This window comes from Sphingomonas ginsenosidivorax (assembly GCF_007995065.1).
Lineage (GTDB): Bacteria > Pseudomonadota > Alphaproteobacteria > Sphingomonadales > Sphingomonadaceae > Sphingomonas > Sphingomonas ginsenosidivorax.
Genome location: NZ_VOQR01000001.1, coordinates 978,864 through 1,034,948, shown reverse-complemented (window position 1 = coordinate 1,034,948; position 56,085 = coordinate 978,864). Strand labels below are relative to the sequence as shown.

Annotated in this window: 53 protein-coding genes (2 of these 53 running past the window's edge); 23 read left to right on the top strand and 30 right to left on the bottom strand. The window is 68.3% G+C overall.

Annotated elements, in window-relative coordinates; all coding sequences use genetic code 11:
• Together FSB78_RS04635 and FSB78_RS04630 are read left to right on the top strand one after the other, a co-directional pair.
• On the top strand, nt 1–416 hold the 3' portion of the coding sequence (locus tag FSB78_RS04635) for a VOC family protein (RefSeq protein ID WP_147080377.1). 70 nt of this gene lie to the left of the window's left edge; the window shows 416 of its 486 coding nt (coding positions 71–486); its start codon lies beyond the left edge, outside the window; its stop codon occupies nt 414–416.
• Between the two features lie 162 nt (nt 417–578).
• On the top strand, nt 579–2,405 hold the full coding sequence (locus FSB78_RS04630) for a methyl-accepting chemotaxis protein (protein ID WP_158637969.1): 1,827 nt from the start codon (nt 579–581) through the stop codon (nt 2,403–2,405).
• Between the two features lie 240 nt (nt 2,406–2,645).
• Here FSB78_RS04630 and FSB78_RS04625 read toward each other — a convergent pair whose 3' ends face one another.
• The 4 genes from FSB78_RS04625 to FSB78_RS04615 form a co-directional block, all read right to left on the bottom strand.
• Nucleotides 2,646–3,872, bottom strand: coding sequence for an NAD(P)/FAD-dependent oxidoreductase (locus FSB78_RS04625; RefSeq protein WP_147080373.1), 1,227 nt, complete (start codon nt 3,870–3,872; stop codon nt 2,646–2,648).
• 217 nt (nt 3,873–4,089) lie between these two features.
• Nucleotides 4,090–4,233 (bottom strand): hypothetical protein, encoded by a 144-nt coding sequence (locus FSB78_RS19080; RefSeq protein ID WP_158637968.1) that lies wholly within the window; start codon nt 4,231–4,233, stop codon nt 4,090–4,092.
• 178 nt (nt 4,234–4,411) lie between these two features.
• Nucleotides 4,412–4,903: a TetR/AcrR family transcriptional regulator gene (locus FSB78_RS04620; RefSeq protein ID WP_242008010.1), complete on the bottom strand. Its 492-nt coding sequence runs from the start codon at nt 4,901–4,903 to the stop codon at nt 4,412–4,414.
• A gap of 68 nt (nt 4,904–4,971) precedes the next feature.
• Complete coding sequence (locus tag FSB78_RS04615; protein ID WP_158637967.1) at nt 4,972–5,643, bottom strand: TetR/AcrR family transcriptional regulator; 672 nt, start codon at nt 5,641–5,643, stop codon at nt 4,972–4,974.
• 194 nt (nt 5,644–5,837) lie between these two features.
• Here FSB78_RS04615 and FSB78_RS04610 point away from each other — a divergent pair, with 194 nt between their 5' ends.
• Entirely contained in the window at nt 5,838–6,593 is a 756-nt protein-coding gene (locus FSB78_RS04610) for a 2-oxo acid dehydrogenase subunit E2 (RefSeq protein WP_147080369.1), read from the top strand.
• Here FSB78_RS04610 and FSB78_RS04605 read toward each other — a convergent pair.
• A complete protein-coding gene (locus tag FSB78_RS04605) occupies nt 6,590–8,203 on the bottom strand; it encodes a GMC family oxidoreductase (protein ID WP_147080367.1) in 1,614 nt (537 codons plus the stop codon). The two genes, FSB78_RS04610 and FSB78_RS04605, sit on opposite strands and share 4 nt — an antisense overlap.
• A 1-nt stretch (nt 8,204) precedes the next feature.
• Nucleotides 8,205–9,086 (bottom strand): LysR family transcriptional regulator, encoded by an 882-nt coding sequence (locus FSB78_RS04600; protein ID WP_147080364.1) that lies wholly within the window; start codon nt 9,084–9,086, stop codon nt 8,205–8,207.
• 96 nt (nt 9,087–9,182) lie between these two features.
• Between FSB78_RS04600 and FSB78_RS04595 the strand changes: the two genes are divergently transcribed.
• The 5 genes from FSB78_RS04595 to FSB78_RS04575 all read left to right on the top strand — a co-directional run bounded on the left by FSB78_RS04595 (nt 9,183) and on the right by FSB78_RS04575 (nt 15,093).
• On the top strand, nt 9,183–10,688 hold the full coding sequence (locus FSB78_RS04595; RefSeq protein WP_147080362.1) for a CoA-acylating methylmalonate-semialdehyde dehydrogenase: 1,506 nt from the start codon (nt 9,183–9,185) through the stop codon (nt 10,686–10,688).
• 123 nt (nt 10,689–10,811) lie between these two features.
• A complete protein-coding gene (locus tag FSB78_RS04590; protein ID WP_147080360.1) occupies nt 10,812–11,102 on the top strand; it encodes a hypothetical protein in 291 nt (96 codons plus the stop codon).
• 3 nt (nt 11,103–11,105) lie between these two features.
• A complete protein-coding gene (locus tag FSB78_RS04585; RefSeq protein ID WP_147080357.1) occupies nt 11,106–12,599 on the top strand; it encodes a class I adenylate-forming enzyme family protein in 1,494 nt (497 codons plus the stop codon).
• Nucleotides 12,599–13,723: a CoA transferase gene (locus tag FSB78_RS04580; RefSeq protein ID WP_147080355.1), complete on the top strand. Its 1,125-nt coding sequence runs from the start codon at nt 12,599–12,601 to the stop codon at nt 13,721–13,723. Before FSB78_RS04585 ends, FSB78_RS04580 begins: the two co-directional genes overlap by 1 nt.
• Nucleotides 13,717–15,093: an amidohydrolase family protein gene (locus FSB78_RS04575; RefSeq protein WP_147080354.1), complete on the top strand. Its 1,377-nt coding sequence runs from the start codon at nt 13,717–13,719 to the stop codon at nt 15,091–15,093. The genes FSB78_RS04580 and FSB78_RS04575 overlap by 7 nt, the downstream gene beginning before the upstream one ends.
• Here the strand turns inward: FSB78_RS04575 and FSB78_RS04570 are convergent.
• The gene (locus tag FSB78_RS04570; protein ID WP_147080352.1) at nt 15,016–16,002 is read right to left on the bottom strand and encodes an enoyl-CoA hydratase/isomerase family protein; all 987 of its coding nucleotides are present in this window, start codon (nt 16,000–16,002) and stop codon (nt 15,016–15,018) included. The two genes, FSB78_RS04575 and FSB78_RS04570, sit on opposite strands and share 78 nt — an antisense overlap.
• Nucleotides 16,003–16,079: 77 nt before the next feature.
• Between FSB78_RS04570 and FSB78_RS04565 the strand changes: the two genes are divergently transcribed.
• Entirely contained in the window at nt 16,080–17,537 is a 1,458-nt protein-coding gene (locus tag FSB78_RS04565; RefSeq protein ID WP_147080350.1) for a class I adenylate-forming enzyme family protein, read from the top strand.
• 65 nt (nt 17,538–17,602) lie between these two features.
• Nucleotides 17,603–19,201 (top strand): AMP-binding protein, encoded by a 1,599-nt coding sequence (locus FSB78_RS04560; protein WP_199743114.1) that lies wholly within the window; start codon nt 17,603–17,605, stop codon nt 19,199–19,201.
• Here the strand turns inward: FSB78_RS04560 and FSB78_RS04555 are convergent, their stop codons facing one another.
• A complete protein-coding gene (locus FSB78_RS04555) occupies nt 19,202–20,134 on the bottom strand; it encodes an SDR family NAD(P)-dependent oxidoreductase (protein WP_147080348.1) in 933 nt (310 codons plus the stop codon).
• A gap of 159 nt (nt 20,135–20,293) precedes the next feature.
• Here FSB78_RS04555 and FSB78_RS04550 point away from each other — a divergent pair, with 159 nt between their 5' ends.
• The 3 genes from FSB78_RS04550 (at nt 20,294) to FSB78_RS04540 (ending at nt 22,203) form a co-directional block, all read left to right on the top strand.
• The gene (locus FSB78_RS04550; protein ID WP_147080346.1) at nt 20,294–21,073 is read left to right on the top strand and encodes an SDR family NAD(P)-dependent oxidoreductase; all 780 of its coding nucleotides are present in this window, start codon (nt 20,294–20,296) and stop codon (nt 21,071–21,073) included.
• Between the two features lie 106 nt (nt 21,074–21,179).
• Entirely contained in the window at nt 21,180–21,932 is a 753-nt protein-coding gene (locus tag FSB78_RS04545) for an SDR family NAD(P)-dependent oxidoreductase (RefSeq protein ID WP_147080344.1), read from the top strand.
• 64 nt (nt 21,933–21,996) lie between these two features.
• Nucleotides 21,997–22,203 carry a hypothetical protein gene (locus tag FSB78_RS04540; RefSeq protein ID WP_147080342.1) on the top strand — a complete coding sequence of 69 codons (207 nt, stop codon included), beginning with the start codon at nt 21,997–21,999 and terminating at the stop codon, nt 22,201–22,203.
• Between the two features lie 38 nt (nt 22,204–22,241).
• Here FSB78_RS04540 and FSB78_RS04535 read toward each other — a convergent pair whose 3' ends face one another.
• From FSB78_RS04535 to FSB78_RS04510, 6 genes are all read right to left on the bottom strand, one after another.
• Nucleotides 22,242–23,465 carry an MFS transporter gene (locus FSB78_RS04535; protein WP_242008009.1) on the bottom strand — a complete coding sequence of 408 codons (1,224 nt, stop codon included), beginning with the start codon at nt 23,463–23,465 and terminating at the stop codon, nt 22,242–22,244.
• Nucleotides 23,462–24,820, bottom strand: a complete 1,359-nt coding sequence (locus tag FSB78_RS04530) for an aromatic ring-hydroxylating oxygenase subunit alpha (protein ID WP_147080341.1) — start codon at nt 24,818–24,820, stop codon at nt 23,462–23,464. The genes FSB78_RS04535 and FSB78_RS04530 overlap by 4 nt, the downstream gene beginning before the upstream one ends.
• A gap of 59 nt (nt 24,821–24,879) precedes the next feature.
• Nucleotides 24,880–25,647, bottom strand: a complete 768-nt coding sequence (locus FSB78_RS04525; protein ID WP_147080339.1) for an enoyl-CoA hydratase/isomerase family protein — start codon at nt 25,645–25,647, stop codon at nt 24,880–24,882.
• Entirely contained in the window at nt 25,647–26,894 is a 1,248-nt protein-coding gene (locus FSB78_RS04520) for an acetyl-CoA hydrolase/transferase family protein (RefSeq protein WP_147080336.1), read from the bottom strand. The genes FSB78_RS04525 and FSB78_RS04520 overlap by 1 nt, the downstream gene beginning before the upstream one ends.
• Complete coding sequence (locus tag FSB78_RS04515; RefSeq protein ID WP_147080334.1) at nt 26,891–27,772, bottom strand: HpcH/HpaI aldolase/citrate lyase family protein; 882 nt, start codon at nt 27,770–27,772, stop codon at nt 26,891–26,893. Before FSB78_RS04515 ends, FSB78_RS04520 begins: the two co-directional genes overlap by 4 nt.
• A 111-nt stretch (nt 27,773–27,883) precedes the next feature.
• Nucleotides 27,884–29,050, bottom strand: coding sequence for an acyl-CoA dehydrogenase family protein (locus tag FSB78_RS04510; protein WP_147080332.1), 1,167 nt, complete (start codon nt 29,048–29,050; stop codon nt 27,884–27,886).
• A 147-nt stretch (nt 29,051–29,197) separates the two neighbouring features.
• Between FSB78_RS04510 and FSB78_RS04505 the strand changes: the two genes are divergently transcribed.
• Genes FSB78_RS04505 through FSB78_RS04495 form a run of 3 tightly spaced genes read left to right on the top strand, consistent with a single transcriptional unit; the run spans nt 29,198 to nt 31,753 of the window.
• Nucleotides 29,198–30,352 carry a CaiB/BaiF CoA transferase family protein gene (locus FSB78_RS04505; RefSeq protein ID WP_147080330.1) on the top strand — a complete coding sequence of 385 codons (1,155 nt, stop codon included), beginning with the start codon at nt 29,198–29,200 and terminating at the stop codon, nt 30,350–30,352.
• Complete coding sequence (locus tag FSB78_RS04500; protein WP_147080328.1) at nt 30,345–31,220, top strand: SDR family NAD(P)-dependent oxidoreductase; 876 nt, start codon at nt 30,345–30,347, stop codon at nt 31,218–31,220. Before FSB78_RS04505 ends, FSB78_RS04500 begins: the two co-directional genes overlap by 8 nt.
• Nucleotides 31,217–31,753, top strand: a complete 537-nt coding sequence (locus FSB78_RS04495; protein ID WP_147080326.1) for a nuclear transport factor 2 family protein — start codon at nt 31,217–31,219, stop codon at nt 31,751–31,753. The genes FSB78_RS04500 and FSB78_RS04495 overlap by 4 nt, the downstream gene beginning before the upstream one ends.
• 3 nt (nt 31,754–31,756) lie before the next feature.
• Here FSB78_RS04495 and FSB78_RS04490 read toward each other — a convergent pair whose 3' ends face one another.
• Nucleotides 31,757–32,281 carry a nuclear transport factor 2 family protein gene (locus tag FSB78_RS04490; protein WP_147080324.1) on the bottom strand — a complete coding sequence of 175 codons (525 nt, stop codon included), beginning with the start codon at nt 32,279–32,281 and terminating at the stop codon, nt 31,757–31,759.
• A 146-nt stretch (nt 32,282–32,427) separates the two neighbouring features.
• Between FSB78_RS04490 and FSB78_RS04485 the strand changes: the two genes are divergently transcribed.
• Complete coding sequence (locus tag FSB78_RS04485; protein WP_242008008.1) at nt 32,428–33,825, top strand: aromatic ring-hydroxylating oxygenase subunit alpha; 1,398 nt, start codon at nt 32,428–32,430, stop codon at nt 33,823–33,825.
• A gap of 136 nt (nt 33,826–33,961) precedes the next feature.
• Here FSB78_RS04485 and FSB78_RS04480 read toward each other — a convergent pair whose 3' ends face one another.
• Together FSB78_RS04480 and FSB78_RS04475 are read right to left on the bottom strand one after the other, a co-directional pair.
• The gene (locus tag FSB78_RS04480; RefSeq protein ID WP_147080322.1) at nt 33,962–34,861 is read right to left on the bottom strand and encodes an acyl-CoA dehydrogenase family protein; all 900 of its coding nucleotides are present in this window, start codon (nt 34,859–34,861) and stop codon (nt 33,962–33,964) included.
• Nucleotides 34,861–36,006 (bottom strand): acyl-CoA dehydrogenase family protein, encoded by a 1,146-nt coding sequence (locus tag FSB78_RS04475; RefSeq protein ID WP_147080320.1) that lies wholly within the window; start codon nt 36,004–36,006, stop codon nt 34,861–34,863. The genes FSB78_RS04480 and FSB78_RS04475 overlap by 1 nt, the downstream gene beginning before the upstream one ends.
• Before the next feature lie 135 nt (nt 36,007–36,141).
• On the opposite strand from FSB78_RS04475, the gene FSB78_RS04470 reads away from it, so the two are divergent.
• The 4 genes from FSB78_RS04470 to FSB78_RS04455 all read left to right on the top strand — a co-directional run bounded on the left by FSB78_RS04470 (nt 36,142) and on the right by FSB78_RS04455 (nt 40,806).
• Nucleotides 36,142–36,450, top strand: coding sequence for a Rieske (2Fe-2S) protein (locus FSB78_RS04470; protein WP_147080318.1), 309 nt, complete (start codon nt 36,142–36,144; stop codon nt 36,448–36,450).
• A 69-nt stretch (nt 36,451–36,519) separates the two neighbouring features.
• Nucleotides 36,520–37,728: an acyl-CoA dehydrogenase family protein gene (locus FSB78_RS04465; protein WP_147080316.1), complete on the top strand. Its 1,209-nt coding sequence runs from the start codon at nt 36,520–36,522 to the stop codon at nt 37,726–37,728.
• Entirely contained in the window at nt 37,725–38,684 is a 960-nt protein-coding gene (locus FSB78_RS04460; RefSeq protein WP_147080315.1) for an acyl-CoA dehydrogenase family protein, read from the top strand. Before FSB78_RS04465 ends, FSB78_RS04460 begins: the two co-directional genes overlap by 4 nt.
• A gap of 19 nt (nt 38,685–38,703) precedes the next feature.
• Entirely contained in the window at nt 38,704–40,806 is a 2,103-nt protein-coding gene (locus tag FSB78_RS04455; protein ID WP_147080313.1) for a PKD domain-containing protein, read from the top strand.
• Between the two features lie 50 nt (nt 40,807–40,856).
• Here FSB78_RS04455 and FSB78_RS04450 read toward each other — a convergent pair whose 3' ends face one another.
• From FSB78_RS04450 to FSB78_RS04435, 4 genes are all read right to left on the bottom strand, one after another.
• Nucleotides 40,857–41,852, bottom strand: coding sequence for an alpha-ketoacid dehydrogenase subunit beta (locus FSB78_RS04450; protein ID WP_277872695.1), 996 nt, complete (start codon nt 41,850–41,852; stop codon nt 40,857–40,859).
• Nucleotides 41,849–42,844 (bottom strand): thiamine pyrophosphate-dependent dehydrogenase E1 component subunit alpha, encoded by a 996-nt coding sequence (locus FSB78_RS04445; protein ID WP_147080310.1) that lies wholly within the window; start codon nt 42,842–42,844, stop codon nt 41,849–41,851. Before FSB78_RS04445 ends, FSB78_RS04450 begins: the two co-directional genes overlap by 4 nt.
• A 94-nt stretch (nt 42,845–42,938) precedes the next feature.
• The gene (locus FSB78_RS04440) at nt 42,939–43,394 is read right to left on the bottom strand and encodes a PaaI family thioesterase (protein WP_147080308.1); all 456 of its coding nucleotides are present in this window, start codon (nt 43,392–43,394) and stop codon (nt 42,939–42,941) included.
• Nucleotides 43,391–45,049: an FAD-dependent oxidoreductase gene (locus FSB78_RS04435; RefSeq protein WP_147080306.1), complete on the bottom strand. Its 1,659-nt coding sequence runs from the start codon at nt 45,047–45,049 to the stop codon at nt 43,391–43,393. The genes FSB78_RS04440 and FSB78_RS04435 overlap by 4 nt, the downstream gene beginning before the upstream one ends.
• Before the next feature lie 121 nt (nt 45,050–45,170).
• On the opposite strand from FSB78_RS04435, the gene FSB78_RS04430 reads away from it, so the two are divergent.
• Complete coding sequence (locus FSB78_RS04430) at nt 45,171–45,965, top strand: enoyl-CoA hydratase/isomerase family protein (RefSeq protein WP_147080304.1); 795 nt, start codon at nt 45,171–45,173, stop codon at nt 45,963–45,965.
• On the opposite strand, the gene FSB78_RS04425 is transcribed toward FSB78_RS04430, so the two are convergent.
• The 9 genes from FSB78_RS04425 to FSB78_RS04385 form a co-directional block, all read right to left on the bottom strand.
• Nucleotides 45,952–46,893, bottom strand: a complete 942-nt coding sequence (locus tag FSB78_RS04425; RefSeq protein ID WP_242008006.1) for an alpha/beta hydrolase — start codon at nt 46,891–46,893, stop codon at nt 45,952–45,954. The genes FSB78_RS04430 and FSB78_RS04425 overlap by 14 nt on opposite strands.
• Before the next feature lie 12 nt (nt 46,894–46,905).
• Nucleotides 46,906–48,009 (bottom strand): Gfo/Idh/MocA family protein, encoded by a 1,104-nt coding sequence (locus FSB78_RS04420; RefSeq protein WP_147080302.1) that lies wholly within the window; start codon nt 48,007–48,009, stop codon nt 46,906–46,908.
• A 4-nt stretch (nt 48,010–48,013) separates the two neighbouring features.
• Nucleotides 48,014–48,244, bottom strand: a complete 231-nt coding sequence (locus FSB78_RS04415) for a biotin/lipoyl-containing protein (protein WP_147080301.1) — start codon at nt 48,242–48,244, stop codon at nt 48,014–48,016.
• A 102-nt stretch (nt 48,245–48,346) separates the two neighbouring features.
• Complete coding sequence (locus tag FSB78_RS04410) at nt 48,347–49,402, bottom strand: NAD(P)H-dependent amine dehydrogenase family protein (RefSeq protein WP_147080299.1); 1,056 nt, start codon at nt 49,400–49,402, stop codon at nt 48,347–48,349.
• A 17-nt stretch (nt 49,403–49,419) separates the two neighbouring features.
• The gene (locus tag FSB78_RS04405) at nt 49,420–50,226 is read right to left on the bottom strand and encodes an SDR family NAD(P)-dependent oxidoreductase (protein WP_147080297.1); all 807 of its coding nucleotides are present in this window, start codon (nt 50,224–50,226) and stop codon (nt 49,420–49,422) included.
• Nucleotides 50,227–50,252: 26 nt separating this feature from the next.
• Nucleotides 50,253–50,906, bottom strand: a complete 654-nt coding sequence (locus FSB78_RS04400) for a carboxymuconolactone decarboxylase family protein (protein WP_147080295.1) — start codon at nt 50,904–50,906, stop codon at nt 50,253–50,255.
• A gap of 15 nt (nt 50,907–50,921) precedes the next feature.
• The gene (locus FSB78_RS04395; protein ID WP_147080293.1) at nt 50,922–51,704 is read right to left on the bottom strand and encodes an acid phosphatase; all 783 of its coding nucleotides are present in this window, start codon (nt 51,702–51,704) and stop codon (nt 50,922–50,924) included.
• The gene (locus tag FSB78_RS04390; protein WP_242008005.1) at nt 51,701–53,044 is read right to left on the bottom strand and encodes a spinster family MFS transporter; all 1,344 of its coding nucleotides are present in this window, start codon (nt 53,042–53,044) and stop codon (nt 51,701–51,703) included. The genes FSB78_RS04395 and FSB78_RS04390 overlap by 4 nt, the downstream gene beginning before the upstream one ends.
• 156 nt (nt 53,045–53,200) lie before the next feature.
• The gene (locus FSB78_RS04385; RefSeq protein WP_242008004.1) at nt 53,201–54,865 is read right to left on the bottom strand and encodes an MFS transporter; all 1,665 of its coding nucleotides are present in this window, start codon (nt 54,863–54,865) and stop codon (nt 53,201–53,203) included.
• A 157-nt stretch (nt 54,866–55,022) separates the two neighbouring features.
• On the opposite strand from FSB78_RS04385, the gene FSB78_RS04380 reads away from it, so the two are divergent.
• Nucleotides 55,023–56,085: the 5' portion of an acetyl-CoA C-acetyltransferase gene (locus FSB78_RS04380; protein ID WP_147080288.1), read on the top strand. 194 nt of this gene lie beyond the right edge of the window; 1,063 of the gene's 1,257 nt are visible here — the first part of the coding sequence; the start codon lies at nt 55,023–55,025; the stop codon falls past the right edge of the window.

Below are 56,085 nucleotides of genomic sequence, written 5' to 3'. Positions count from 1 at the left end.
CGTTCCCTGACAGCCACGTCGACGCCGTCCACCGCGCGCCTGCCGATTTCCCCGCCGGCAGAGGCGGCGACGTGCTCACCGTCGCGTTCACGGTATGCGGCATCGCCTTTCTCGGTCTCAACGGCGGCCCGCAATTCCCGCAGACCGAGGCCGTGTCGTTCCAGATCTATACCGACGACCAAGCCGAAACCGACCGCTATTGGACCGCGATCGTCGACAATGGCGGCGCCGAGAGCGCATGCGGGTGGTGCAAGGATCGATGGGGCGTGAACTGGCAGATCACGCCGCGCGTGCTGGTCGACGCGATCGCCAGTGCCAATAGCGCGATCGCCGCTCGCGCCTTCCAAGCGATGATGACGATGCGCAAGATCGACATCGCCGCGATCGAGAAAGCCGTCGCCGGACCGGCCGGCTGACCACGCCCCGTCGCGCAAACGCCTCGATTGCCGAGTGCAGAGGATAGACGATCAGCGAAATAATGGCGGCACGGACCCGCCCCGCCCTGCCCCGCCGCTATACTGGTGGTGGGAGGCACGCCATCGCGGATGCTGCCTTTCGTAGCGCAGTCGGAGTTCGCGATGACGATACGGATGTTCCTACGGGCCGGCGGTGCCGCGCTTCTGATCATGATCATCTTCGCGGCGGGCTTTGCCGCGTGGCGGATCAACGTGATCCGCATGGGTGGCCCGATCCAGGTCCAGTCCCAGCAGACCTCCGATCTCGTGGCGGATGTTCTGCCGCCGCCCGCCTATGTCATCGAAGCCTATCTCGAGGCGACGCTGCTCCTCCGGGACACGGCCGACGCGCCGGCGGCGTCCAGGCGACTGGCAAAGCTGCACGACGACTATCGCACCCGGCTCGACTATTGGGCGAAGGCCGGCATCGCGCCGGCGAACCTCGCCGCGCTGGTCGCCAGCCGGCCGGCGGCGGACGCGTTCTGGCAGGAAGTCGAGCAACGCTATCTCCCCGCCGCCCGCGCGGGGGATCTGCCCGCGATGGCGCGTAGCTATTCCGTCCTGTCCAATGCCTATGTCGCGCATCGCAAGGCCATCGACGCGCTCGTCAAGCGCGCGATCGCGCATCAGGCGGATCTCAACGCCCGTGCCGGCGCGACGCTTCGCTGGGCGCTGATCATGCTCGCGGTCCTGGGCGTGCTGATCGTCGGGGGAGTCGCGACCTTCTGCGCGCTCCTGCTGCAGCGCGTCGTCACCCCGATCGTCACGCTTTCGACGGCAACGGCCGAGCTCGCGCGGGGCGAGTCGGTCGCGGTACCCTATATCGATCGTACCGACGAACTCGGCCGCATCGCCGTCGCGGTCGAGAGCTTCCGCTGCGCGTCGAAGGCGCGGACCGAAGCGGATGCGGCAGCGGCGACCGAACACCGCACGGTCAACGACGCGCTCGCCACCGTACTGCAGACCATGGCCCGCGGCGACCTGACCCAGAAGGCCAACATCGAGTTTCCGCCGTCCTACCGCGCGGTCGGCGACAATCTCAACAGCGCCGTCGACACGTTGCGCGCGATGATCCAGACCGTCGTCGATACGGCGACCGATGTTCAGGGCGACGCCCGCGATATCGCGGCGGCATCCGAAGACATGGCACGACGGATCGAGAGCAACGCCGCCAGTCTCGAGGAGACCAGCGCTGCCCTGCTGCAGATCGACAACCGCCTGCGGTCCGCGTCCGAGGCGTCGGCGGATACCGTCGCCTGCGCCGACAGCGCGCTCGCGACCGTCGCCTCCGGCCGGTCGATCGCGGTGGACGCGGTGCAGGCGATGTCGCGCGTCGCGGCGAGTGCGAAAGGCACCGACGCCGTCATCGAGGGCCTCGACAAGATCGCCTTCCAGACGCGCGTCCTCGCGATGAACGCCGCCGTCGAGGCCGGGCGGGCGGGGGATGCCGGGCGTGGCTTCGCCGTCGTTGCCGACCTGGTTTCCGCGCTGGCGCAGCGCGCGGAGGAAGAAGCGAAGAGCGCGCGCGACCAGCTCACCACCACCCAGGTCGAGATCGTGACCGCGGTCTCGGCGGTCGAGCAGGTGGACCGCTCGCTCGAGGATATCGCGCACAACATGGGCAACGTGCACGGCCTGCTGAGCGGGATGGTCACCGACAACCATGCGCAGTCGCTCGCGGTGTCCGAGATTTCGGCCGCGGTGAACAACATGGACCTGACGACGCAGCAGAATGCCGGGATGGTCGCGGAAACCTCCGCTGCCGCCAACACGCTGTCGGCGCGGATCCAGACGATGGTCCAGCAGGCCGCCGCGTTCAAATTCGATCGCCGTACGCGCGACGTCAAGGTCGCGTTCGATCGCCGCGGCCGCGGCGACGGCGGGGGTGGCGGCCGAACCGAAGGGAGCCCGGCCGATCGCCGGGTCTCCCGGGCGCGAGTACCAGCCTGACCTTACCACCCCTGCCCCGCGCAACGGCAGGACTCCCCGCGTTCGACTGGCGCCGCCCCTCGTAGGACTGCCTGATCTCGCTGCCGCGTAGCCGTTGAGCCCCAAGGCGTTGCCTGCGGTCACGTACCGTCGGTGCGGATCGGCGACCGGTCCGCCAAGCCTGCGCGGACATCGAGCGCGAGCAGTTGATCTCCGTTCCTTCCACCGCCGTATGTTAGAGAGCGGTGTCCACCTGAAGCCTCAACGTATCTCCTTCAACGCCTGGCCAACGTCTGCGAGGTCGGCGGGGTTTGCTGCCACGCGGTCGACGACCAGGCGCTTTCCGGCGACATAGTCCTTGACCATGTTGACACAGTCGAGCGCGACCACGTGTCCGTCCTTCAGATAGACGATCGAGAAGCTGCGGGAGGCGGGATCGCCGCGGAGGACTTCGGTGTCGTGTCCAGCCGACAGGCCGATCGTCTGCAGTTTGAGGTCGTACTGGTCGGACCAGAACCATGGCACGGCGTGATAGGCCTGCACCTCGCCGGTGAGCGCGCGCGCGACGACGTTGGCCATGTCGTTGGCGTTCTGGACCGATTCCAGCCGGATCGGCAGGCCGTCCGCGAACGGGTTGGGATGGAGTGCGCAGTCGCCGATCGCATAGATGTCCGGGATCGACGTACGGCAATGCGCGTCGATCGCGACGCCGTTGCCGCCCTCCGCGCCCGCGGCGAGCAGCGGCTCGACGGCGGGGACGATACCGATCCCGACGATCACCATCTCGCACGCTATCACCTCGCCGTCCGCGAGCCGTACGCCCGCCGCCCGCCCGTCATGCCCGGTGATGCAGTCGACGACGCTGCCGAGCCGGATGTCGACGCCGTGCGCGCGGTGCTCGGCTTCGAAGAAGCGCGACAGCGCGACACCGGCCACGCGCGCGAGGACGCGGTCCTGCGCTTCGAGCACCGTCACCTGCTTGCCGAGCTTGGCGAGGACCGCCGCCGCCTCGAGCCCGATATAGCCGCCGCCGACCACGCACACCCGCGTCGTCGTCGCCAGTTCGGTCATCATCCGGTCGACGTCGGCGCGGCTGCGCACCGAATGGACGCCGGCAAGGTGATGACCCGAGCACGTCAACCGCCGGGCGTGGCCGCCGGCGGCCCAGATCAGCGTGCCATAGCCCGTCGTCGTGCCGTCCTCCGCGGTGACGGTGTGCGCATCGGGGTCGATGCGCACGACCTTGCGCCCCGTCAGCATCGCGACGTCGCGGTCGTGCCAGAAGGCGGCCGGCCGGATCAGCAGGCGCTCGAACGGCTTGGCGCCCGACAGATAGTCCTTCGACAATGGCGGTCGTTCGTAGGGAAGCTCGGGCTCCTCGCCGATGATCGCGATGGTGCCCGCGAACCTGCGTTGCCGGAGCGCCGCCGCGGCCTGTGCGCCCGCGTGACCTGCGCCGACGATCACCACGTCGTAGGTATTGCTCACCATGTTCGCTCCGCGTGACAGGCTGGATCAGGAATTGCGCATCTCGTGCAGGCGAAGCTCTCGTCGAATTCCGTGACCGACGCTACGCCGGGGGGGCGAGATCGATAGAGGGCGGATCGGCCTGCCGTCCCGCCCTGGCCAACGACGCGTTCGCTGGGCCAGCCCGCTCGCCGGAAGATCAGGCCCGGTACGGCGGACCTTGCCGAAAGGCGACGCTTCAGAGGATCGGAAGGTAATGCAGGAGAATCGCGACGGTCAAAGAACAGACGGCGAATCCAGCGACGATGGCGGCGATCTCCATTGCGAAGATGCATTCGACCTTGATGGCTTCGATGCGTTCAGAAGACTTGCGGGCTTGCATATGGCCTCTCCTCCCGACCATGATCACACGGAGACTTCGAATAGACCAGTATCCGGGGCGCTCCGGACCACGCCCGCAATCAATATCGCGCGCGCGATGCCGGTCGTGGCATGTTCACTGATGGGGAACGCCGGCTGATCGTTTCCCGCCGCGTGGCGATCGAACGGTCTGCCCTTTGCTAGAGCAATTCCAGCGAGGTGGTCAGACGGGTCAGGATGGCGGCGACCTCGCTCGGTGACGTCGTGCCGGCATCCTGCTTCAGCCACCACACGATCGTTTCGACGATCAGGTTGACGGTGCACGCGACACCCAGTTCGACGGGCAGCCACAGATCGGGCGTGGACCGTGTCACCGCGATCTCGCTCGACACGCGCAGCAATTCCGCCCGCATCGCACCCGCCGCGCCGCCGGTGAGTAACGCGGTCCACAAGGTACGATGCGCATCGACATACTCGCACAGGGTGAGAAATCCGGCATGGAGATCGACCTGCTGCTCGACCGGGACTGCAAGTTCGACGAGGCGCTGGATCTGGCCGGCGGCGACGTGATCGAGCAGCGCCTCCTTGGTCGGATGATGGCGGAAGAACGTCGCGTAATGCACCCCCGCCTCGGCGACCAGATGTCGTATCGTGATCTGGTCGAACGACTTCACCTCGAGCAGGCGGAGCATTGCGCCATGCAAGGCCTGCGCGCTTCGTACCATCCGGGCATCGGTGCCGCCCGGTCGCGTCGCTGCCGTCACCAGCTGTGGCGCCCGCCAAGACACAGGCTGACCAGGCGATGCGCGAATTGCTCGCCCGCCTCCCGGCTGACCTCGCCGAGGATCGATTCCATGCGAAACCACGAGATCAGGCTCGTGGCGATGACCAACGCGACGCCGTAAGCGTCCGCGACGGGGCTGCCATCGCCGCGTCCTGCCAGCGTGATTTCCTCGGCCATGACGTTCGTGAAGCTGCGGTGCTGCAACTCGAGAAACAGCCGCGTGAGTTCGGGAAAGCGTTTCGCCTCGGACAACACCATGTGATCGAACGCCTGCACCTCCGGCAGGCGGATGATGTCGAGCGTTCCCAGCGCCCGTTTCAGCAGACTGTCGGCGATGTCGAGCCCGTTTTCGGCGGGGTAGCTGCTCGTCGACACCGCCGCCCATGCCGCAAGCCGCTCCTCCGCCACGGCGCGAAACAGCTCCCCCTTGTTCGGATAGCGGGCATAGACCGTGCCCTTGGACACTGCAGCCCTGGCGGCGACGGCATCCATCGAGGTGTTCGCATAGCCGCGCGACAGGAACAGCGCGCGCGCGGCGTCGAGGATGAGGGGTTCGAGCGCCGCTGCCCGCGCGGCTGTCGGCCGCCCCCGGCGCGGGGCGGGTCTGGCCGGCGCATGGACTGTCTTGATCGCGGGCCTTGCAGTCATCGAGGGGTTCCGTCGCGCCATCGTCCCGCACGCCTAGCGTGCACCGCGGGTCCCGGCAAACCGCCGAGGGGGGCCGATGCCTGCGTGGTCAGGTCCGGGGCTCGCATCGCCCCGGCGGTGATTGTGCATGCGCCGGCACGCGCACGGATGTCGTGATAGGAGCGGATGCTGACACCGTCCGGGAATCCGCTTCCATGTCCGATATGCTGGCCCATCTCGCGAAACTCGCCCCCTTCGTCGCGTATGACTTTACCGAGTTCGGCGAGACCGAGACGGTCAAGCTGTCGCGGATCCAGCAGCTGACGGGCGCGCATCTCGGACGCAACTGGGTGGCAGTGCCGCATGTGACGCATCACGACGAGGTGGACGTGACCGACGCCGAGGTCGCGCGAGGCGAATGGAACGCCGCGCATCCGGACCGGCGCCTGACGCCGGTGATCCTGTTGGTTCGCGCGCTCGCCCGGGTGCTCGCGGAGTTCCCGACGTTCAACGCTTCGCTCAGCGCGGACGGGGCGTCGCTGATCCTCAAGAAATACGTCAACATCGGCGTGGCCGTGGATACGCCCAAGGGGCTGGTCGTGCCCGTGCTGCGCGATGCGGCGACGCGCTCGATGACCGACCTCGCGACCGACCTCGCTACGCTTGCCGAGAAGGCCAGGACGCGCGGCCTGTCGATGGCCGAGATGTCGGGCGGGTCGATGACCGTGTCTTCGCTCGGCCATATCGGCGGGACCGCGTTCACGCCGCTGATCAACGTGCCCGAGGTCGCGATCCTAGGCGCGACCGCGATCCAGCAGCGCGCCGTGCCGGGTACCGATGGCGACATCGTCTGGCGGCGGATGCTGCCGCTTTCGCTCAGCTACGATCACCGCGTCATCAACGGCGCGGATGCCGCACGCTTCGTGAGGGCGATCGGGACGGCGTTGCAGCGGCCGGACCTGATCGCCTAGCCGCGCGCATCCTGCCGGATCATCGCGGCCCCCTTGTCGGCAATCATCAGCGTCGGCGAATTGGTGTTGCCCGATACGATCCGCGGCATCGCCGAGGCATCGACGACGCGCAGGCCGGCGATCCCACGAACCCGCAACCGCCCGTCGAGCACCGCCTGCGGATCCGACGCGGGTCTCATGGCCGCGGTCCCGACGGGGTGAAAGATCGTCGTGCCCAGCGCCGCGGCGGCGGCCAGCAGTTCCTCGTCGGTCTGCGCGGCGTCGCCCGGCCGGAACTCGACCGGCCGGAAGCGGGCGAGCGGCTGCTGCGCGACGATATGGCGGGTCAGTCGCAGAGACTGGATCGCGACGCGCCGGTCGTCTTCCGTCGCCAGATAGCCCGGCGCGATCAGCGGGGCCGCGTACGGATCGGGGCCTGCCGGGCGGACGCTGCCGCGGCTCGTCGGGCGGAGATTGCACACGCTCGCGGTGAACGCCCCGAACCGGTGCAGCCCGTCGCCCCATTTGTCGAGGCTTAGCGGCTGGAAATGGAATTGGAGGTTGGCGGTGACCTGATCCGGCGACGACTTCGCGAACATCCCCAGTTGCGACGGCGCCATCGTCAGCGGCCCGCGTCGCCGCACGACATAGTCCAGTCCCATCGCCGCGCGCCGGATCAGGTTCGCATAATCGGTATTCAGCGTCCGTACGCCCGCCACCTGGTACACCGGCCGGATCTGGAGATGGTCCTGCAGGTTGCCGCCGACACCGGGCAGCGCGTGCAGCACCGGGATACCGGCGGCCGCCAGCGCGGCCGGATCCCCCACGCCCGAGGATTGCAGGATGCGCGGGGAGCCGATCGCCCCGGCGGCGAGGACGACCTCGCCGCTCGCCTGCGCCGTGAACAGCGCGGCGTCGCGGCGGAAGGCGACTCCCGTCGCGCGACCGCCCTCGATCACGACGCGCTCGACCTCGACGCCGGTTTCCAGGCGGAGGTTGGGACGATGCAGGACCGGCTTGAGGAACGCGCCCGCGGCGCTGACACGCCGTCCGGTCCGCTGGTTGACCTGGTAGTAGGAGGATCCGGCATTGTCGCCGCGGTTGAAGTCGTCGATCGGCGCGATCCCTGCCGCGGCGCCCGCGTCACGGATCGCATCGAGGATGTCCCAGCGCACGCGCGGATATTCGACGCGCCATTCGCCGCCTGCGCGGTGGAACACGCCGTCTGCCGCGACGTGATCCTCATGCGCCAGGAAATGCGGCAGCACGTCGTCCCAGCCCCAGCCGGGCAGACCCAGGTCGCGCCAGCCGTCATAGTCCGCCGCCTGCCCGCGCATGTAGATCATCGCGTTGATCGACGACGATCCGCCGATCACCTTGCCGCGCGAATAGGCCAGGCTGCGACCGCCCAGCCCCGCCTCGGCGACCGTCTGGAACAGCCAGTCCGCGCGCGGATGGCCGATCGCGAACAGGTAACCGGCGGGAACGTGAAACCACAGCCAGTCGTCCTTGCCGCCGGCCTCCAGCAGCAGGACGCGCGTCGCCGGATCGGCCGACAACCGGTTCGCGAGCAGGCACCCGGCCGAGCCTGCACCAACGATGACATAGTCGTACGTACCAAGGTCGGTCATGTCAGAACGCCGCCGCCTCGGCCCGCACCTGCGCGGCGACGAAATCCGCCACGGCGCGGATCCGTGGGACCCGTGCGAGATCGGCGTGGAGCACCATCCAGTAGCTGCGTACCACCTCGACCGCTTCCGGCAGTACGCGCACGACGCGCATGTGCGGCCGGACCGCGAAGCAATGGAGGAGGCCGAAACCGAGGCCGGAGACGACCGCCTCCATCTGCGCCGCGACCGAACTGGACCGGAACACGCACGTCTCCGACACGGTCGACTCCAGGTTGCGCAGTTCGGGCAGGTCGATCATCTCCTCGATATAGGAAATGAAGGGCTGGCCCTTCAGCGCGGCGGGCGTGTCGACCGGACCGATCCGCGCCAGCAGGTCCGCCGAGGCATAGAGGCCGATGCGATAATCGACCAGGCGCGCGGATTGCAGGCGACCGGTCTGGGGACGGTTGAGGCTGATCGCGATATCCGCCTCGCGTTTCGAGAGGTTGACGTTGCGCGATTCGGGCACGAGCTCGAGTTCGATCCGGGGGTGCCGCGCGTGCAGCAGGCGTGCGCGGGGCGCCATGAAATAGGTGCCGAACGCTTCTGGGGTCGCGAGCCTGACGACCCCCGACACGTCGCCGTCCAGACCCTCGACCCGGCGGCCGGCAGCGAGGATCTCCTCCTCGATCCGAGTGGCGTGGGCGATCAGGTCGAGCCCGGCGCGGGTGGGCACCACGCCGCGCGGCGAGCGATCGAACAGCCGTGTGCCGAGCGCGGTCTCCAGTCCGGTCAGTCGTCGCGCCAGCGTCGTGTGGTTCAGCCCGAGCCCGCGCCCGGTCGAGACGAAGCTGCCGCTGCGGGCGATCGCGAGGAAGATGCGGAGATCGTCCCAATCGAGCATTCAGATTTTCGCACAACCGGTTCGCATATCCCCCATATATTCGTGCATTTTCGTTGATGCTATCGCTCTGGCAGACCAGGCGAGAGGATATCCCCCATGCGATTGATCCAGCATTTCATCGACGGTGCCGCCACGACGGCGACGCCGACGCGCACGGGCGACGTCTACGACCCGGCGCGCGGCGAGGTGCAGGCACGAGTTGCCCTGGGCGATTCCGCGCTGCTGGACGTCGCGGTCGCCAATGCCAAGGCCGCGCAGCCGGCGTGGGCCGCGACGAATCCGCAACGCAGGGCGCGCGTGATGTTCCGGTTCAAGGAACTGATCGAGGCGCACATGGACGAACTCGCCGAACTGTTGTCGCGCGAACACGGAAAGGTGATCGCCGATTCGAAGGGCGATATCCAGCGCGGGCTCGAGGTCGTCGAATTCGTCTGCGGCGTGCCGCACCTGCTGAAGGGGGACTATACCGAGGGTGCCGGCCCCGGCATCGACGTCTATTCGATGCGCCAGCCGATCGGCATCGCCGCCGGCATCACGCCGTTCAACTTCCCCGCGATGATCCCGTTGTGGATGTGCGCGCCCGCCATCGCCTGCGGCAACGCGTTCATCATCAAGCCGTCGGAGCGCGACCCCAGCGTGCCGGTCCGGCTCGCCGAACTGGCGCTCGAAGCCGGCCTGCCCAGGGGCATCCTCAACGTCGTCCACGGCGACAAGGTGATGGTCGACGCGATCCTCGACCACCAGGACATCAAGGCGGTGAGCTTCGTCGGCTCGTCGGACATCGCGCAATACGTCTATGGTCGCGGTGCCGCGAACGGCAAGCGGGTTCAGTGCATGGGCGGCGCGAAGAACCACGGCATCATCCTGCCCGATGCCGACATGGACCAGGCGGTCGCGGACATCATCGGCGCGGCCTATGGCTCGGCGGGCGAGCGCTGCATGGCGCTGCCGGTCGTCGTTCCCGTCGGCGAGGAGACGGCGGAGCGTCTGCGCGGCAAGCTCGTCGCCGCGATCGCCGAGCTCCGCGTCGGACTGCCGACCGATCCCGATGCGCATTACGGCCCGGTCGTGGGTGCGGCGCACAAGGCGAAGATCGAGGCCTATATCCAGATGGCGATCGACGAGGGGTCGGAACTGGTCGTCGACGGCCGCGGACTGACGCTGCAGGGGTATGAGAAGGGCTATTACATGGGACCGACGCTGCTCGACCACGTCACGCCCGAGATGCGGAGCTATCAGGAGGAAATCTTCGGGCCGGTGCTGCAGATCATGCGCGCCAGGACGTTCGAGGAGGCTGTGTCCTACCCGACGAACCATCAATACGGCAACGGCGTCGCACTGTTCACGCGCAACGGCGACTTCGCGCGCAAGTTCGCGTCGCAGGTCGAGGTCGGGATGGTCGGGATCAACGTGCCGATCCCGGTGCCCGTCGCCTATCACAGCTTCGGCGGCTGGAAGCGATCGGGGTTCGGCGATCTCGACCAATATGGCATGGACGGGATCCGGTTCTACACCCGTACCAAGAAGGTCACGCAACGCTGGCCGGCGCAGGATGCGGGCGCGGTGCTGGACCAGAGCTTCGTGATCCCGACGATGGGGTGACGCCGATGGCAGCCGTCCGGGATCGCGGCGCGTCATCATCGTCGGCACGATGCCCGCGGGCTTGACGCGCCTCGGCCGAACGCTTCTCTAAGGTCATCACGCAGAGACCATTTGGAAGACGTCATGAAGCCGGGAAGCAAGCTGAAGTCTGTCGTGTGCGACACCGAGGTCATGGTCATCCGCGGCGGTGACGGGGTCGTTGCCTGTGGCGGCCGAGCGATGGCGAACGAGCGCCCGGCGGAGGGCGGCGAGATCGATCCGGCGTTCGCCGAGGGCACGCGGATGGGCAAACGCTATGTCGATGCCGCGGGCACGATCGAGTTGCTGTGCGTCAAGCAGGGCGCGGGATCCTTGTCGCTGGACGGCGTTGCGCTCGTCACGAAGGACGCAAAGCCCCTTCCCGCCTCCGACTGATCCATGAACATCTCGCTCTTCCTACAGATGGCGGCGGACACCGATCCGGACCGCATCGCCCTGGTCTGCGACGGGCGGCGCTGGTCGTACGGCGCGCTCCAGCGCGCGGCCCAGGGCGCGGCGCGGAGCATGCGCGAGAGCGGCGCCACCCATGTCGCGTTGCTCGACGAAAGCAGCGAAGCATCGGCGATCGCGCTGTTCGGCGCGGCGATCGCCGGCATCCCGTATGTCCCGCTCAACTACCGGCTCGCGGATGCCGATCTCGGCGCGCTTCTGGCCAGGATCGCGCCGGCCTATGTCATCGGCGACGTCGATCGCGTCTGGCGGCTGTCCCCGGAGACCGGCCACGATGCCTGGACCCGTGCCGATTTCGTCACCGAGGCCGAGGCGAAGGCGGACGGACCGGCCGTGCCCGAGACCGACGAGACGATCGCGATCCAGCTGTTCACCAGCGGCACGACCGCGGCCCCCAAGGCGGCGGTTCTGAGGCATTCGAACCTGCTGTCCTACATTCTCGGCACGGTCGAGTTCGCCTCCGCCCCCGAGGAGGACGCCGCGCTCGTCTGCGTCCCCCCCTATCATATCGCCGGGATCGCCGCGTTGCTGAGCTCGGTCTATGCGATGCGCCGGATCCTGATGCTGCCCGCGTTCGAACCGCGCGCGTGGCTGGAACTGGTCGCGGCGGAGCGGGCGACCAACGCGTTCGTCGTGCCGACGATGCTGTCCCGGATCGTCGCCGCGATGGATCCCGCCGCTGCCATCGACCTCTCGTCGCTGCGCGCGATCGCCTATGGCGGTGGGCGCATGCCGACCGAACTGATCGACCGCGCGCTCGACCTGTTCCCCGATACCGGCTTCACCAACGCCTATGGCCTGACCGAGACGAGCTCGACCGTCGCCTTGCTCGGGCCCGAGGACCATCGGCACGCGCATCGCTCGACCGATGCCGCGGTGCGGGCCCGGCTGTCCTCCGTCGGGCGGCCGCTGCCGACGATCGAACTCGAGATCCGCGATGAGGACGGCCATGTCCTTCCGGCCGGTGAACGCGGCGAGATCTACGTTCGCGGCGATCAGGTTTCCGGCGAGTACAAGGAACGCAGCGCACTCGATGCGCAGGGCTGGTTCCCGACCCGCGACGCCGGTTGGATCGATGCGGAGGGCTATCTGTTCCTCGCCGGCCGCGCCGACGACGTGATCGTCCGCGGCGGCGAGAACATCTCGCCGGGCGAGATCGAGGATGTCCTGCTGACCCATGCCGCCATCGCCGACGCCGCCGCCGTGGCGGTCGCTTCGCCCGAGTGGGGCGAGGCGGTCGGCATCGCCATCGCCTGCCGGCCGGATCACGCCGCGCCCGACGACGCCGAACTGCGCGCGCTGATCCGCGACCGGCTTCGCTCGTCGCGCGTGCCCGAGCGGATCGTCGTGGTCGATGCGTTGCCGTATAACGAGATGGGCAAGTTGCTGCGGCGCGAGGTCCGCAAGTTGTTCGCGGACTGATGCCGCTCGTCATGCCGCTGGCGACCGTCGGGCATGCGTGGCTCCAAGACCTGGCACGGGCAAGCGCCAGCGCGACGCTGGCAGCGATCGATGGGGCGACGTTGCTCGGCGAGCGCGCCCTGCTCGGCGGGTTTCGCGTTCCCGGACGGCGATCGGCGGGTGGCGGATGCCGGCTGTACCATGCCCGGCAAGGTACGATCGCCCTCAACCTCGCGCGCGCGCAAGATCGCGACCTGCTCCCCGCCCTGTTTGCAGTCGAAGACGCTTTCACCTCCGACGATGCCGTGGCGGCGGCGATCGCATCGCGAAATGCCGGCGATCTCGTCGCGCGCGGACGCATGCTCGGGCTGGCGATCGCCCATGAGGACGAGGCGCCCCCAGGACCCGCGACCACGCGGCTCGTCAGCGCCGCCCGCGCCTCGTCCGCACGTTCGTCGCCGCGCGTGCTCGACCTGTCGGCGCTATGGGCCGGTCCGCTTGCTGCCCGTTTGCTCGGGCTGACGGGCGCGCACATCGTCCGGGTCGAAAGTCGCGTCCGTGCCGAACCGACCCGACCGGGCGAGGACGCGCATTTCGGCCTGTTGAACCGCGGAAAGACCAGCGTGGTTCTCGACCTCAAGGATCCCGGCGATCGCGCGACGGTGCTGCGGCTGATCACCGAAGCGGATATCGTGATCGAGGCCGCCCGCCCCCGCGCGCTCCGGCAGCTCGGCATCGACGCGGACGCGCTGCTGCGCGCGCAGCCCGGGCTGACCTGGATGACGATCACCGGGCATGGCGCGAGCGGCGAGGCCGCGGACTGGGTCGGGTTCGGTGACGATTGCGCGGTCGCCGCGGGGCTTTCCGCCGCGCTGCGCCGCGCCAGCGGACGGACGGGCTTTGTCGGGGATGCGATCGCCGACCCGCTGACGGGTATCTACGCCGCCCGCGCCGCCTGGAATGCCTGGGCCCATGGTGGCGGCGTGCGACTCGGGATCGCGATGGCGGGCGTCGTCGCGGAGGCGATCGCCGCGGCGCGCGCGGTGGATGCGCGGGCGTTCGATCGGTCACTGACCGACTGGGCGGCTGCGCAAGGCGCGCCGATCGCGCCCGTCGCCGATCGCCGATCCGGTGCGCCATGCTGATCCGCGGCGCGGCGCTAGAGGACGGCACGGTCCAGGACGTACGCATCGCGGCGCAACGGATCGCGGCCATCGGGCCGTTGCCGCCACATCCTGGAGAGCCCGTCGTCGAGGCGCGCGGTGGGCTGCTGCTGCCCGGGCTGCACGACCATCATATTCATCTCGCGGCGCTGGCGGCGTCGCTGACGTCGGTGGCGTGTGGCCCGCCCAGCATCGCGGATCTCAGCGGGCTCGCGACGGTGCTGAGCCGCCCGGGCGAAGGGTGGCTGCGCGGGGTCGGCTATCACGAGAGCGTTGCCGGGCTGCTCGACCGGGCGATGCTCGACGCGATCGTTCCCGATCGACCCGTACGGATACAGCATCGCGGCGGACGGATGTGGTTCTTCAACTCGGCGGCGCTGGACTGCCTGAAGGGTCCGGACCCGGCGGGGCTGGACCGCGCGACGGGACGATTGTTCGAGGGCGACCTGTGGCTGAAGACGACGCTGGACGGCGCACCGCCGTCGCTCGCGGCGGTGGGGACGATCCTCGCGCGGGCGGGCGTGACGGGGGTCACCGAGATCTCGCCCGCCAACGACGCGACGATGGCGCGGCACCTGGTGCGCGACCATGCCGGACGCCGTCTGCCGCAAAAGGTGCTGCTCGCCGGGCGGGCGACGCTGTGCGCGGCCGATACCGGTCCGGGCGTTCGCCTGGGTCCGGTCAAGCTGCACCTGCACGAAGCCGACCTGCCGCGCTTCGACACCGTCGTCGCCGCGATCCACGCCGCGCACGACGCCGGTCGCGGGGTTGCGGTGCACTGCGCGACCGAGGTCGAGCTCGTGTTCACGCTCGCCGCGTTCGACGATGCCGGGACGGTGCCCGGCGACCGGATCGAACACGCTTCGGTCGCGCCCGACAGCGCCGTGCGCGAGATCGCGCGGCTCGGGCTCGCCGTGGTCAGCCAGCCGCATTTCATCGCCGAGCGCGGCGACGCGTATGTCCGCGACGTCGCTTCGGACGACCTGCCGCTGCTGTATCGCCTGCGCGCGTTCCTCGACGCGGGCGTCGTGCTCGCCGCGGGGAGCGATGCACCGTTCGGCGCGCCCGAGCCCTGGGCCTCGATGGCGGCAGCGGTCACGCGCCGAACCCGCTCCGGGCAATCGCTGGGACCATCGGAAGCCCTGACGCCCGAGCAGGCGATCGACCTCTATCTCGCCGATCCGGACGACCTGGGTCGCCGCCGCCGGATCGCGGTCGGCGCGCCTGCCGACCTGTGCCTGCTGGACCGGGACTGGACTCAGGCCCGGACCGATCTAGCGGCGGTGCAGGTCCGCATGACGTGGATCGACGGGCGGCTCGTCCATGATCGCATCGACCAGTCCCCAGCGTAGCGCGGTCGCGGCGTCGATCCGCTGGCCCGACAGGATCATCAGCGCGGCGCGCTGCCGCCCGATCCGGCGTGCGACCGACACGCAGCCACCCGCGCCCGGCAGGACGCCCATCGCCAGTTCGGGAAGCTGGAACCACGCGGCGCGCGATGCGGTGACCCGGCCCGCGAAGGCGGCGATCTCCAGCGAGGATCCGACACACGCGCCCTGGACGTGGACGTCGACCTTCGTCGCGCAGCGCGACAGCGGATGGGCGGGCAGCGATAGCCCGCGGATCGCATGCGCGGTCGCCGGGTCGCGCGTCGTGCCGAACTCGCCGAGATCGGCGCCCGTACCAAAGGCAGCGCCGGTCGACCGCAATGCCACGCGGACGATATCAGGATCCATTTCCGCGACCGTGAACGCCTCGAACAGCGCGTCGCGCATCGTCCGATCGATGGCGTTGTGCGCCGCCGGTCGATCGATCACGATCGACAGCGTCGCGCCGTCGCGGGTCGTGACGACGCGCCCGGGTTCCGGCGCGCGTGCGACCACGGGCCGTGCCGCGATCCAAGCCGCATGCTCGCCACTGCCCTGCAGAACCGCATAACCGAGGGACTCGATCAGGAGTGCCTGGTCGACGGGCATAGGCTCGGTGGCGCGAAGTACCTGCACCGATACCGCCGCGGCATGGGGGTGGCGACCGACCTGCGCGACCAGGCGGTCGATCGATACCGGCGGTTCGACGACGCCGTCGAGCGCGGCTGCCGCAGGGTGACTGCGGTCGCCGATGCCGAAGATCGGCCAGGGCGGCAGTCGCCAGGCGAGCGGCGCGCGAGGCAAGCGGTCGAGGTCCACGAGGCCGAGCGGCTTCGCATCGCCGAATTCGCCGCTCGCCAGCAAGGCGGGTTCGACCAGGAGCTCTTCGTCCATCACCCTCCCTCCGCTTTGACCGCCCCGACGATGTGCCCGCGCTTGCCGGCGACGTAAAGCATCCTAGACTTGGCCGCATGCAGACCCTTGCCGAGCTCTGTGCGCAAACGCTCGCCATCGATCCGGCGCGGCCGGCCATCGAGTATGACGGCGTGTCGCACAGCTGGGGATCGGTGCAGGCGCTCGCTGGTCGCATCGCGAGCTTGCTTGCCGAGAGCGGCATCGGCAGCGAGGCCGCGGTCGCGTTCATGCCGCGCAACAGGCCCTCCGCGCTCGCCGCGCTTCTCGGGCTGCTGATCGATGCGCGCAGCGTGGCGATGATCTACGCGTTCCAGTCGCCCGAGGCGATCGCCGCGGCGCTCGACCGCACGGAGGCACCCGTCGTCGTCCTGGCGGTCGAGGACGCCACGCCCGAGGTCCGCCGCGTCCTCGCCGCGAAGCGGATCGCGGCGATCGTCCTGGACGGGATGACCGCCCGGTTGCTCGCGGGCTTCGCGCATGGTCGGGAACGCGCCGATGACGGCCCGCCGCGGATCGACATCCTGACGAGCGGCACGACCGGCCCACCCAAGCAGTTCGCGCTGCCGCACGCGGTCATCGCGCGCTTCGTGCTGAACCAGGGAATGTCGCTGATCGACGACCCTGCCGAACCGCCGTTCCTGATGGCGTTCCCGATCCCCAACATCACCGGCATCTACAGCACGGCGGCATCGCTACTGCGGGGCAAGCGCGTCGTCCTGCTCGACCGCTTCTCGGTCGCCGCGTGGCAGGCATTCGTCAAACGCTACCGCCCCCGTGCCAGCGGCGCGCCGCCGGCCGCGGTGAAGATGATCCTCGATGCCGACATACCGGTCGAGGACCTGGCTTCGCTCACCTCCTTCGGCACCGGCGCGGCACCGCTCGACCCCGTCATCCAGCGCCGGTTCGAGGACCGGTACGGCATCCCGATCCTGCTCTCCTACGGCGCGACCGAGTTCGGCGGGCCGGTCGCGGCGATGACGACGCAGCTCCGCGCCGAATTCGGCGACGCCAAGCTCGGGAGCGTCGGGCGAGCAATGCCCGGGGTAGAATTGCGCGTACGCGACCCCGACACGGGCATGCTCGTCCCGCCCGGCCGGGAAGGCCTGCTCGAAGTGGTGTCGCCGCGGATCGGACCGGACTGGATCGTGACCGCCGACATCGCCGCGATCGATGCCGACGGCTTCCTCTACCTGCGCGGCCGTGCCGATGGCGCGATCATGCGCGGCGGGTTCAAGGTCCTGCCCGAGACGATCGAGGCGGCGCTGCTGCTGCATCCTGCGGTCGCGGCCGCGGGGGTCGTCCGCGTCCCCGACCCGCGCGTCACGCAGGTCCCCGGCGCCGCGATCGAGCTCCGACCGGGCACCGTCGCACCCGATGTCGCGGCGCTCGACGCCCATGTCCGGCGCCATCTTCCCGCGACGCACGTCCCGGCGCATTGGCGCTTCGTCGCGACGCTGCCGCGCAATCCGTCGTTCAAGGTCGATCGTCCGGCGATCGAGCGGCTGTTCGCGTGATCGCCCCCACGCTCGATTGCCACCAGCCCTTGTCGGCCTGCCGGCCCGCTGCATAGCGTCCCGCCATGACCGACGACGTGACACGGACCACCACGGGATGGCGGATTCGCCGGGACGCAGCACTTGCCGAAAGCGCCTATGCCGAGGGCTGGTGGCGTCGGGACACCATGGCGGACGCGCTCGCCCGGGCCGCGCACGCGACGCCCGACCGCATTCTGGTCGTCGATGGCGAGACGCGACTGTCCGCCGCCATGCTCTATGCTCGGGCGAACCGGCTCGCACAGGCCCTGCTCGCGCGCTTCGTGCCCGGCAGCGTCGTCTCGTTCATGCTGCCCAACTGGCACGAGGCTGCGATCATCTACGCAGCCACGACGCTGGCCGGGATGGTCGCGCACCCGATCCTGCCGTCGCTGCGCGATCACGACCTGCGCTTCATGCTCGACGATATCGGCAGTCGCATGATCTTCATTCCGGCGACGTTCCGCCGCCACGACTATGCCGCGATGCTGTCGCGGGTCACCGCGGACCTGCGGACTCCGCCCGATGTCGTCGTCGTGCGTGGTGACGGGGGACCGCATATTCCCTTCGCGACGCTGTTCGAGACCAGCGCCCGGACGCTGCTGCCGACGCTCGACGCCGACGACGTCCGGATGGTGATGTACACCAGCGGCACCACCGGGCGCCCCAAGGGCGTGATGCACACGCACAATTCGCTGGGGGCGCTGATCCGCCAGATCGGCACGCACTGGATGATCGCACCGGCGGACCGCTTTCTCGTGCCCTCGCCGATCAGCCATATCGGCGGGTCGATCTATGCGTTCGAGGCCCCCCTGCTCCTCGGCACGACCGCCATCCTGATGGAGCATTGGGATGCGGAGGCGGCCGTCGGGCAGATGGTCGCGGAACGCTGCACGCACATGGCCGGCGCGACGCCGTTCCTCGAGCATCTGCTCGCCGCGGCGCGCATCGCCGGTACTCGACTGCCGGACCTGAAGGTGTTCATCTGTGGCGGCGCGTCGGTCCCCCCCGCCTTGATCCGCGAAGCGGCCGCCTATTTCGAGAACGCGGTCGTCAGCCGGGTCTATGGATCGACCGAAGTTCCCGTCACCACCGTCGGCGTGATCGATCACGCCGATGTCGACCGGGCCGCCGACACAGACGGGCTGCCCGGCATCGCGACGGTCGTGATCGCCGAGACCGGCGAGATCCGCGCGCGCGGGCCCCAGATGCTGGTGGGCTATGTCCATGCCGAGGACGAGGCGGGCGCGTTCGACGATGCCGGCTTCTACCGGACGGGCGACCAGGGCAAGATCGTCGAGGGGGGCCATCTCGTCGTCACCGGCCGGATCAAGGACCTGATCATCCGCAACGGCGAGAACATATCGCCCAAGGAGATCGAGGACCTGCTCGCGAGCCATCCCGCGATCGCCGAGGTCGCGATCGTCGGGATACCCGATGCGCGTACCGGCGAACGGGCGGTCGCGGTCGTCGTCCCACGCGACGCGGCTGTCCTCGATGTCGCGACGCTGGCGGCGTTCCTTGCCGGCTTCGGCGTCGCCCGGTTCAAATATCCCGAGGCGGTGGCGGTATGGGACGCATTGCCGCGCAACGACGCCGGCAAGGTCCTCAAGCAGCAGATTCGCGCGACCCTCGCCGCTGGCTGATCACCCGTTCGCGCGGGCCATCGCAAAGCTGGCGCCGAGATGTTTCATGAAGCCGTGCGGCCCACCCGCTTCGGTCGGGACCACCGGAAAGGTCATCGCATCCTGCCGGTCGTCGATCACCGCCATCTGCGCGCCAACTTCGGCCATCGTCCAGCCGGGCCGCCAGACGCCCTTCGTCTCGGCGAGGTACGCCTTCGCGATCCGCCCGCCCAGCGCCGCGATCACCTCGCCGGACACGCTGCAGCTCTCGTGCGCCAGCCAGCCTACCGCCGGGGTGACGAATTCCGGCCCGAGCGGCGGAAATTGCGACGTGTCGACGCCCTCCGACATCCGGGTCACCGCGCTCGGCGCGATGCAGTTCGACATGACGTTGTGCGGTGCGCCCTCGATCGCGGCGACGTGCGACAGGCCGATCAGCCCGGCCTTTGCCGCGGAATAGTTCGCGACCTCGTAATTGCCGTAGAGCCCGCCGATCGAGGTCGTCATCACGATGCGGCCATACCCCGCCTTGCACATCGCCGCGAAGGCGGGCTGCAGGACGTTGAAGCCGCCGATCAGGTGGACGTCCAGCACCGACCGGAATATCTCCTCGCTCATCTCCGCAAGCGGCGCGCGGCGGACGTTGCCGGCGTTGTGAATCAGCACGTCGATCCGGCCATAGGTGTCGAGCGCCTGGTCGATGATCGCCTTCCCGCCGGCCGAGGTCGCGACGGTGTCGCGGTTGGCGACCGCCTGCCCGCCCGCCGCCACGATCGCCGCCACCGTATCGCCGGCGGGGTCCTCCGCCGTGCCGTCACCGGCCATGCTCACGCCGAGATCGTTCACCACGACGCGCGCGCCCGCGCCGCTCAGCAGTTCCGCATAGGCACGGCCGAGCCCGCGTCCCCCACCGGTGATGACGACGACACGGTCATCGAATCTCAAGTCGGGCATGCTCGCATCCTCCCAGCGTCCGGGCCGCGGCCTATCATGGCGCCCCGTGACCCGGAACCGGACCGCCGGAAACTTCCCTCCGGCGATGAATCGCCCCCGCGCGTTGACAAGGCGCGGTCGAATGCTGCGCAGCACGGGCCTGGATCAGGGAGGCACGACATGCAGGTAGCGATCGTCACCGGCGCGGGAAGCGGCATCGGGCTCGGCACCGCCAAGATGCTGTACGATGTGGGGATGGCGATCGTCGGGGTCGGGCGCGACAACGCCAAGCTCGCCACGCTGGCGCAGACGATCGACGATCCCGACCGGCTCGCCACGTTGTCGATCGATGTCACCGACGAGGATGCGCCGCACCGCATCGTCGGCCTCGCGCTCGAACGCTTCGGCCGGCTGGACTTCCTGATCAACAATGCCGGTGCCGGCAGCCCGAAGCCGCTGCACGAGACCGACGACGCGACACTCGACGGCTTCCTCGACGTGATGCTGCGCGCGCCGTTCCGGCTCTGTCGCGAGGCGATCGGCCATATGGGCGAAGGCTGTGGCATCGTGAACGTCACCTCGACCTACGCTGTGATCGGCGGCCGCCGCGGCGGCGCGTACTCCGCGGCCAAGGGCGGACTCACCTCGCTGACCGAGCATATCGCCTGCGACTATGGGCCGCGCGGCATCCGCGCCAACTGCGTCGCGCCCGGCGTCACGATGACCGACATGGTCCGGCATCGGTTCGAGGACGAGATGTTCAAGCGCGTCAACGTCGAGACCACGCCGTTCCCGCGGCTGGGCGAAGTGTCCGACATCGCGAGCACGATCGCGTTCCTGTGCTCGCCGGGTGCAGGGTTCATCAACGGCCAGACGATCGTCGTCGATGGCGGCTGGACGACGACCAAATACATGTCCGATCGCGCGCTGCGCACCAACTGGGTCGAACCGGGATCGTGAGCATCGTTCGCCCCCGCGATGGCCGCCGGGCGGCCGCTTGACCCCCGGCACGCGATTGTGTCCAACCGCCGAAAGCCGTTCAGGACGGCGACAGGAGAGCGACACGATGACGAGATCCCTGAACGGCCGGACGGCGATCGTGACCGGTGCAGGCTCGGGCATCGGTCGCGCGATCGCGATCCGCCTCGCCGAGGATACCGCGAAGGTGGCGATCTGGGACATCAACGCTGCCGGCGCGGAGGAAACCGCCCGCATGATCCGCGACGCGGGCGGTACGGCGATCGCGATCGACGCCGACTGTTCGGACAAGGCCGCGATCAAGGCGGCCGCCGACCGGACGCGCGCGGAACTCGGTCCGGTCGCGATCCTCGTCAACAATGCGGGCATCGCGCCGTTCACGCCGTTCCTCGACATCGACGACGACCTGTTCGACAAGGTCATCCGCATCAATCTGCGCGGGCCGTACCTCATGACCAAGGAGGTGCTGCCCGACATGCTCGCCGCCGGATGGGGGCGCGTGATCAACATCACCTCGTCGTCCGTCCAGTCCGGCTCGTTCGCGCAGGGGCATTACGTGTCGTCGAAGGGCGGGCTGATGGGGATGACCAAGGCGCTCGGCCTCGAATATGCCGCGTCGGGCGTCACCTTCAACATGGTGCCGCCGGGGTTCATCGACACGCCGATGCTGCGCGCCGCACCGATCGATGCGGACGCGTTCGCGCAGACGCTCCCGATGAAGCGGATCGGACAGCCCGAGGACATCGCCGCCGCCTGCGCCTATCTCGCCTCGGAAGAGGCCAGCTACATCACCGGCCAGACGATCAGCACCAATGGCGGCCGCTACATGGGATCGCATTGACCGGTCGCGCCGGGCGCCCGGTCGGGCCTTTTTCCGTTCATCACCGACATAAGGAACGCAGGCTATGGGACGGTTTCGCATTGAGCTCGTCGACGACGCAACCACCGGCATGGTGATGGCGGAAGCGTTCGGCCCGGACGGCGCGATGATCGCCAATTCGCTGCCGATCTATCACTCGCGCGACGAAGCGGAACAGGCGATCATCGCGACGATCAAGCAGGCCTGGCCGGACCGTGCGCCCGACGCCGTGGATCATTCGATCGGGGTCTGACGCGGATCCCGCCCGTCTCCGTCGCGCGCCGGCCGGGTTCAGCCGTTCGCGGGTTGCGGCAAGGTCAGCAGCGCGGCGCTGCTCGCGACCATGAACAGGCAGGTCAGCGCGAGGAACGGCGCATAGCTGCCATAGGCGTCGAACACCGCCGCCGCGCCGAGGGGCCCCGTGGCGGTGCCGATCGACAGCGCGGTCAGCAGCCCGCCATACAGGCCGCCAAAGCTCTTCAGACCGAAATGGCGCGTCGTGAGATAGACAATGACGTCGACCTCCGCGCCCAGCGTCAACCCGACGAACGCCGCCGCCAGGGCCTGTCCGACCCCCGTGCCTCCGACCGTCAGCAACAGCAGGCAACCGACAACGGGGAGCAGGAACACCGCCGCCCCTACCCATGACGCGCGGAAACGGTCGAGCAACAGCCCGGTGGCAAGCCGCCCGAGGATCGAGAAGATCCCGACCAGCGACACGATCCCGGCCGCTTCGATTCGGCTCGCGCCGCGGTCGGTGAGGATCGGCACGAAATGTACCACCAGCGCGATGATGGTGAAGGTGAACAGCAGGCTCGCCAGCAACAACCGCAGGTAGATCGTCGAGCGCAGCCCCTCGCCCAGCGTCACGCCGCTCAGCACCGCACGGTCCGCTTTCGCCACGCGCGTCTGCGTCCGCGACGCATCATGGGCGCCGCGGAAGAACAGGACGATCATCGGGAAGGCGATCGCCGCCCAGATCGCGCCCTGGATCGCGACGGCGGTCTGCCAGCCGTGCCGGGCGATCAGCCAGGTGCCGAGCAGCGGAAACACGGCCACGGCGACCGATGCGCCGCACAGCGTGATCGCGAAGGCGAGCCCCCGCGACGCCTCGAACCGGGTCGCGACCGCACTCGTCCAGATCGTGGCCTGCACCGGCAGCGTGGCGAGCGCGAGGATGCCCCACAGCACGTACCAGTTCCCGGACGATCCGGTCGCCGTGCCGAGCAGGGCAAACGCGCCGCACGTCAGCAGGATGCCGACCAGCCCGAACCGCCGTGGCCCGTATCGGTCGACCAGCAGACCGATCGGCAGCCCGAACACCGCCTGCACGAGGGTCGATAGCGTCAGCCCGATCGTCACCTGCGTGCGCGACCAGCCGAACGACTGGCTGATCGGCTCGATATAGGGACCGAGCCCGTAGATATGGATGACGCTGGTGGCGTAGCCCAGCGCTGCGGCGATCGGCAGCATCGGGTAGCGCCGCCATTCGGCCCGTGCGCCGGTGTCGGTCACGCCGTCGCTTTCGGCGCACCGACGCCCATGAACCGCGCAAGGTTGTCGTGCAGGCTCGCGACGGAGCGTTCCATATAGGGATTGGGTTGCGTGCCGCGGAAGCCGATAGTCTTCATGCCCTGCTGCACCGCCGCCATGTTGGCGAAGTCCTGCTGCAGCACCGGCGGCCAATCCTCGGCCTTCGTATAGTCCCACTCGGTCGCAGGCTCCTCGCCCGCGGGGTACAGCTCGTACACCGCGGCTTCGAAGATGCACCTGTCGGGATCTCCGCCGAACGGCTTGGCCGCGTAACACAGCATGTTGTTGACGGCCTGCCCGATCTGGAAGTTCGGAAAGACCTGCCACGCGGTCCCCGCCACGGCGGTATGCGCGGGTTCGACGGTCGGCCATATCACGCCGCGCGCGGCGTCGGTCGCGCGCGCCGACTGGATCCAGTGCCGCGAAACCTCCATCGCCGGGGTGTCCTCCGGCAGCTCGTCGACCAGCCGGTTCGCAGCCTCGACCAGCGTGCGCGTCGTGTTGGTATTGGCATTGGCCCAGGTGAAGTTCTGCAGCTCGGCCGTCGTCACCCGCGCGTCGCCCGTCCCGACGCGCAGCTTGCCGGAATCCTCCTCCATCCCCTTGGGCGCTTCGTAGCCGATATTGGTGTGCAGCCCATGCGTATGCGCCCAGCCGCGGAACTGCCCGAAATCGTTGAATTCCGGGTGGGTGCTGAACACGTGATACGTCTCGGCGAACGCCTCCATCGCGACCTTCCAGTTGCAGTCGAACACGATCCACTTGCGCCACCGGGGCCGCATGTTCTGCAGGCCGTAGGGATCGAGCATCGCCGGCACCGGATCGAGATAGTCCGCCAGGGGTGCCGCCGCGGGATCGAGGTTGATCCAGATCCATCCGCCCCAGCTGTCGACCTGGACCTTGCCCAGGCTGGTGCGCTCCGCGGTCAGCGCGCCCTGCCAGTCGTCCTGATGCTGGATGAAGGTGCACCGGCCCTGCAGGTCGAACGTCCAGGCATGATAGCCGCAGATGAAGTTCGCCCTGGTGCCGCGGGCGTTGTGCTGTCCGGCGGGCACGTCGATCAACCGGCGACCGCGGTGCGGGCAGACATTGTGATAGGCGCGGATCTCGGTTTCGCTCGTGCGCACGACGATGACGCCATCGGGACCGATGTCGTAGGTGATGTAGTTGCCGACCTCCGGAATGTCCTCGAGCCGCCCTGCCTGCAGCCAGGTCTTGCGCCAGAGCCGGTCCTGTTCCGCGGCGGCATAGTCGCGCGAGACATAGGCATCGACGGGGATCGTCACCGGCGCGGTCAGATGCCCGGCGGGCGCAATCGTCTCGGTCATCTGGGTCATGGCGGGGGCCTCGATCAGGAAAGCCGCAGCATAGCGCCCGGGGCCGCCGGCGCGTATCGCTACCGCGATTTCCAGACCGGCGGACGCTTTTCGGCAAAGGCGCGCGGGCCTTCCTGCGCATCCTCGCTGCGATAGGGGAATTCGTGCGCCGCGCGGGCGGCCTGCAACGCCGCAGCGCGGCCCATTTCGGTGGCGAGCATCACGGTCTCGCGACCGGCCTTCACCGACAGCGGCGCCCCCTCCAGGATCTCGCGGGCCAGCGCGATCGCCGTGTCCATCAACGCGGCCGGCTCGGCCAGCCGGTTGACCAGCCCGATCTCATAGGCGCGCTGTGCCGTGATCGGTTTGCCGGTCAGGATGATCTCCATCATGATCCGCTGCGGGATCATGTGGATCAGCGGCGCGGCCCAGGGTGAACCGCGCCCGACCTTGACCTCGGTGATCGCGAACCGCGCCGCCGTGCTGGCGACGCACAGGTCGCATGCCTGCGCGATCATCCACCCGCCGGCGAACGCGACGCCGTTGACCGCCGCGATCGTCGGCTTGGTCAGCTCGATGCTGTCATAGGGTAACGGGAACATGTCGCGCGGCGGCACCTGCAGCCCCCGCTCGACCATTTCCTTGAGATCGCCGCCGGCGCAGAACGCTGTCTCGCCCGCGCCGGTGAGGATCGCGACGCGCAACGCCGGATCGGCCTCGAACCGCGTCCAGGCGGCGAACAGGCCGTCGCGTACGTCCTTGCCGAGTGCGTTGCGCTGGTCGGGCCGGTTGATGGTGATGATCGCGATCCCGTCGGGACGGGCATCGAACAGGACGGCATCGGTCATCAGAACCCTCGTTGCTGGATGGTTTTCGCTGCGCGCTCGAGCTCCTCGCGGAAATCGGGATGCGCGATCGCGATCAGCCGTCGTGTCCGCTCCGCCAGCGTCTGGCCGCGCAACTGGGCGGCACCATATTCGGTGACGATCACGTCGACCTCGCTGCGCGCCGTCGTCACCGGCCCCGACAGCATGGGCACGATCTTCGACACGGCGCCGCCCTTCGCCGTGGTTGACAGCGCGATGATCGAATGCCCGCCGGGCGAGCGCGCACCGGCGCGGACGAAATCGACCTGCCCGCCGGTGCCGCCCATATAGGCCGATCCCGATTGCTCGGCATTGACCTGCCCCGTCAGGTCGACCTCCAGCGCGGAGTTGATCGTCACCAGCCGCGACAACCGGCCGAGCACCGCGGCATCGTGGGTATAGCGCGTCGGCGTCATGCGGATCGCCGCGTTGCGGTGCGCCCAGTCGTACAGCCGTTTCGTGCCGATCAGCGCGCCGTTGATCGATACGCCGGCATCGATCTCCTTGCGCGCGTTGGTGATCACCCCCGCCTCGACCAGCTCGACCAGCCCGTCGCCGAGCATGCCCGAATGCACACCCAGATCCTTCCGGTCGCCGAGCAGACGCAGGATCGCATCCGGCACCGCGCCGACCCCGGTCTGGATGACCGAACCGTCCTCGATGAACGCCGCGCAGGCGCGTGCGATCGCCTCGTCGGTCTCGGTCACCCTGCCGGGCGCGACTTCGACGACCGGCCGCGACACCGGCACCGCGACGGTGATCGCCGACGCCGGTATCGTCTCGCCCCGCGTGTAGGGGACCTGGTCGTTGACCTCGGCGATCACCACGCGCGCCTTGTCGACCGCCGCGCGGACGTAATCGCTGATCAGCCCGCAGCTGTGGTTGCCGTCGGCGTCCGCCGGACTCACCTGGATCATCGCCACGTCGCAGCGGATCACCGCCGCCGCGATCAAGGGGCCCACCTGGCTGACGTGGCACGGGACGATCTGCAGCGCCCCGGCCTTCGTCATCGTGCGCAGCGCGCCGATCGCCCCCATGCTCGACAGCGCGAACGCGTCCGCGGTCTCGGGCACGAACAGGCCGGAAAAGCTTGTCGCAATGAACGCCGACAGGTCGCCGATCGCCGCGCCCTGCGCGATCAGCGCCTCGACCAGCATCGTCGGTTCGCCGCACGCCTGTCCGAAAACGATATGGTCGCCGCGCCGCAGATAGGCCGAAAGATCGATCACGCGCCGACCTGCCGCAGCAGATGCTCGGCGCGCGACAGGTACGGCCGGTCGAGCATGCCGCCCTTGTAGCCGATCGCACCGACACCCGGGTTCGCGGCGAAGATGTCGACGATCGCCTGCGCCTCGGCGATCTCGTCGGCAGTGGGCGTGAACGCGGCGTTGATCACGTCGACCTGCGCCGGGTGGATGGCCAGCATCCCGCGATATCCGTCGCGCCGCACCTTTTCCGCGCGGACCCTGAGCGCCTCGAGATCGCGGAAATCGCCTTGGATGGTCTCGATCGCCGTCACCCCGGCGGTCGCGGCGCCCAGCAGGCACAGGCTGCGCGCCAGTTCATAGGTGAAGCCGTAGCGACCGTCCGGGCCGCGGTTCGAACTGGCGCCGATCGAATCCGCAAGATCCTCGGCACCCCAGGTCAGCGCCACCACGCGCGGTGCGCCCTTATAGTCGCCGGTGTGGAACATCGCCTCCGCGGTTTCGGTTACCAGCACGATCACCGGGGTCGATCCGACCGCGATCCCATGCGCCGCCTCGAATGCCGAGAGATAGTGATCGAGCGCCTCGACATCCTGACGGCCATAGACCTTGGGTAGCATGATCCCGCCCGGGTGCGCGGGCATGATCGCCGCGAGATCGGTCAGGGTGTACGGCCCGTCGAGCGGATTGACCCGCACCCAGATACGCGCCCGCTCGGGATGATCCCTGACGAAGTCGTGGACCATCTGCCGCGCGAGCGGCTTGTTCTCGGTCGTGACCGCATCCTCCAGATCGAGCAGCACGATATCGGCGGCGCCCTCGACCGCCTTGGTCATCTTGCGGATGCTGTCGCCGGGGGCGAACAGCCAGGAACGCATCTTGAGCGGTGGCGCATCGGACATTCACGATCCCCTCGATCTCGATCGTCCGCGAAACCAGCGAGCGGGCGGCATGCGGCACGATGGTCGCGCACCCAGCCCCCCATCCGCCGAGCGGCGCGGGACGATCCCTGTTCAATAGCTCTTCGGCAACTCCAGCACCTTTTCGGCGATGAAGTTCAGGATCATGTGTGGCGATACCGGTGCCGTGCGCGGGATCAGCACTTCGCGCAGCAGCCGCTCGACATGATATTCCTGCGCATAGCCCATGCCGCCCAGCGTCAGCATCGCGGTGTGGCACGCCTCGAACGCGGACTCCGCGGCGAGATACTTGCCCGCATTCGCCTCGACCCCGCACTCCTCGCCGCGGTCGAACTTCACCGCGGCGTTCATGACCATGAGGTTCGCCGCCTCGAGCTGCATCCAGCATTTGGCGAGCGGATGCTGGATGCCCTGGTTCATGCCGATCGGCCGGTCGAACACGATGCGCTCGCGGGCGTAGCGTGCCGCGCGCTGGATCGCGTTGCGCCCGATCCCGATGGCCTCCGCGCCGAGCAGGATGCGTTCGGGGTTGAGCCCCTTCAGGATGATGCGGAACCCCTGCCCCTCCGCCCCGATCAGGTCCTCCTCGGGAATGAACAGGTCGGAGATGAACAGCATGTTCGATCCTACCGCATGGCGACCCATCTTGGGGATCAACTGGTGTTCGATTCTGCTGCGGTCGAGCCTGGTATAGAACAGCGACAGCCCGTGGGTCTTGTTCGCCACCTCGTCGAGCGGCGTCGTGCGCGCGAGCAGCATCATCCGGTCCGCGACATGCGCGTTGGTGATCCAGATCTTCTCGCCAGTGACGCGGTAGCCACCCTCGACGCGGTCGGCGCGGGTCTTGAGCTTGGTCGTGTCGAGCCCCGTATTGGGCTCGGTGACGGCAAAGCACATCTTCTCGGCGCCCGACAGCACCGGCGGGATCATGCGGCGCTTCTGCTCCTCGGTCCCGAACAGGTCGATCGGCTCCAGGCTGAACACGGGACCGTGGATCGTCGATGCCGCGGTCATCCCGCCGCCGGCTTCCGCCACGGCCTGCATCATGATCGCGGCCTCGGTGATGCCCAGGCCGGCACCGCCATAGGCTTCGGGCATCGCCACGCCCAGCCAGCCGGCGTCCGCCATCGCCTTGTGGAAATCGGCCGGATAGACGCCCTCGCGGTCGCGCTCGAGCCAGTAATCGTCGCTGAACGCGGCGCACTGCCGGAGCACGGCGTCGCGGATGTTCTGCTGGTCCTCGGTGAAGGCGAAATCCACGAAGTGCGGCCTTGTCTGGTGCGAAGAGGCTCGTCGGCTAGCAGCCGTCCGACGGCGCGACAATTCGCGGCCGGCGACATATCGCTGCAGCGGTTGGAGGCGGTGCGCGCGATGCCCTAGCCCGGGCGCCAGCAAGCGGAGCGTTCCATGGCAGAGAAGACCGGCCCCCTGTCCGGCATCCGGGTCGTCGACCTGACCAGCATCGTGTTCGGCCCCTACGCCACGCAGATCATGGCGGACATGGGCGCGGACGTCATCAAGGTCGAACCGCCGGCAGGCGACGACGCACGCTACATCTCGGTAGGCCCCGCCCCGGGCCTTGGTGGCGTGTTCGTCAACGTCAATCGCGGCAAGCGCAGCATCATGCTCGACCTGCGCAGCGACGACGGCAAGGCGCGCCTGCGCGAACTGATCGCCACCGCCGACATCTTCATCCACTCGATGCGCGCCAAGGCGATCGCCAGGCTGGGCTTCGACTACGCCGCGGTCGCGGCGATCAATCCGACGATCGTCTATACCAATTGCTACGGCTATGGCCGGGCCGGGCCGGAGTGCGACCAGCCCGCCTATGACGACACGATCCAGGGCGAGTGCGGCCTGGCGGCGGTGCAGCAGATGCTCACCGGCGAAGCGAGTTATGTCGGGACGATCGTCGCCGACAAGGTCGCAGGCCTCACCGCGCTGTACGCGACGATGATGGCGCTGTTCCATCGTCAGCGGACCGGCGAGGGACAGGAAGTCGAGGTCGGCATGTTCGAGACGATGGCCTCGTTCATGCTCGTCGAGCATGCGAACGGCGCGATGTTCGAACCGAAACTGGGACCGGCGATCTATCCCCGCGTCGTCGCGCCGGGGCGGCGGCCGTACCAGACGAAGGACGGCTATATCGCGGCGCTGGTGTATAACGACCGCCACTGGAACGCCTTCGTCGCGGCAGTGGAGCCGCCATGGGCCGGCCCCGACATGGCGACACTGGCGCAGCGCGCCCAGCAGATCGACCGGATGTATGCCCTGCTCGGCGAGACGTTCCGGGAACGGACGACGCAGGACTGGCTCAGCCTGTTGCGGTCGATCGGCGTACCCGCCGCGCCGCTCCGGACGCCCGACGATCTGTTCGACAACGCGCATCTGAACGCAGTCGGATTCTTCGAAACGGTCGACTCGCCGAACGGGCGGATCACGTTTCCCGGCGTACCGACGACATTCTCCAAGACGCCCGGCAAAGTCGCCGGCCCCGCCCCGACGCTGGGAGCGGACACGCAGGCGATCCTTTCCGAACTTTCGGGAGCCTCCCATGACTGACCTTTCCGGCAAGATCGCCATTGTGACGGGCGCGAGCCGCGGTATCGGCAAGGGCATCGCGCTTGCGCTCGCCGAAGCGGGAGCGACGGTCTACGTCACCGGGCGCACCGTCGGCGAAGGCGATCATGTCCTGCCCGGCACCGTCGGCGAGACGGCGGCGCTCTGCACCGCGCGCGGCGGGACGGGCATTGCCGTGCCGGTCGACCATGCCGATGACGACCAGGTCGCTGCCCTGTTCGAGCAGGTGAAGCGCGAACAGGGCCGGCTCGACATTCTGGTCAACAACGCCTTCGCCCTGCCCGACGACCTGACCGACCCGGGCGGGTTCTGGGAGAAGCCGCTGTCCAACTGGCAGATGGTCGATGTCGGGGTCCGGTCGAACTTCGTCGCGGCGTGGCATGCGGCAAGGATCATGACGCCGCAGCGATCGGGGCTGATCGTCGCGATCTCGGGCTATGTCGGGCGGACCTATACCTATGGGACGGTGTTCGGGACGTGCAAGGCGGCCGTGGACCGCATGGCGCGCGACATGGCGATCGAGTTGCAACCTTACGGCGTCACCTCGATCTCGCTGTGGCAGGGCCTGACCTTCACCGAGCGCGCCAACCGCAATATCGAGAACAATCCGGCGATGAAGGCGAGCATCGTCACCAACCCGCTGGTCGGCTGCTCGCCCGAATTCCCCGGTCGCGTCATCGCGGCGCTGGCGGCAGACGAACGGCTGCAACGGCATTCGGGCGGCACCTTCATCACCGCCGAACTGGCCCGCGACTACGGGGTGACCGACGTCGACGGCAAGGTGATCCCTTCGCTGCGGGACCAGCGCGGCGCCCCGATCTGGGCCCCCATTGCGGAGACGACGCCATGACCGACCCCCGCCTCACTACCCTGCTCGACCGCCAGGACATTCACGACGCGCTGACCCGGTTCGCACGCGGCATGGACCGCTTCGACCGCACGGCGTTCCTGTCCGCCTTCCATCCCGACGCCGAGATCGCGGCCGGCCCGTTCGTCGGCGATCCCGCCGCGCTCTACGACTGGGCGCGGGCCTTGCACGACCATGGCCAGTCCGCGACGCATCACGCCTTGCTCAACCACAGCTGCACGCTCGAAGGGGACACGGCGCACACCGAGACATATTACCTCTTCGCCGCGCGCAATCGCGACGAGAGCAACTGGATTGCGGGCGGTCGCTATATCGACCGCTTCGAGCGGCGCGATGGCCAGTGGCGGATCGCGGTGCGATCCACGGTGATCGAGTATTCCGGGCTGCTGCCGACGATGCCGATCCCGTTCGGCGATGTCCCTGGGATCGACCTTAACGGCCGCGCAACGCGTGATCCCGACGACCTGTCGTACCGACGACCGCTCACCAACCTCCGGCCGCCCTTCCGTCCGTAGGCGTCACCCGAAGAAGATCTCGCTCCGGTCGCCTCGCGCTCGCCCGACCGGCAGCCCGCGCAGGAACGGCATTCCCATCAGCCCCTGCGACCAATCGACCGCGACGCCCAGGTCCCGCGTCCAGTCGTACAGCATCGTCCGCCGTGCGATCCGCCAGACGCCGTCCCGCGCCTCGAGCGTGTCGAGATAGCGACCGACGAGCAGCACGTCGTGCTCGGCCTCGCCGAAATCGATCCGGTGATAGGCGGTGACGTGCGTTTCCGCCGTCGCCGCCTGACCCCGCAGCTGGATCAGGCTCTGCCCGAGTGTGTGAAGCGTGCACGGAATGCTGTCGGCCCCCGGCACGACCCAGTCGAGATACGCGTCGAACGATCCGGCGAAGATGCCGAAGTCGACGCTCGCATCGGCCCAGAAACAGCCGCGCAGAATATCCGCGTCGCGCCGGTCCTCGCCGCGCGCCACGGCTGCCAGACAGTGTCGGATGTGATGATGGGCAACCATCTCTGTCAGCACGGCGGGGTCGGTCATGGCGGGCTCCTTTCGCGTCGAATACGCCATGCGGGGCGCTGCGCGATCCGGTCGCGCGACGATATCGCCACGGCGTTCCGCCTTCCGCTTGGTCGTCTTTCGCCCCGCGTCTACGATCCGGGCAACGCAGACGAGAGGACCGTGGGATGGGTGTCATGGATATGGAGCGGCCGGTGCCCTTCGCGGTCGAGAACCCGGAGCGCATCCCGACGGCGCGCTATTATGACGAGGAGTTCTACCGCCTCGAAACCGAGCGCCTCTGGCCGCACGTGTGGCAGATGGCATGCCGGCTGGAGCAGATCGCGAACGTCGGCGACTATGTCGAATATACCAATCTCGGCAAATCGATCATCGTCGTCAGGGCCAAGGATGGCGTGAAGGCGTTCCACAATGCCTGCCGCCACCGCGGTGTGCCGTTCGTCGGCGAGGGCGATCACGGCAACTGCAAGACGCCGGGCTTCATCTGCCCCTTTCACGGCTGGCGCTGGAACATCGAAGGCAAGAACACCTTCGTCTATGGCCGCCACATGTTCAGCGAGGAGCAGCTCGACCAGGCCGACCTCGCCTTGCGCCCGTGCCGCGTCGAGACCTGGGGCGGCTGCGTATTCGTCAACCATGACGACGAGGCGCCATCCTTCCGCGAGACGATCGGCCCGGTCGCGGACCGGATCGAGGCGCATGGCGCCGCCGACCTGCGCGCCGAATGGTGGTACCAAACCGTGCTCCCCGCGAACTGGAAGGTCGCGATGGAAGCCTTCATGGAGGGCTACCACGTGATGAAGACGCATCCGCAGCTGCAACAGGCAGCGCCGATGCTCTACAACGCGATGTACGGGATGGACACCGGCGGGATCGGCGTGCCGATCAATCCCAATCTCAGCGTCCGCGACAACATCAAGGCGCAGATCACGCATCTCGGGCTGCTGAGCGAAGGCATGTCCGGGATGGTCCATGAAAAGGAAGTCGCGATCGCGCGCCAGCTCGCCGACGTCGAGCTGCCCGAGGATCCGCAGCAGGCGGTGATGTTGTGGTATGGCATCCTCAACCACCAGATCACCGAGCAGCTGCGCGCGGCGGGGGAGAATATCCCCGATCTCAACGGCGTCGCGGTCTCCGATCCGGTGCATGCGGTCGAATTCCTCTTCCCGAACTATTTCCTGCTGCCGATGTTCTCCAGCATGTCGGCCTACCGGATCCGCCCGTTGGGGCCGGAAAGCTGCATGTTCGAGATCTGGTCGCTGACGCATGTTGCCGACGGCAAGGCGCACGAGACGGTGATGGAACCCACCATCCTGCCCTATGACAGCCAGGACTTCCCGCCGATCCCGCGCCAGGATTACGCCAACATCCCGATCCAGCAAAAGGGCCTGCACGCCACCGGGTTCGAGTTCATGCGCCTGTCGAAGGACATCGAGGGGCTCATCAGCAACTATAATCGCATCATCGACGGCCACCTGAAGGGCGTGGCACCCGACACGCTGGCGCAGGCGACGCACATGCTCGGCGGCAATTTCGACGGAAAGATCGTCGACCTGGGGTTCTGATCGTCTCGTAGCGTACAGCGAGCGCCGGCAATCCTGAATACTGTGACCTCGTCTTCGGACGAGGACCTTCGTCAGGCCGATCGATGCCGAACCCGCTCGGAGCCGGCTATGATCGTCGGCGGCGATGCGCGCGCCGTCAGCCCCACACCGCGTCCGCCGCCGCCAGCGCCTGCCCCCCGCGGCCGCCCAGATCGCTCGCGAGCGCCTTCAGTCGGTACGTCCACAGATGCAGCGGATGTTCGAGCGTCATGCCCATCGCGCCCATGAACTGGTGGAAATCATAGACGCAGGCACGCGCGCTTTCCTGCGCGTGGAGCGCGGCGAGCGCGGCATCACCGGCGTCGAGCGTCGCAGCGGCCTTCAGCGCGAGCCAGTACACGCCGTTGGTCCGCACCTGTGCCTCCGCCAGTCGGTGGCGCAGCGCCTGGAATGTCGCCAGCGGGCGGCCGAACTGCTGGCGATCGGTCACATAGGCGGTCACGCTGGCAAGCCCGGCCGCGAGCAACCCCGCCGCTTCGGCCGCCAGCGCGACGCGCCAGCGTGTCCTCACCTCGGCCGGGGAAACGGTGTGTGGCGTCGTCTCGGGTGCGCCGAGCAGCCTGCCCATCGGATAGGCGAACAGGCTGTCCTCGACCCGGACCTGATCCGCGGTTGCGACAAAGCTCGAGACGTCGTCGCCGACCACGATGACGGTCGCGCCGGCGCGCAGGAAGCGGATCGGACGCCCGAACCGGCCTGCCTCGACCAGGCACACCGGACCATCCAGTCCCTCGAACAGCGGCCGCACGAGCGCACTCATCGCTTCGGTCGTGAACGGCAACCGCGCCAATCGCTCGACGACCAGTGCCGCCGTCAACGTACCCAGGTCGGGATCGAGCGCCACGTCGAGAAATCCCCCCGTGACGAGATCGCGATCGAGTACGTCGCTGGTCAGCGCGAGGCTGACATCGTGCAGCGGCACCGTCATGTATGGCTTCGCCAGGGAATCGAGCGCATCGAGGATCGCGACCTGATCGTCGCTCAGGGACAGGTCCATCAACGCGCCTCCCGCGGCAATTCGAGCACATCGCTGGCGATGATGTTGAGCTGGATTTCCGCCGCGCCCGCCGCGATGCCGGCAACGATGCCACGCTGGTGATGCATCTTCAGATAGGGATGCGCATCGGCCAGCGCCTCCGGCAGATATTCGACGACGAATTCACTGACCCGCCGCTCCGCCATGATCGTCGCGAACCGGGCCGACGATGATTCCGCGCCGATCGCCTCGCCGGCGGCGCGTCGCGATACGATCGCATAGCTCGCCATCCGCGCCCCCTCGCACAATGCCAAGCAGTGCGCCGCCTCGATCCTGACCGCCTCGCCGTCCCAGTCGCCCTGACGTTGCAAGACCAATACCGCCCGATCGAGTGCCGCCCGCGCCAGTGCGTAGCGCGGGATGCCGAGCCGCTCGTTCGTCAGCGAATAGGCGATGATCGACCATGCCTCCCCCTCCTCACCCAGTCGCGCGGAGACCGGGACGACCATGTCGTCGAAGAACACCTCGTGGATATCGCCCTCGCCGATCAGCGACGGGATCTGACGGACGGTGATCCCCGGCGTGTCCATCGGGACGAGCAGGATCGAGATACCCTTCTTCCGATCGTCGCTGGTGCGGCACACCAGGAAGCAGGTGTCGGCAAGGCCGGCATAGCTGGTCCAGATCTTCTGGCCGGTGACGCGATAGGTATCGCCGTCGAGGACCGCGCGTGTCCGCAGCGACGCGAGGTCCGACCCCGCGCCCGGCTCCGAGAAGCCCTGGCACCACAACGCCTTGCCGGCGGTGATCGGCGGCAGGTAGCGCGCCTGCTGCTCCGCGCTGCCGTAGCGGATCAGCGTCGGGCCGATCCAGTTGACGTTCATATATTGCCCGCCGCGCGGTTCTCCCGCGATCCACATCTCTTCGGCCAGGATCGTCTGGTGCCGGGGGTCGAGCCCGGCGCCACCGATCTCTACAGGCCAGTGCGGCGTGAGCATGCCCTGCTCGGCGAGCGTGCCGCAGAAGGTCTCGGCATAGCGCGTCAGCGCCGGCGAAGCGGGACCGTGCTGCGAGAAGCGTTCCCAATCCTCGGGCAGGGTCGCCACGAGGAAATCCCGCAGCCGTTGCCGAAACGCGCGTTCCTCGTCGGTCCAGTCGAAATGCATCAGTGGGTACTCGCGGCTGGCGGAAGCCCTCGGCTAATCCACCGCACCGCCCGGGAACAGTCGCCGGGCGCCAAACACCGCCGGGGGGATATGCCGCCATATTGCACGCGCCCGCAAAGCCTGCACAACGCAGGCATGACCGACTTCATCCTCGTCGCCGGCGTGGCCGACGTTCCTCCCGATACGCACACGGTCGTGACCGTCGCGGGCCGTTCGATCCTGATCGTCCATCACGACGGCGGCCTGTTCGCGGTCGAGAATCGCTGTTCGCACGCCGACCAGCCGCTCGATTGCGGCCGCATCCGCTGGGGCTGGATCGCGTGTCCGGCGCACGGCGCGAAATTCGACCTCGCGAGCGGAGCGGCGCTGAGCCAGCCGGCGACCGACCCGATCGCGACGTTCGCGCTGCGCGTGGTCGGCGACAGGATCGAGATCGCCGTCTGACAGCATCGCCTTGCCGATATCTCCGGCGGCGGCTTGCGACCTGCCCCCGAATTGCTGCCTAGCAGCAGGATGATCGGGGAGGCGGCATTGACCGAGGCGCTTGATACATTGCGGCATAGTTTCCGTGCCTGGCTTTCCGCGGAAGCGCCGCAGGACTGGCGCGCGACCTGCACCACGCATGACGGCTTCCTCGCCACGCAGCGCGCCTGGTTCGCGAAGCTCGCGGCCGGGGGCTATGCCGTCCCGCATTGGCCGGCCGAATGGCCGGGCGGCGGACGCAGCCTCGCCGAACAGAAGGTGATCTACGAGGAGCTGGCCCGCGCCGACACGCCGCGGTTGCTGCTGTCGTTCATGTCGACCTATCACGCCGCCAGCACCTTGCTCGAATGGGGCAGCGCCGAACAACAGGCGCGATACCTTCCCCGGATCCTCGAAGGCGAAATCTGGTGCCAGGGCTTTTCCGAACCCAATGCCGGATCGGACCTCGCCAACGTCCGCACGCGCGCCGAGCGACGCGGCGACGTCTATGTCGTGAGCGGACAGAAGCTCTGGTCGACGATGGGGCAGTTCGCGGACATGTGCCTGTTGCTGGTGCGCACCAGCAGCGAGGGCGCGAAGCAGGCCGGGCTGACCTACCTGTTGCTCGACCTGAAGGCGCCGGGCGTGACGGCGCGACCCATTCACCAGATCCATGGCGACGAGGAATTCGCCGAACTGTTTCTCGACGAGGTCGAGGTGCCGGTCGCCAACCGCCTCGGGGCGGAGGGACAGGGCTGGGCCGTCGCGCAGTCCACGCTGTCGTCCGAGCGCGGCCTGACGCTGCTCGAACTGAGCGCGCGGATGCGCGGCGCGCTGTGGCGCATCGCCGACCTGATCCATAACGGCGGGCGCGGCGACGACGTCGGTCTGCTGCGCGATTTCGGACGCCTCGCCACGAAGATCGACGCGACATGTGCGCTCGCCGACCAGTTCCTCGCCAATCGCATCGCGGGCGAGGAACGCGTCGGTGACGCCTCGCTGGTCAAGCTGTCCTACTCGCGCACGCTGCGCGACTTCACCGCATTCGGGCTGCGGCTGGGTGGCCTGCGCTCGCAGTATCACGACCCGATCGTCTATGGCGGCGGCATGGAGACAGGCAACTGGATGGCCGACTTCATGAACAGCTATGCCTGGACGATCGCCGGCGGCAGCGACGAAGTCCAACGCAACATCATCGCCGAACGCCTGCTCGGCATGCCGCGCGAACCCAGGACATGGACGCTGGAGCCGAGCGCATGAGCATGACCCGCGCCGAGTTGCAGGATGCGGCCCGCGGCGCGTTCGGCGGCGACGAACTCGCCGTCGATCGTTGGGACCGCGTGGTCGAAATGGGCTGGCTGACGATGACGGTGCCCGAGGCGCAGGGCGGCCTCGGGCTCGGTCGTGAGGCGGCGGGCGTGATCCACAGCGAGATGGGCCGCACGGTCGTCCCCGACCCCGCCATCGCCCAGGCCCTGGTGATCGAAGCGCTGAGCGCCGCCGATGCCGTGCCCGACCGCGACGATCTGCTGGCCCGCGCCATGGGCGGCGAAGTGATGACCGCGTCGCTTTCGCTGGGCGACGCGCTCGACTGCGTCCCCGATGCGGACCGCGCCAGCCATGTGCTATCCGTGACGGCCGAACGGATCGCCCTGCTCCCGCTCGCGGCGGCAACAATCACTCCCCGCGCGACATGGGATACGACCAGGCGTCTGTTCGACGTCGTCCCCGGTACCGGGGGCATCACGCTCGCCGAAGGCCCGGCCGCGGCCACACTTGCCGAGCGCCTGCAGCAGACCCTGCTGCTCGCGCTCGCCGCCGATGCGCTCGGCGGCGCCGCCGCGATCCTCGAGCGCACGATCGCGTATCTGGAAATGCGCCAGCAGTTCGGCAGACCGCTCGCCCTGTTCCAGGCGCTCAAGCACCGGGTCGCCGACATGAAGACGTGGCTGTCCGCGGCCGAAGCCCTGTTCTGGTCGCGCACGACCGACCCCGCCGCGACGCTTGCCGAGATCGGCGCGCTCAAGGCGCATGCCTGCACCGTCTACTGCGCGATCGCCGAGGATGCGGTCCAGCTGCACGGCGGGATCGGACTGACGATGGAATATTACTGCCACCTGTTTCTCAAGCGGGCGATGCTCGACGCCGTGCTGGGGAGCGATGCGGATTACTGGGAAGAACGGGCCGGACGGCGGGCACTGCGGGCGACCGGCTGACCCGATCGGGAGAGAGACGATGAAACGAACAACGATTGCCTGTTGCCTGGCCAGCACTCTCCTCTCCTCGGCGCCCTCGCCCGCACAGCAGCAGCCGGCGACCGCAGCGGATGCGCAGTTTGCCCAGCCCTATATCGACACGGACGAGTGGCGCAGCACGCCGGTCCGCCACCGCTACGTCCATGGCGGGTTCAAAGGCACGCAGACGCGCTTCTCGTTCTATTTCCCGGAGAAGGCCGGGTATCAGGGCCGCTTCTTCCAGCACATCACCCCCGTGCCGGACAGCGAGACCCTCGCGCAGGCGATGCCGGCCGGCGAGGAGAACAAGATCGGCTTCGCGATCGCCTCGGGCGCATATTTCGTCGAGACCAATGGTGGCGGCGCCGCGATGCTGCCCCCCGCCGCCCCGGCCGCGCTGACCGCCTACCAGGCCAATGCCGCCACCGCGCGCTATTCGCGCGTCGTGGCGCTAGCGATGTACGGCGGGAAGCGTCCCTATGGCTATGCGTATGGCGGCAGCGGCGGGGGTTTCCGGACCGTCGGAGCGGCGGAGAACAGCGACGCCTGGGACGGCGTCGTTCCCTACGTCCTCGGGTCACCGATGGCGCCGCCGAACATGTTTTCGGTACGCATGCGCGCGATGCGGGTCCTGAACGACGCGTTTCCGCGGATCCTCGACGCGGTCGAGCCGGGGGGCAGCGGCGATCCCTATGGCGGCCTCACGTCACAGCAGGCGAGCGTCCTGCGCGAAGTCACAAAGATGGGGTTCCCGACACCCTCCTGGTTCGGCTGGCGCACGATGGGCATCCACGGCTTCGCGGCCCTGTATGGCGGGATGCAGGCGGCGGACGCGGGCTATTTCGACGATTTCTGGACCAAGCCCGGCTATCTCGGCCATGACGATCCGCAATCGTTCGCCGGCTACCGACTGCAGTACGACACCAGGGTGACGCGGCCGATCACCGCGCTGGAGGCCGCGCGCCTGAAGCTCGACACCAGCATCGTCAACGGCGCCAAGAATGGTGGCGTCGATAATGCCTTTGCCAGATTGCAGGGCGCCGAGGCGCAGCGCGTCGTGGCGTTCCGCCTCGCCGCTGCGCCCCCGAAGACCTATTTCGCCGGCGGAGACCTGGTGGTCGGATCGGGTGCGGCGAAGGGCCAGCGCCTGACCATCAGTCGGATCGCAGGTGATGTCGTCGTTCTCGGGATCGCCGATGCCGCGGTCGCAGCCCGGATCGCGCCGGGCGATGCGGTCCGCGTCGACAACTCCAACTTTCTCGCGGCCGAAACCTATCACTGGCATCAGGTTCCGCCCGCGGATGCCGGCTACCCGGTATGGGACCAGTTCCGCGGCGCGGATGACAAGCCGCTCTACCCGCAACGCCCCTTCCTGCTCGGCCCGCTGTTCACCGCCGCCACCACGGGCAAGCCGATCGGCCAGCCGCCGATGACCGGCGTGTTCAAGGGCAAGATGATCCTGGTCGAGAATCTGTGGGATCGCGAGGCGATGCCGTGGCAGGGCGACTGGTATGCGCAGCGCGTGCGCGCGAACCTCGGCGCGGCGACCGACGCCAGCTTCCGCCTGTGGTACGTCGATCACGCGCTGCACGGCGACAGCGCGACGCAGGAGGATCCGACCCGGACGGTCAGCTATCTCGGCGTGTTGCAACAGGCGTTGCGCGATCTGTCTGCGTGGGTCGAACAGGGCATCGCGCCACCGTCCAGCACCGCGTATCGGATCGACGACGGGCAGGTCATCGTGCCCGGTACCGCGGCGGCGCGACGTGGGATCCAACCCGTCGTCTCGGTCACCGCGAATGGTGCCGTGAAGGCCGTGATCAAGCGCGGCCAGACGGTCCGCTTCGCCGGCACGATCGAGACGCCGCCCGGCACGGGCCGCATCGTCGCGGCCGCATGGAATTTCGACGGCAAGGGGTCATCGGTGACTCCATCCGCCGTGCCGACTCCGCAAGCACGGCTGACCGTGAGTGCGACGCACGCGTTTGCGCGTCCCGGAACCTATTACCCGTCGTTGCTGGTCGCATCGGAGCGAAACGGCGACCGCCGATCGCCCTATGCGCGTATCCAGAATCTGGGGCGCGTCCGCGTCGTCGTGCAATAGGACGCCGGCACCCCGGGCGCGCCCCGGGGTGCCGAGCGGATCAGGTCAAATCACCCCTGCGCCGCGACGTCCTCGACTGCGGCCACGATCTGGTCGACCGACACCAGGAACGCATCCTCGAGCACCTTGGCGAACGGTACGGGGCATTCCGGCGCCCCCAGCCGCCGCACCGGCGCCTTCAGCTTGCCGAACAGTTCCTCGCTGATTGTCGCCGCGATCTCCGCGCCGGGGCCAAAGCTGCGCAACGCCTCGTGCACGACCGCGCAGCGACCGGTCTTGGCGACCGATGCGAGCACTGCCTCGCGGTCCCACGGCGATACCGTCCGCAGGTCGACGAGCTCGGCGGAGATGCCCTTTTCGGCGAGGGCGGCGACCGCCATCTGGCTGCGCACCACCATCGACGACCATGAGACGATGGTCACGTCGGTGCCCTCCTGCACGACGTTCGCGACGCCCAGCGGGATCGGCGTCTGCACGGTGTCGACGTCGCCGGGAATGAACAGCGTGCCAGCGGATTCGATGATGATGCACGGATCGGGATCCTGGATGCACGACAGCAACAGCCCGCCATAGTCCGCCGGATTGGAAGGGGCGACGACCTTGATTCCCGCGGCATGCGCGAACCAGCCCTCGAGATGGTCGGCATGCTGGCCCGCGGTCTGCCAGCCGGCACCGGTCAGCGTGCGGATCGTGATCGGCACCGTGCTCTGCCCGCCCGACATGAAGCGCAGCTTGGCGGCGTGGTTGAAGATCATGTCCATGCACACGGTGGTGAAGTTCATCAGCATGATCTCGGCGACGGGCTTGTACCCGGCGAGCGCCGCACCGATCGCCGCACCGATGATCGCCTGCTCGCTGATCGGGGTCGACTTGACCCGCTGATCCCCGAACTTGGTCGACAGCCCGATCGTCGCGCCGGTCACCCCGCCGCCTTCGCGGTCGGCGATATCCTCGCCGAACACGAGGACCTTGGGATCGTCGGCCATCGCTTGGTGGAGCGCGGAATTGATCGCCTGGAAGGCGTGCTGCTTGACGGTCTCGCTCACGCCGCGATCTCCTGCTCGAACACGTCGCGCCGCAATTCCTCCACGGACGGGAACTCACTGGCGAGCCCGAATGCCATCGCGTCATCGACCTCGGCCTGGATCTTGGCCTGCATCGCCGTCAGCTGGTCCTCGGTCGCATGGCCGTCCGCGATCAGGCGCGCGCGGAACCGCGGCAGCGGATCGACCGCGACCGCCGCGTCCTTCTCTTCCTTGGTCATGTACTTGTCGTCGTCGCCCAGGACGTGCCCTAGGAACCGGAAGGTCTTGCATTCGAGCAGCGTCGGCCCCGCGCCCTCGCGCGCGCGGGTGATCGCCTCGTGCGCCGCCGCGTACATCGCCCACGGGTCGTTGCCGTCGACGGTATAGCCCGGCATGCCATAGCCGGCCGCACGCTTGGCGATGAAGTCGACCGAGGTGCCGTTCTCGTAGCGGGTATGCTCGGCAAAACCGTTGTTCTGGCAGACGAACACTACGGGCAGCTTCCACAGGCTGGCGAGATTGAGCGATTCATGGAACGCGCCGATGTTCGACGCGCCGTCGCCGAAATAGGCGATGCTGACGCGCTTGCTGCCGTCCAGCTGCGCCGCCCAGGCAAGGCCGTTGGCGATCGGCATCGACGAGCCGACGATCCCCGTCGTCACCATCACGCCGGTCTCCGGGTGAGTCAGGTGCATCGGCCCGCCCTTGCCCTTGCAGGTGCCGTCGACGCGCCCCGCGATTTCGGCCCATAAAGGCCGCAGCGGCATGCCCTTGGCGACCATGTCGTGGATCCCGCGATAGATCGTGCAGATCGTGTCGTCGTCGGTCAGCAGCGTCGAGATCGCCGACGGGATCACTTCCTGCCCGCGCGCCGAGTAATAGGGCATGACCAGCTTGCCCCGCCGGATCGCCGTGCGGATCGTGTCGTCGTTGCGCTCGATCCGGATCATCCGGCGATAGATGTCGACCAGCGTTTCCGTACTGGGGGCTGGCGCGTTGCTATGGTCTGCCATGGATTTCCCGCATGCTGTGGGTGACTGGCAAAACTCTTCGGGCGGGGTCGATCACCGGTCAACACGCCGGGGCGATATGTACCCGCGGGCGAAGTCAACCGCGCTTGAGCGCGGCGAGCTTGTCCGCATCGACCAGTTTCCACATCCCGTCGGCTGATGCCACGACACGGTCGCCCGCCACGATCAGCCCGCGCATGAACACGATCTGCGAGGTGCGGCGGACGAGTTCCGCGCGGCAGGACAGGAAACTTCCGATCCGCGCCGTCGCGGTGAATTGGAGCTGCAGGTGCAGCGTCACGCAGTTTCGCGTGCCCGCGGCGTCGACCACGCCGATACCGAGCGCAATATCGGCGAAGGTCATCAGGACACCGCCATGCACCGTGCCGACATGGCCGTTGCCGTGCCGCGCCTCGCTCAGCAGTCCGACGTCGTGCCCCCCGGTGCACGGTCGTAGCCAATATGGCCCCGCCGCCTCGTTGAAATGCGTGCCGGTCAGCAGCGTCCAGCCCTGCGCGGCCAGCGCGTCGGGCGTCACGGCATCCCCGCTCACACCTGGTTGTCCAGCCCCGCAGCGTGCTTCGCGGCGACATAGCCGAACGTCATCGACGGCCCGATGCTCGATCCGGCGCCCGGATAGACGCCGCCCATGACCGACGCGCTCGACACGCCCGTCGCATAGAGTCCGAGGATCGGGGTTCCCGTCGCGTCCGTCACGCGGCCGTACACGTCCGTGACCGCGCCGCCATAGGTACTGACGTCGCCCGGCACCACCGGGACCGCGTAGAACGGGCCGCGCTCGATCGCCCCGAGTGCCGCGACCGGCCCGTGATAGGGATCGCCCAGCCAGGTGTCGTACGCCCGTTCGCCGCGATGAAAATCCTCGTCCCGCCCCTGCGCGACGAAGCCGTTCCAGCGATCGACCGTCGCGCTCAGCGTCGCGGGATCGGTGCCGATGCTCGTCGCCAGCTGCTCGATCGTATCCGCCATGTGCAGATACCCTGCCTCGACCCACCCCTTCGGCACCGCCTTGTCGATGAACGTCTGCGCGACCTGGTACCGCTCGACATAGGTCCGGTCGAGGATCGCCCAGCTGGGCACCGCGGGCACCGTGCGGTTGCGCTCGATCATCGTCTGGCAGAACAATTCGTAGGAACCGCCCTCGTTCATGTAGCGCACGCCCGACTGGTCGACGAGGATGGCGTGCGGCTTGCCGGTCAGGCTTTGCGCCGGCGGCGTGATGTACGCGCGTTCCCAGCCCGGCGAGAGCGTCGTCTGGTATCCGACCATCTGGTCCATCTGGGCCAGCACGCCGCCCACCCGCGCCATTTCTGTGTGCAGTTCGCCCATGTCGCCTTCATTGGCGAGCGACCACGACGCCTGCGTTCCCGGCATGTGGGTGTCGCGCATCGCCTGGTTCTGCGCGAACCCGCCAGCGTTGACGAGCACGCCCAGCCGCGCCCCGATCCGCCGGCCGCCGGCAACGACGCCGGTCACCGCCCCGTTCTCGGCGACCAGTTCCGACACCGCCGTTGCGGTACGCAGCTCGACCCCCGCGGCGAGTGACGCCTTGAGCATCCGGCCCTGCAATGCGGCGCCCGCCGTCACGAACTGCTTGCCGGTCAGCCGCGACCAGATCGTCTTCAGGATCAGCCGCCGCTTCGCCTTCGCGACGGCCGGATCGAGACGTTCATAGGCGAGCTTCATCCCGTCATCGAGCTTCACCGGCACTTCGAGGAACCCCTTGCGGAGCCTCTTCGCCCACTTGCCCAGTTCCTTCTTGTCGAACGGCTTGGCGACGACGGTGCGGCTCGTCTTGCAGCCGCCGGGGAGCTCGTCGTAATAATCGGGCCAGAATGCCGAACCCCGCTCGAGCTCGACGCCGGAATCGACCAGGAAATCGATCATGCGGTACGCCTGGTTGACATAGGCGAGCCGCTTGTCGTGCCCCGACCCCGGCAGATCCTCGCACGCCGCGTCGAGATAGGTGATGCCCGCCTCGACGCTGTCCTGCTCGCCGTCGGCCTTCATGAACCGGTTGTTGGGCACCCAGATCACGCCGCCCGACTTGGCCGTCGTGCCACCGATGAACGCCGATTTCTCCAGGATCAGGACCGACTTGCCAGCCGTCCGCATCACCAGCGCGGACGTCATCGACCCTGCACCGCTGCCGATCACCACCCAGTCGACCGTCTCGTCGAATGCCATGCCGTCTCTCCTCGGCCGGGAATAGACGGGCGGTGCACGCGGTTCACAAGAGCTATCGCCCCGGCGGCGTTCTCATATCGCCCCTGCGTGGTATGCGCGCCGGTATCGAAGGAGACGCGCGATGGACCTGCCGACCTACAAGACCATCCTGTTGAGCCGTCGCGGGCGGCTCCTGGTCGTCACGCTGAACCGGCCCGAAGCGCTGAACGCGGTCAATCTGGACCTGCACGACGAACTGCCCGAAGCCCTGGCCTTCGCCGCGACGGACGCCGGCTCGGACGTCGTCCTGCTCACCGGCGCGGGCAAGGCGTTCTCGGCCGGCGGCGACATCGCGCACATGGAGCACAATGCAGCGAACCCGCACCTGTTCGATCATGAAGCGCGCCAGGCCAAGCGCATCGTCTTCGCGCTGCTCGATATCGAAAAGCCCGTGGTGTGCCGGATGAACGGGCATGCGATCGGGCTCGGCGCCAGCATCGCGCTGCTGTGCGACGTCATCTTCGCGGTTGAGGGCGCCAAGATCGGCGATCCCCATGTCGGGATCGGGCTGGTCGCGGGCGACGGCGGCGCGTTGATCTGGGCACAGCGCATCGGGCTCACGCGCGCGAAGGAGTATCTGCTGGGCGGCGAGTTGCTGAGCGCACGACGAGCCGCGGAGATCGGGCTGGTCAATCACTGCGTCCCGATGAACGACCTCGACGCGACGGTCGATGCATTTTGCGACCGGCTGCTAGCCGGCGCGACCCAGGCGATCCGCTGGACCAAGGTCCTCACAAACATCGAGCTCAAGCGCATCGCCGCGACCGTCATGGAGGCAGGCATTGCCTATGAGTCGCTCAGCGTGCGCAGTGCCGATCACCGCGAGGGCATCGCCGCGTTGAAGGCAAAGCGGACGCCCGTGTTCACCGGGCGTTGAGCATCGCCCGCGCCAGTCCGAGGCATGCGGCGAGATCCGCCTGCGCCGACGGGATCGCGCGCCGGTAACAGGCAAAGCCGTGGATCGTCCCCACGGCCTCGTGGAAAACGGTCGGAACGCCGGCAAGCGTCGTCGCGGCGGCATAGGCCCGTCCCTCGTCACGCAACGGGTCGAGACTGGCGGTAACGACAAGCGTCGGTGGCATCCCCGTCTGATCAACCAGCAGCGGCGAGTTGCGGGGGTGCCGCTTGTCGGCGGCATAATGCTGGTCAAACAGCGTAGTGTCCTTCGAGTCCAGCCCGTACCCCTCAGCAAATGCGCGCCGCGACGGATATTCCCGGCTGTGATCGACCGCTGGATAGATCGCCAACTGGAGCAGCACCGGTAGCGCAGCCGGCGCATCGCGCAGCGCCAGCGCCGTGACGATCGCGAGGTTTCCGCCCGCGCTGTCACCGCACAGCACCAGCCCGGTAAAGTCGCGCCCGAACGCTGCGCCGTTCTGCGCGATCCAGCGCGCCGCCGCCTCGCCGTCGTCGGGTGCGGCCGGCCAGGGATTTTCGGGCGCCAGGCGATACTCGACCGACACCACCGGCAGGTCCAGCTGTCGCGCGATCTCCGCCGCGAGACCGGCATGCGAGCCGATGCTGCCCACTGCGTAGCCGCCGCCATGGTAGAAGATGACGACCGGGCCTGCGGTGCGATCGGAGCGCGGATCGAACAACCGGAGCGCGATGTCGCCGCCCGGCCCCGGCATCGTCACGTCACGGATTTCGCCGAGATCGCCGACCGGCAGGTCGCCCGTCATCTCGGGCGTGATCGTCATGCCGCGGATCGCCGCCAGAACGTCCGCGGTGAGCGCGGGGCGCGGGTTCGCGGCCATCGTGTCGAGGAAGGCGCGCACATCGGGACGGACGAAGGGTTCGGTCACGGCAGGCTCCGGTCAGACGATATCGGCAAGGCTGATCCAGCGCCGCTCGTCGCTCGACAGCCGGATGGCCTCCTGCAACCGCTCGATCTCCAGCGCGCGCGCGAAATTGGGGGATGCGGCAAGACCGCCGTGGATGGCAACAACCATCGCCTGCATCGACAGCGCCATCGGGAAACTCGGCTGCGGCTCGCTGTCCCAGTCGAGCGCAATACCGGGACCATGCCGGAACGCGTCGGGCAGCGCGATCGGCTCCATGCCACCGCCCAGCTGCCCACCCCGCAGGATGCAGTCCCGCGCGGTGGGAAAGGTCGGCGATGTCGCGGCCAGTCGCCCGCGCTCGCCGAATACGTCGATCGCCCACCCGTCGTGGAGCGCCATGCTCCAGCTGATCTGCATCGGCAGGGTCAGCCCGCTGGCGAACTTCAGGATCACGTTGGCGTAGTCCGTCGTCTCGGGCACGATTCTGTCGCCGTCGTCGAACACCCATTCGTGCAGGATCTGCGTATCGTCGGCTACCAGCGCGGTCACCGGTCCGAACAGGTCGAGCAGGACGTACACGAGGTGGCTGCCATTGTTGCGTACGGCCGTTACACCCTGGCCGCCCTGCGCGAACCAATTGTACGGAAAGCGCTTCGACGGCTGGTTGAACAGCGAGATGTTGAACCGGCACGTACCGCCCAGAGGCCGGCCGAGATATCCGTCCTCGATCAGCGCTTTCATCTGGCGGTGCGCGGGCAACCACTGCGCAAAGGCGTCGACGATGCCGACCCGCCCGCTGGCCCGCCATGCCCGGTCGATCTCCTTCGCCGCGGCCCAGTCGGGCGCGTGGGGGCTGGCGTTGTAGACGTGCTTGCCGTTCGCCAGCGCCGCCAGCACCATCTCGCGCCGCAGTACGGGCCGAGTCCCGCAATCGATGATGTCGAGATCGGGATCGGCGCACATCGCCCGAAAGTCGTGGAACGGTCGCGCGATCCCCAACCGGTCGGCCGCGGCGCGCGCCGTCTCCTCGCGCGACGTGCAGATCGCGGTCACCTCGACGCCCGGGATTGCGCGCCAGGCTGGCAGGTGCGCGAACGCTCCCCATGCCGCGCTGATGATCCCGACGCGTAGGGTCATGCGGTCACTCGATCCGGCCGAGTACGGTGCCGACTTCGTAGGTTTCACCCGGATCGGCGAGGATCGTCAGCGTGCCGGTCGCCGGTGCCTCGACCTCGTTGGTCGATTTGTCCGCTTCGAGCGAATAGAGCGGATCCCCTTCGTTGACGTGCGATCCGTCCTCGACCAGCCATTCCGCGATCTGCGCTTCGGTCATCGAGAAGCCGAGCTTGGGCAGCAGGATGTCGGTCGCCATGGTATCTGTCCCCGAAAGTGTCTGCTCGTTGACTAACGCGACACCGGCGGCGGGCAACGCTCAAGCCGTGTCCGACGCCCGATATCGTCGCCACGATACGCGTCATGCCGGCCGGACGAGCCCTCGCGGCTGCACGATGCCGAGGTCGAACTGGGTCAGAACCCTGGGTGGCGCATCGCAGATCGCGGGCACCGCGGTGGCACCGAGCAGCCCCGTCCACGGCAACCCCAGGAACGGCCGCTCGCCGTTCGCATCGGGCAGGCCCGTCAGCCGCACCTCCAGCCCGGGATCGCCCTCGATCACCACCTGGTAGCGGCTGTCGATATCCCAGCGGGGTTGGATGTGCTCGCCCATCGACCAGTAGAAATGATAGACGATCAGCGGATTGCCATCGGCCCAGGCGGTCCATTCATAATGCTGCCCCCCGACCGTCCCCTGGCGCACCACGCCGGTATCGGGCAGCCCCACGCCGAGGCTGTAGGGAATATCGCGTGTGGCGGTCGCGACCTCGAGCCTGGTCGTGACTCGCTCGATCGTCTTGCCCAGCCCTTCGGCGACGACCGCCATCGACTGCGCAAAGGCGTTCGGCGCCTCAGGCGAACGGCTCGGCTGGGCGAGCAAGGCCTCGGGGTCGCGCCCGAACCCCATCATCTCGGTATAGACCATCGGGTTGCGGATCTTGTCGATGAATTCGGTGACGACGATGCGATCGATCCGGTTCATCAGCCGCGTCAGCGTCAGCGGCAGGATATCGCCCGAGAAACCGGGATGGACGCCGCACGCATGATAGGACGCGCCGCCCGCGACGCACGCCGCATCGATCCGCGCGAACTGATCGGGATAATGGCGGCGCGAGAACGGCCCGCCTACCGATGCGACGTTCTTGCCCGATGCCAGCAACCGGCAGATCGTATCGACGTCCGATACCAATGGCGCGTACATCACGCAGTCCGCATCGAGCGCGACGATAGCGTCGACATCGTCGGTCGCCATCACCCCGGTATCGGGCAGGTCGACCAGCGCCCCTGCATCCTTGCCGACCTTGGCGGGATTGGTGACGTAGACGCCGACCAGGTCGATGACCGGGTTCTCGATGAAATGCTTCAGCGCGGTGCGCCCGACCACCCCGGTCACCCACTGGATCACGCGGTAGGTCATCGACGGGTCCTCCAGGGTCAGTTGAGCGAGCGCACCTGCCCGCCATCGACACGGTAGTTCGCGCCGGTGACGAAACCGGACAGCGGGCTGGCGAGCAGGCACACCACCGCGGCCAGATCCTCCGGCGTGCCGAGCCGCCCCGCCGGGGGCAGGTCGAACACCTTTTCCGCCGCCAGCCGCTGCGTCACCTGTTCGATCGACAGCGTTGCGTCACCGAACTTGCGGCGCCCGAAGCGGAGCAGTCCGTCGACCATGATGATCCCCGGCGAGACGATGTTCGCCGTCACGCCGACCCCCTTGAGCGATCCCGCCAGGCTGACGGTGAAATTGTTGAGGGCCGCCTTCGCCCCGGAATAATCCGCGCCGAGGTTGTTGGGCTGGACCGCGACCGCGCTGGACACGTTGATTACCCGGCCCCACCCCGCAGCGACCATGTCGGGCACCGCCAGCCGGCAGAGCCGTACCGCGGGCAGCATGTTGGCGTGATAGTTCGACACCCAGTCGGCGACCGGAATGTCGATCGGTGCCTTGGACGTGTTGCCGGTCGAACTGCCGCCGGCATTGTTGACGAGGATGTCGATCGCGCCACCGAGCGCTTCCCGTGCCGCGTCGTGCACCGCGACTGCCCCGGCATCGCTCGACAGGTCGCCAATCGCCACGCCTGCCGCGCCGATCGCGGCGGCGACACCTTCCGCGCGGTCACGGTTACGCCCATGCACCACGACCCGCGCGCCCTCGGCCGCGAGCATCCGCGCGATCCCCTCGCCGATCCCGCTGCTGCTGCCGGTCACGAGCGCGCGACGCCCCCCGAGACTCAGATCCATGGCTTTCCCCTCCTCAAGGACGCGTGTCAGTAGCCCCGGGTCTCGATCCACTCTTCGTGTTCGCCGGGCTTGTAGGTCTTGCCCGGAATGCGGCCCGATCGGGTGCGCAGGTCGAACCCGATCGCGTCCGCCCCGCCCTCGATCTCGACCCCGAACGTGGCCAGCGACCAGCTCGTCATGACATAGTGACCGATCGTGAAGGTCAGATCCATCAGCTGCCGCACGTCGAGCGTCTTGCTGAGCGTCGCCCAGGTCGCGTCGCCGATACGGTTGTCGGCGATCAGCTCGTCGACCGCGGTCATCATCGCCGCTTCCTCTTCCGTCCAGTCGCCGCCGGCGGGAAAATCGCGGATCGCCGCGATATCCTCGAGCGTCAGTCCGGCGTTCATGCCGTAGCCGACATGGTTGTGCCATTCATAGGCCGACTGCGCACGCACGGCGACACGCAGGATGACTATCTCGAGCTGACGCGTCGTCAGCGTGCTGTGCATCAGGAAATACTTGCCCCAGAGGTTGTAGACCTTGCCCAGTTCGGGGTGCGTGCCCATCACGCTGACGACGTTGGTCTTCGAGCCCTCCTCCCACGCGTTGGGCTCGCCCCAGAAGGCGAAGACCTCGCGCGCATCGTCGGTCCATTGCTCGCGCGGCAGGCGCGGGATGCGGGGAATGATGTCGGTCATGCGGTCTCCGGGATTTCAGCGAGTGAGGTCGAGCGCGGCGGACTCTGCGGCGCAATCGTGCGTCGGGGGCACGGCCCTGACCGCCAGCAGCTCGCTGCGTGCCGCGTCGAGGTCGGCGCGGAACGCAGCGTCCGCATGCAGCCGCGCGAGCACCGCCGCACCCGCGATCCGCCCCTCTTCGGTGTCGCTCAGCCAATGCGCGTTGCAGACCCGGCGACTGTCGCCGAAGGCACGCCCCCGCGCGACCAGTGCGTCGGCCCGGTCTGGTACCAGTTCGGCGAGGATCAGCCCCCAGCCATAGCCGATCGCGCTATGCCCGGACGGATAGGACCCGTCCGACTTGAGCATCGGCTCGGCCGCGGGCGTGCAGCTGGGCCGGCCGTTCGCCATGAACGGCCGCGAACGCTGAAATTTGCGCTTGATGGCGGAGGTCGACAGGCCGAAGTCGGCGAGGGTGCGACGCAGCAGCCGGTTGGTCGCCGGCGTTGCGGTTGCGCCGATCTCGCGTCCCGCGGCGCAGGAGAATGCGGCCGTCACGTCCGGCGCGAAAAGGTCGGCATCCTTGGTGGCCAGGCTCCAGCGCGGGCCGCCCGCCAACCCCAGCGCGGCCTGGGCCGCCGCGACGTCGCGCGCCTCCGCGGGCGATCCGGCGGCGGGCGGCGCAGGCGAGAGCAGGATGCTGTCGACGGGTGCGGGTTCGGCCAGATAGCCACGCGCCAATCGCGATGGGCCGGGCATCGTCTGCGCCGCCAGCGTCCCGGCGATCGCGAGCGCGCCGAGGGCGATTGCGCGCCTCATATCGCCCCCATCGGCGCCATGCCGGCTGCCAGCCGCGCCCGTGCCGCCTCGGCATCCGCCTTGTAGGTCCGGCTTGCGAGATAGGCGAGGATGGTGCTGGGGATGCCCGCGAGCATCGACCAGCGCATCGCCATGCCGAGCGAATTCTCGCCATAGACCGGGTGCAGCGCGTCGCTCAGCCAGCCGACGAAGACCGGCCCGCCGCCCAGGCCGATCACGTTGATCGCGACCATCAGGATCGCGACTGCGGTCGAGCGCGACGACACCGGCGCCAGTCCCGTCACCACCGCCATCAGCGGCGCGGCGGCCAATCCCCCGATCAGTAGCTGCAGTCCGAACAACGGGAACACGCGGCTCGCCGGCCCGGTCAGGATCAGCAGCCCGACGCAGACCGCCAGCGCGCCCGAGATCATCGGCACCCACAGATACCAGCGCACGTTGCGCCGGCCGAGAAGGTCGGCGAGCGGTCCACCGAGGAGGTGCCCGACCAGCGAGCCGATGAACAGCGCGCCGCCCATCTGCACCCCTGCGTCGCGCGCGGCCATCCCGTGCGTGCGCTCCATGAACGCCGGCGCCCAGCTGATCATGCCCATCGTCAGCAACGTATTGAGTGCCGACGCGCCGACCAGCAGCGGAAAGGTCCGGATCGCCATGAGCTCGCGAAAGGCGACGCCGAACGGTTGCCTGACGAGGTGGTTGGCAGTGCTGCCGTCGGCCAGTCCCGGCCGGACGTCGCGCAGCGTGAACCACACGATCGGCACCAGCACGAAGCCCGGTATGCTCGCCAGCAACAGCGCCTCGCGCCACCCATAGGCGTGCGCCGCCCAGCCCCCGAAGCTCGGCCCCGCGAACGCGCCGAGCGACGCGCCGAGCAGGAAGATCGACAGCGCCGTGCCGCGCTGCTTGGGCGGGAAGAGATCGGCGATCCAAGCCTGCGAGGGCGGCGTGAAGGCGCCGTCGCCCATCCCGATCCCGGCCCGCCCGAGGAGCAGCACCCAGAAGTTCTTCGCGTACGCGCAGACCAGGACCGAAACGCTCCACACCGCCGCCGCGCCCGCGACGATGCCCTTTTTGGACCAGGTGCCGGACAGCCGCGCGAAGGGAACGACGGCGACGATATAGACGATCGCGAGCGCCAGATCCTTGACCAGGCCGATCTGGAAATCGGTCAGCCCGAGGTCCCGGCGGATCGGCTCCACCAGCACGAAGAGGATGTAGCGTTCGGACACGACGCACGCCGACACCAGAACCATCACGAACAGGAAATACGACCGGTACGCCATGCTCGGCAGCTTGTCGGGTGGCAGGTCCGGCACCGTGTCCTGGGTGAAATGCTGCACCATGCTCTCCCGTAGGCCGGTGCGAACGGCTTCGGCGCCGCAATGTCACCGGTCGTTGCCCCGACATCTGCGAGACGTTGGCGGGCCATGGCAAGGCGAGCGCAACGATGATCGCTTCGGCGATATCCCCCATGGCGGGTGAAGCCGCCTCCTGGCCTAGGGTCCGAGATAGCCGATCGTATCCTGGTGCGGATCGGGGGAGTCCGCACGCCACCGAACCGAGCCGAACGGTCGCTCCAGCCGCCGTCGAACCTTCTTTGCGACATCGGCCGAGATGAACGCGTCGGCGGCCTGCTGGGCCGCGACATCCGCCTGGGTGAAGCGCTCGCGCGTGCGCAGGTAGTCGCTCCATGTCGGGAACTGGTACCGTTCGGTCCACAAGGCGGGATCGCCGATATCGCGCGACAGCGACCAGTTGAACGCCCCGTTCCGAAGGCGTGACCGCTGCACCTGGCGCATCGCGTCGTAGAACGGCCGCGCCAGGTCGGGATCGATGCAATAGTCCACTTCGATCACCACCGGCCCCGAGCGCATCGTCAACGCCATCGCCACTTCGGGCTCGTGCGTGATCTCGACCGCCTCGACCCCGGTGACCACCGTCACCGGCAACGGGAAGAGGAAAGCCAGCAGCGGTGTCGCGCACAGCGCCGCGCCCGATGCCATGACCGCGACATCGACCGCCCAGTGCCCCGCCACCACGCCCCACAGGACCGACCCGATCGCGATCCCGCCGGTCAGCGCCGACGAGAACAGGGACAGCGCCCGTGCCGTGACCCAGCGTGGTGCCGCCAGCTGGACCGATATGTTGAACATCGCGATCGTGACGATGTTCGCCGCGCCCGAGACGAACAGCGCGATGCAGGTCAACGGCAGCGACCGGCTGAGTCCGGTCACCACGATCGCCACGCCGCCGATCAGCGCCATCAGGCGGCTCGCGGCCTCGTTGCCGAGCCGGTGGCTGATCCATCCGACGCACAGCGCGCCGGCAACCGCGCCGACCCCGCCCGCGCCCAGCATGGTGCCGTAGACGCTGGCATCGCCGCCGAGGAGTTGCCTGGCGATCAACGGCGCGAGCGCTCCCGACGACGCACCCGCCAGGCCGAACAGGAACGCCCGCACCAATACGGTGCGCACAGATCCGGAATGCAGCGCGTACCGCGCACCGGTCACGATGGCGCGGTCGATCCGCTCGGGCGGCAGGCGCGAGGGTATGTGGCGGCGGTTCCACAGGTAGAAGGCGAACAGCAGCGGCAGGTAGCACACTGCGTTGATCGCGAATGCGGCCTTTGCGCCGGCCGCGAGCACGATCAACCCGCCCAGCGCCGGCCCGAAGCTGCGCGCGACATTGTAGCTGATCGATCCCAGCGCGATGGCGGCCGGCAGGTGCGCGGGCGGCACCTGTTCGCTGATCGAGGCCTGCCAGGACGGGCTGTAGAGCGCGACGCCAGCGCCGATCAGCGAGCAGAACGCGAGCAGGACCCAAGGGGTCGTCATCCCCGCCCACGCCAGCGCCGTCAGGACCGCGCCGCACGTCGCCGAGAATGCCAGCCCGGCCATCGCGATCCGTCGCCGGTCGAACATGTCGGCGACGGCTCCCGCGGGCACCGCGACCAGCATCAGCGGGAGCATCAGAGCGGTCTGTACGCCGGCGACCAGGCTGGGCGAAGCGCTGAGCAGCGTCATCTCCCACGCCGCGCCGACACCCAGGATCAGCTGCCCGAAATTGGACAGCACGCTTGCCGTCCAGATGCGACGGAACACCGGCTCGCGCAGGGGCGCCAACGCGCCGACGCGCCGTTCCGGTTCGTCCACCGCTGCCACGCAAGTCCTTCCGATCATTGCCGGCCGCCGTGGTATCGGCCGTGCCTGGGGCTGGGAAGCGACGTTGCGAGAAATCGCTGTCACGATCGTACCATGCTGGCGTGGGCGCGTGCCGCATGCGATATCGGCCGCGACCAACGGACGAGAGGAATGCGCTTTGGCCGACGCCTACATCATCGATGCCGTCCGCACTCCGCGCGGCGTGGGCAAGACCGGCAAGGGCGCCTATTCGGGCATGCATCCGCAGCACCTCGCGGCGACCGTGCTGGCCGCGCTCAAGGATCGCAACCACCTCAAGACCGAGGACGTCGACGACATCATCTGGGGCACCAGCGCGCAGATCGGCTTGCAGGGCGGCGACATGGGACGGATGGCGGCGCTCGACGCCGGCTACGACACGCGCGCCAGCGGCGTCACGCTCGATCGCTTCTGCGGCTCTGGCATCACCGCCACCAGCCTCGCCGCGGGGCAGATCATGTCGGGCATGGAAGACCTCGTCATCGCCGGAGGCACCGAGATGATGAGCCATGTCACCGATTTCGGCATGAAGATGCGCGAAGCCAAGGTCAGTGCCGCCAGCGGCCTCGGCACCGGCAACGCCCGGCTGCAGGAGAAGCATCCGCAGACCAACCAAGGCGTCGCCGCCGATGCGATCGCCGCGATGGAGGGGATCAGCCGCGCCGAGCTCGAGGCGTTCGGCGCGGAGAGCCAGCGGCGCGCCGGCATCGCGATCGCCGAGGGGCGCTTCGATCGCTCGACGGTGCCGGTCGTCGACGACACGGGCACCACGATCCTCGCGCACGAGGAATATCCCCGCCCCGAAACGACCGCGGACAGCCTGGCCGGCCTCAAGCCCGCGTTCGGCATGTTCTACGACCTGCCCTCGACGCCGGGTGGCCCGACCTTCAAGCAGCTAATCCAGCAACGCTATCCGGAGCTTGAGTTCGAGCCGGTCCACCATGTCGGCACTTCATCCGGCGTGGTCGATGGTGCGGCGGCGCTGCTGCTGGCCTCGAAGGCCTATGCCGACAGCCAGGGATGGACGCCGCGTGCCCGCGTCGTGGCGATGGCCAATGTCGGCGACGACCCGACCCTGATGCTCAACGGCCCGGTCCCCGCGGCCCGCAAGGTGCTGGCCAAGGCCGGGCTGACGGTCGCCGATATCGACGTCTTCGAGGTCAACGAAGCGTTCGCGGTCGTCGTCGAGAAGTTCATTCGCG

What these genes read in the sequence shown, in the direction of transcription:
- FSB78_RS04545 (WP_147080344.1), top strand. Translation starts at nt 21,180, where the DNA reads ATGACGAGATCCCTGAACGGCCGGACGGCGATCGTGACCGGTGCAGGC.
- FSB78_RS04455 (WP_147080313.1), top strand. Translation starts at nt 38,704, where the DNA reads ATGAAACGAACAACGATTGCCTGTTGCCTGGCCAGCACTCTCCTCTCC.
- FSB78_RS04470 (WP_147080318.1), top strand. Translation starts at nt 36,142, where the DNA reads ATGACCGACTTCATCCTCGTCGCCGGCGTGGCCGACGTTCCTCCCGAT.
- FSB78_RS04585 (WP_147080357.1), top strand. Translation starts at nt 11,106, where the DNA reads ATGAACATCTCGCTCTTCCTACAGATGGCGGCGGACACCGATCCGGAC.
- FSB78_RS04410 (WP_147080299.1), bottom strand. Translation starts at nt 49,402, where the DNA reads ATGACCTACCGCGTGATCCAGTGGGTGACCGGGGTGGTCGGGCGCACC.
- FSB78_RS04430 (WP_147080304.1), top strand. Translation starts at nt 45,171, where the DNA reads ATGGACCTGCCGACCTACAAGACCATCCTGTTGAGCCGTCGCGGGCGG.
- FSB78_RS04435 (WP_147080306.1), bottom strand. Translation starts at nt 45,049, where the DNA reads ATGGCATTCGACGAGACGGTCGACTGGGTGGTGATCGGCAGCGGTGCA.
- FSB78_RS04485 (WP_242008008.1), top strand. Translation starts at nt 32,428, where the DNA reads ATGGGTGTCATGGATATGGAGCGGCCGGTGCCCTTCGCGGTCGAGAAC.
- FSB78_RS04575 (WP_147080354.1), top strand. Translation starts at nt 13,717, where the DNA reads ATGCTGATCCGCGGCGCGGCGCTAGAGGACGGCACGGTCCAGGACGTA.
- FSB78_RS04580 (WP_147080355.1), top strand. Translation starts at nt 12,599, where the DNA reads ATGCCGCTCGTCATGCCGCTGGCGACCGTCGGGCATGCGTGGCTCCAA.
- FSB78_RS04530 (WP_147080341.1), bottom strand. Translation starts at nt 24,820, where the DNA reads ATGACCCAGATGACCGAGACGATTGCGCCCGCCGGGCATCTGACCGCG.
- FSB78_RS04465 (WP_147080316.1), top strand. Translation starts at nt 36,520, where the DNA reads ATGATCGGGGAGGCGGCATTGACCGAGGCGCTTGATACATTGCGGCAT.
- FSB78_RS04630 (WP_158637969.1), top strand. Translation starts at nt 579, where the DNA reads ATGACGATACGGATGTTCCTACGGGCCGGCGGTGCCGCGCTTCTGATC.
- FSB78_RS04590 (WP_147080360.1), top strand. Translation starts at nt 10,812, where the DNA reads ATGAAGCCGGGAAGCAAGCTGAAGTCTGTCGTGTGCGACACCGAGGTC.
- FSB78_RS19080 (WP_158637968.1), bottom strand. Translation starts at nt 4,233, where the DNA reads ATGCAAGCCCGCAAGTCTTCTGAACGCATCGAAGCCATCAAGGTCGAA.
- FSB78_RS04560 (WP_199743114.1), top strand. Translation starts at nt 17,603, where the DNA reads ATGACCGACGACGTGACACGGACCACCACGGGATGGCGGATTCGCCGG.
- FSB78_RS04595 (WP_147080362.1), top strand. Translation starts at nt 9,183, where the DNA reads ATGCGATTGATCCAGCATTTCATCGACGGTGCCGCCACGACGGCGACG.
- FSB78_RS04420 (WP_147080302.1), bottom strand. Translation starts at nt 48,009, where the DNA reads ATGACCCTACGCGTCGGGATCATCAGCGCGGCATGGGGAGCGTTCGCG.
- FSB78_RS04500 (WP_147080328.1), top strand. Translation starts at nt 30,345, where the DNA reads ATGACTGACCTTTCCGGCAAGATCGCCATTGTGACGGGCGCGAGCCGC.
- FSB78_RS04495 (WP_147080326.1), top strand. Translation starts at nt 31,217, where the DNA reads ATGACCGACCCCCGCCTCACTACCCTGCTCGACCGCCAGGACATTCAC.
- FSB78_RS04480 (WP_147080322.1), bottom strand. Translation starts at nt 34,861, where the DNA reads ATGGACCTGTCCCTGAGCGACGATCAGGTCGCGATCCTCGATGCGCTC.
- FSB78_RS04460 (WP_147080315.1), top strand. Translation starts at nt 37,725, where the DNA reads ATGAGCATGACCCGCGCCGAGTTGCAGGATGCGGCCCGCGGCGCGTTC.
- FSB78_RS04525 (WP_147080339.1), bottom strand. Translation starts at nt 25,647, where the DNA reads ATGACCGATGCCGTCCTGTTCGATGCCCGTCCCGACGGGATCGCGATC.
- FSB78_RS04515 (WP_147080334.1), bottom strand. Translation starts at nt 27,772, where the DNA reads ATGTCCGATGCGCCACCGCTCAAGATGCGTTCCTGGCTGTTCGCCCCC.
- FSB78_RS04605 (WP_147080367.1), bottom strand. Translation starts at nt 8,203, where the DNA reads ATGACCGACCTTGGTACGTACGACTATGTCATCGTTGGTGCAGGCTCG.
- FSB78_RS04445 (WP_147080310.1), bottom strand. Translation starts at nt 42,844, where the DNA reads ATGGCAGACCATAGCAACGCGCCAGCCCCCAGTACGGAAACGCTGGTC.
- FSB78_RS04620 (WP_242008010.1), bottom strand. Translation starts at nt 4,903, where the DNA reads ATGCTCCGCCTGCTCGAGGTGAAGTCGTTCGACCAGATCACGATACGA.
- FSB78_RS04555 (WP_147080348.1), bottom strand. Translation starts at nt 20,134, where the DNA reads ATGCCCGACTTGAGATTCGATGACCGTGTCGTCGTCATCACCGGTGGG.
- FSB78_RS04610 (WP_147080369.1), top strand. Translation starts at nt 5,838, where the DNA reads ATGTCCGATATGCTGGCCCATCTCGCGAAACTCGCCCCCTTCGTCGCG.
- FSB78_RS04415 (WP_147080301.1), bottom strand. Translation starts at nt 48,244, where the DNA reads ATGGCGACCGACATCCTGCTGCCCAAGCTCGGCTTCTCGATGACCGAA.
- FSB78_RS04570 (WP_147080352.1), bottom strand. Translation starts at nt 16,002, where the DNA reads ATGGACGAAGAGCTCCTGGTCGAACCCGCCTTGCTGGCGAGCGGCGAA.
- FSB78_RS04505 (WP_147080330.1), top strand. Translation starts at nt 29,198, where the DNA reads ATGGCAGAGAAGACCGGCCCCCTGTCCGGCATCCGGGTCGTCGACCTG.
- FSB78_RS04400 (WP_147080295.1), bottom strand. Translation starts at nt 50,906, where the DNA reads ATGACCGACATCATTCCCCGCATCCCGCGCCTGCCGCGCGAGCAATGG.
- FSB78_RS04490 (WP_147080324.1), bottom strand. Translation starts at nt 32,281, where the DNA reads ATGACCGACCCCGCCGTGCTGACAGAGATGGTTGCCCATCATCACATC.
- FSB78_RS04600 (WP_147080364.1), bottom strand. Translation starts at nt 9,086, where the DNA reads ATGCTCGATTGGGACGATCTCCGCATCTTCCTCGCGATCGCCCGCAGC.
- FSB78_RS04395 (WP_147080293.1), bottom strand. Translation starts at nt 51,704, where the DNA reads ATGAGGCGCGCAATCGCCCTCGGCGCGCTCGCGATCGCCGGGACGCTG.
- FSB78_RS04475 (WP_147080320.1), bottom strand. Translation starts at nt 36,006, where the DNA reads ATGCATTTCGACTGGACCGACGAGGAACGCGCGTTTCGGCAACGGCTG.
- FSB78_RS04540 (WP_147080342.1), top strand. Translation starts at nt 21,997, where the DNA reads ATGGGACGGTTTCGCATTGAGCTCGTCGACGACGCAACCACCGGCATG.
- FSB78_RS04615 (WP_158637967.1), bottom strand. Translation starts at nt 5,643, where the DNA reads ATGACTGCAAGGCCCGCGATCAAGACAGTCCATGCGCCGGCCAGACCC.
- FSB78_RS04565 (WP_147080350.1), top strand. Translation starts at nt 16,080, where the DNA reads ATGCAGACCCTTGCCGAGCTCTGTGCGCAAACGCTCGCCATCGATCCG.
- FSB78_RS04405 (WP_147080297.1), bottom strand. Translation starts at nt 50,226, where the DNA reads ATGGATCTGAGTCTCGGGGGGCGTCGCGCGCTCGTGACCGGCAGCAGC.
- FSB78_RS04550 (WP_147080346.1), top strand. Translation starts at nt 20,294, where the DNA reads ATGCAGGTAGCGATCGTCACCGGCGCGGGAAGCGGCATCGGGCTCGGC.